Source organism: Vibrio sp. SCSIO 43155, from assembly GCF_023716605.1.
Taxonomy (GTDB): Bacteria; Pseudomonadota; Gammaproteobacteria; order Enterobacterales; family Vibrionaceae; genus Vibrio; species Vibrio harveyi.
Window position 1 is genome coordinate 1,729,233 of record NZ_CP071853.1, and the last position, 57,671, is coordinate 1,786,903.

Genomic DNA, 57,671 nt, shown 5'->3' on the forward strand with positions numbered 1-57,671 from the left:
AGTGCCAGTGTGGTAATCCATTAAAACATAGCCTCGAGAGCTTAACTCTGGGGCATTAGGAACAACGGTAGGAGCAGCAAAACTAAACGCAGAAACAGCGGTCAAGGTGGTCGCTAACGTAGCATTGATTAAAGTGTTTTTTCTCATAGCAGCATTCTGTGGCTTACAAATTAAGTCGAGTATATGGAAACGCTGTTCAGTTACAGCAGCTCTGTTACGATTGGTTACGTTTACTCGATATTTGTCGAAAAGAATGCGAAGTCGGTTGGAGTTTGTGCTTATAAGTTAGCCAAACGTGTCTATCGAGAATCACGCGAATTTGTGACCACTCACGTGCTTTGCCCCTCCCTTTTGAACAAACCTTCCTCTACAACAAAAAGCAAATATTTACACATCAAAACATTACACCTCATTGCATTTTCAACCAAAAATCACATTAAAACGTAGTTAACGCCTTTAAATAAACCATCAATTTGCATTATTTTACACAAAACATTATGATTGCGTCGCATTTTTTAATTTGAACTCAAAACAATTGGAGGGCGGTTTTAGTGTTTTTCTTACTCAAGAAGGGCACATTTAATAAAGCGTACATGTTGTATTTATGGATAATGCACTAAAAAAATATAGTATCGACACTACCGACTATCAGGTTGGTCAAGATAACGTTCAAAAATGGGGATTTGATATCCACAATCCAGTATTTGGGATTAGTGCTGGTCTTGTTCTTCTCTGTCTTGCTTCTCTATTAATCGTTGATCCTTCAACAGCCCGTGATGCCTTAAATGGCGTAAAGAACAGCATCATTTCTGACTTCGATGTGTTCTTCATGTGGTCAACAAACTTCTTCATCGTATTTGCTATCGCAGTCTTACTGTCACCACTAGGTAAAATCCGCATTGGTGGTAAAGATGCACAAGCAGAACACTCAACCGTTTCTTGGTTATCAATGCTCTTTGCCGCAGGTATGGGTATCGGTCTTTTGTTTTGGAGTGTCTCTGAGCCAACGGCTTATTTCACTGACTGGTATGGCACGCCCCTGAATGTTGAGCCTTACACAGAGGAAGCGAAATCCCTGGCTATGGGTGCAACCATGTTCCACTGGGGTATTCACGGTTGGGCAATTTACGCCATCGTGGCACTTTCGCTGGCTTTCTTCGCCTTCAACAAAGGCTTACCACTTTCATTACGCTCTGCGTTCTACCCGCTATTTGGTGATAGAGCTTGGGGCTGGTTAGGTCACGTCATTGATATTCTTGCGGTACTTTCAACCCTGTTTGGTCTTGCGACTTCGCTTGGTCTGGGTGCACAGCAAGCAACGAGCGGCATCAACCATGTATTTGGTCTGGATGGCGGCATTGGCATGCAAATGATCGTTATCGCATTCGTAACCTTTATTGCCGTACTTTCTGTTGTTCGAGGCATCGACGGTGGCGTTAAGCTACTGAGTAACATCAACATGGCGGTGGCATTCGCTCTATTGGCTTTTGTGCTATTCATCAGCTTTGATGTAGCAACAACGTCGATCTGGGATACCACAGTCGCATACGCAAAAGACATCTTCGCACTGAGTAACCCTCACGGTCGAGATGATACCGAATGGATGCATGGTTGGACGGTCTTCTACTGGGCGTGGTGGGTATCTTGGTCACCATTCGTCGGTATGTTTATCGCTCGAGTTTCGAAAGGTCGTACGGTTCGTGAATTCCTATTCGCTGTTATCGTTATTCCAACCACAGTAACACTGATTTGGATGGCAGTATTCGGCGGTATCGCGCTTGATCAAGTGGTCAACAAAGTCGGCGAGCTGGGTGCGAATGGTCTTACAGATATCTCACTAACCCTTTTCCACGTTTACGATGCAATGCCGTTTAGCTCGGTCATCTCGGTATTATCTATTGTTCTGATTTTAGTGTTCTTTATCACTTCTTCAGACTCCGGTTCACTGGTTATCGATAGCATCACTGCTGGTGGTAAAATTGATGCGCCGGTACCACAACGTATTTTCTGGGCATGTATCGAAGGCTCTATCGCTGCGGTAATGCTGTGGATTGGTGGTAAAGAGGCCTTGCAAGCGCTTCAATCCGGGGTGGTGGCAACAGGTTTACCTTTCACTTTTGTTCTATTGCTGATGTGTGTCAGCTTGATCAAAGGCTTGAGGTCGGAATTACCTGCCTATCAGAACACCGCGCGGGAACAATCTGTTGCTTAATTTAAGCTGCACATAATCTAGAGAAAACGAGCGTCAATATGGCGCTCGTTTTTTAGATATTAAACAAATAAAAAAGCCCTAAGCATCTGGGCTTAGGGCGAAAGCAATGAATTGCTAGCTAAGGGCCGTTAACTCACCACTGGAACAACGCTGTATTCATGAATGATGACTCGTCCACTCTCATCAATCGACACTTGCCATGTCTCATTAACGTTTAAGTTGACTGCTTCACCTTTCATCATCGAATCATCATAACTGTCTGCTGTTAATCGAATACGCAGTTCCACTTGAAAACGATCACCATTAGGTTTCACTTCGATCTGCTGAACGTCGTGGTCACAGTTTGGTTTAAAAGTCGAACGGGCAATCGCATACCAATCACGAAAGCCATCATGACCTAAAAATTCACCTTCTGGCATCGACCATTTCACGTCTTGCGCTAGCTTGTCTGTGAAGAACTCCGTCCCTTCTTCTAAAACATCAAATTTGGCGAACCACTCAGCAACAAATGTCTGCATACGGCTCTCTGGTGAAGCGGTGATTTCTTCAATCTGTGCAGCTAAGCGGCTCGCATGATCTTTTGCACGTGCTTGCACTTCTTCCAACTTGTTATACACATTTGGAATGTACACCATACGATGGGTATAAACTGGCTTACGATAGTTCATACCCGCCAAATAAGCCGTTTGTTGGAATGGGTAAACAAACTGCTCGATAGTAAAGTGGTTGTAACCAAGTGGATCGTAAGACTCTGCAGGTCCACCAATCGTAAATGACAGAATGAAGTCTTTGCCTTTTAGCTTGTCGCCTTCAGGACCGTAAGCGAAGTTAAAACTGAATACATCATCTACCCACTTTTTCAACAACGCCGGTGCTGAGTACCAGTAAAATGGGAATTGCAACACAACCACATCAGCACTCATAAGCGCAGTTTGCTCTGTCTCAACATCAATTTGGTAGTTCGGATACAGAGTGTCTAAACGACGAACTTCAATATCGCTAAGCCCTGCTTTTAGCTCGTCTAGGATAACTGTGTTGGTGTATGACTCATCTAGGTTTGGGTGACCTGAAATTACCAGTACTTTGCTCATCGTGATTCCTCTGTTTCGAAGCGTTAACCGATGAAGAGAGAATACGCTGAAGTAACCTTTAGTTTTAGATGCTCTTTACTTAAATTATTATTAGGTAGAAACTAACAATAAACGCAACACTAGGATGAAACATGAACGGCACCACCTACAATCAATTAATGATGTTCCATACTATTGCACAAGAAGGCAGCATCACCGCCGCAGCACGTAAGTTAGAAATCGCACCACCATCGGTGAGTCAGGCATTAAAAATGCTGGAAGAACAACTCGGCTTGCCATTATTTACCCGCACCACTCGTCGCATTGAGCTGACAGAAGCAGGGCAACGCTTATACGATCGAACACTGACTACCATGTCTGATCTTAACCTCGCAGTCGAGAGTGTAAGTGATTTGAGCCGAGTGCCATCGGGCAAAGTTCGTATCACGGTGCCACGCTTTGTTTATCAATCTTTGCTCAAACCCATCTACATTGAGTTTTGCCAACGTTATCCCGATATCCAGTTGGAAATTTCTGTTTCCGATAAAACTGTCGATATCATTCGTGAAGGGTTCGATATGGGTATCCGCTTTGGCGATAAAGTGGAAGAAGGAATGATTGCTCGTCAGCTCACTCACCCAGTGAAAGAAGCGTTATTTGCATCACCAAGCTATGTCGCGCAGTTCGGCTTACCCAATACGCCAGAAGACTTAAAAAAGCATAAGTTGATTCAATACCGCTTTATTTCTTCTAATCAAATCGCACCGCTGAAGTTAAACAACAAAGGGGAAGCCATCACCGTCGACATGCCAAGCGCGCTGATCGTCAACGACACCGATCTCATGGTTGACGCTGCCATCAACGGGTTAGGCATTGGTCGTATTGTGACGCCTATCGTACAAGAGGGCTTTCGCACTGGAGAGTTGGTGCCTGTGCTTGAAGAATATTGGCAGCCCTATTCTGGCTTATATGTTTACTTTCACAAGAACACCCAAAAAGCCAAGCGGGTTCGAGTGCTTATCGACTTCTTAATCGAGAAAACACACCACTAGGGATCAAAAAAAGGAATGCACAGGCATTCCTTTTTCGTTTAGTACGATGAAACGATTACGCAGACTTTTTCGCTAGTGCGGAATCAATGTCTGCAGCGCTGTGACGCTCAGGTACTTGTTCCCACTCTTCACCCCATGAACGGTTAACAATACGACCACGTTGTACTGCTTCGCGTTCATCAATCGCTTTCGCCCAACGCACAACATTCTTGTAGCTCGCCACATCTAAGAACTCTGCCGCATCATACGCACGACCCAGAACAAGGTTACCGTACCATGGCCATGTTGCAATATCGGCAATGCTGTACTCGTCACCACCTAGGAATTCGTTGTTCGCAAGGCGCTTATCCAGCACGTCTAGCTGACGCTTAGCTTCCATAGTGAAGCGGTTGATTGGGTACTCGAACTTCTCTGGTGCATACGCGTAGAAATGCCCAAAACCACCGCCTAGGTATGGCGCAGAACCTTGCAACCAGAACAACCAGTTCATTACCTCAGCGCGCTTCGCGCCTTCTGTTGGTAGGAAGTGACCAAACTTCTCTGCTAGGTAAAACAAGATGTTGCCAGACTCAAAAACATTCACCGGTTCAGCACCTGAACGGTCAATCAAAGCCGGAATCTTCGAGTTCGGGTTTACTGACACAAAGCCTGAACCAAATTGGTCACCATCGCCGATCTTGATCAGGTATGCGTCGTATTCAGCTGCTGTTACGCCTGCTGCCAAAAGCTCCTCAAACATGATCGTCACTTTCTGACCATTTGGCGTACCCATTGAGTAAAGCTGAAATGGGTGCTCACCAACTGGAAGCTCTTGCTCATGACGCGCGCCAGAATCCGGACGGTTAATGCTCGCCCACTGACCGCCATTTTCATTATCGTTTGTCCAAACTTTTGGTGGAATGTATTCGTTAGCCATTGTTATCCCTTATTGTGTTTGAATGCATCTTCAAACTGACGGCTCTAGCACGCCAGCAAGCATTATTGAAAGTATCCCTTCGCCTTTCGCTTCGGGCATAACCAAGATATTAGGTCTAATTAACCAAATAAAAGTCCTGTAATCTCTTTTAGTTAGAACCTTTGGTTATGGGAATTTCTTTCAGGGTATATACCCAAACACCGCGTTAATGTGAGCTAGGTTCGAGATACCAACAATGATGAGCAGATCAGACTTAACGGTCCATCCAACATATCAGTCTTAATCAAGCTCGCATCATGGCAACAGCTAATCGACAGCGCAAAACCGTGTAAGTAATCCGCCAGCAGATCCAAACTGTCTTTCTCTACTTGCTGGGATAAATCCAAGGGTTGAACAATCAATTGATAGCGCTCAGTAAACACTTGAGCCGGTCCGTGGGATGTCATGCTCAACATGGTTTGCAACAGCCCGTTATATTCACGCAACAGCTCAATATAACTAGCGCACAGGTGTTTGAGTTCGCTTTGCCAATCTTCATTTGCTTGCGGTTGATAAATGTCTTCCACCAGCGATGTTGTTAACGCTTCAAGCAAAGCATTTTTGTTTTTGAAGTAGTAATAGATCGCCATAGGGTCCACATTCAATTGGGTCGCTAGCAGGCGAATACTTGGTACCTTTCCTTCCTTTTTCATCAATAACTTAGCCGACTCCAAAATGCTTTCTGCACTCAGTTGTGACTGCTTTGCGGTCGGTCTTCCACGTTTCTTTTCGTTGACAGACATTTGATCTTCTCGATAAACTCAGCATTATTCTACATTGTAGAATTAATTTTAACCCATACTTTAGCTTGGCTCAAGCATCACTACTTTGATGAGGTACTCATGGCAAATATCGTATTTATTGCAACCAGCCTGGACGGTTACATCGCAGATAAACAAGGCAAACTCGACTGGCTACAATCCGTACCAAATCCCGACAATATTGATACTGGCTTCTTCCCATTAATGGAACGTATTGACGGCTTAGTCATGGGGCGTAATACCTTAGATGTTGTGCTGAGTTTTGATTGTGATTGGCCGTACAGTAAACCCGTGTTCGTACTCAGCAATACCATGACAGAAGTCCCACAGGGCTACGAAGACAAAGTCTTTTTAGTAAAAGGCGAGCTAAAAGATGTGCTTGCGGAGCTAAACGCAAAAGGCTTTAACGAGCTATACATCGACGGCGGTGTGACGATTCAGAACTTTTTAAAAGAAGATCTTATCGATGAAATGGTGATCACGCGCTTCCCTATTCTACTTGGCGGCGGCGCACCTTTGTTTGGTGATTTGCAACAGCCACTCAATTTTAAAGTGACCAATTGCGAAGTTGTTTTGGATACCTTAGTACAAACCACTTACGTGCGTGAAAGGTAATCTACCTAGATAATTTAAACAAAAGAAAAACGCCCTTCCTAGAGATAGGAAGGGCGTTTTTTATTCGTATTGTTCTAGCTTGGCGGAGCTCGTTTTTGGACGAGGTCAACGCCACAAAGTCATCCCGTGCATTGAGCCTAATGTCTATTCATGATGTAGTCGGCAGTAGAATTGCGTAAGAATAAAGCTCGTACTTACTCTCTAGGTTTTGTTTCTCTATGAAATTCTTTTCTTTCTGCGAGTAAGGTTTTTTCGCCTCCAAATCAAGGAAAATACCTTGATAACTCCACCCTTTACGACGCAACTTACTCACTGATTGCTCTCCACTTTGTAGCTTTCTTCCATACCTATCTCTGACTGTCACAATAACTTTTGTATTTTCCGGCTGCTAATCATATCCGTACCATATTAATGCCTGGGATTTTTCACCCAGTATAAATGGGTCATCGTTTGGGATATCTGAGCATTGAACAACGGTAAACGTTTGGTTTTCTCTGTCTTTCTTGTCGTGTTGGTGAGATAAGTATTTCAAGCCTGCAACCGGTTTGAGTTTATAGTTGTAGTTGGCAGAATCATATTCAAAGTACGAGTCATCGTAATGTGGATACATAGCCTTTTCAAACCAATCCCCACTTGGATTATCGACAAATTTAATCTCTGGTGCAGCGTGACTTTCGACAAAAGAAGGCGTGTATTGATAGGTCACTTCAAAAAGATGCTCTTCCATGTCTGGGTTGGTCAGTGAATCAAACGCTCGTCCCACGGATTTCTTGATTTTGCTAATCGAGTCAGGATGAGTTAGATAGATTTCAATTAAACCGTGCCCTGCAATATCTGCCGTACTCGGTGCTATAACGGTATTTGGTACAGGGACAGAGCCGATTCCTGTTAGTTGCAAGCCATTAATAACAAGGTCAGACGTTGATAAAATATAGTCACTATCGGGGGTTAATGTTGGCGAGGCCGGCGCAATATGAACCACGTGAATATTATCTGCGTCGTATCCTAATTGAGAAACGACATACTCGTAAGATTGATTCACCCATAAGTTTCCTTGCGAGTGAGCAATATAAATTAGCTTTTTGCCTTTCCATGTATTGGAATCATTGATGAGTTTATGCTGCATCTGAGTTTTTTCAGTATCAGGTGAATCAATCGAAGCACTCAAGAGTTGTAAAAACTCACGAATCATCGTATTCATACCTTGGCTGACAAGATCAGAAACAAACCCTTTAAACCATGAAAAAGTCGCGCTAATTTTTTGGATAATGGAACTGTCCTGACGTCCGCTAACAATTTCCCAAAACGCTTCCCATCGGTCAAACTGCTTTTGACCCAACTCTTCTGTTCTTTGGTCAAAAGTTTCAGCAAAATCAGCTAAAACATTCAACCCGTTACTTTCAATGTAAGAGTCATTATAGAACAGTTGGTATTCAACGGGCTCACCGTTGAACTGTTCGATACCAAGAGTCGACTCTATTTTGTACTTCCCCTCCTTAGCCGAGTCTCGCGATGTAGCGACACCATTAAAAAAACTTATTGTGTATCCTTCTATATCACAGGAGTTCGCACTAACATGCACGGGAAGCACCATGCAAAGTAAAAAAGCATTTGTTAGCTTATTCACAGTACTTTTCCTCAGCTGGAAGCGATGTACTGACTGCACCATCTTGCAAATGATTATAAGCCAGATAAGCCATAGTTCTGGCTTTTGTATTGTATGTTAATGCTCTGATTGTTTTAGAAGTTTCGATTAAATCATCTACTGGGATACCCACAAAATCTTTGCAAGCGATGACTTTATCGTATTCGTCACCAATCGCCATGGCTTTGTCAATATTAGCCTCAGTCTTCTCACTCCAATCATGATATAGATTCTTTTGAGAGTAACGCGCGTTTTGCTTAAGCGCACTGCGCACCGGCTCTGACACTTCTAACGCATTGATGAATGCCTCAATATCGTCGCGTATTCCGTCCTTGTTTTCATCACGACCAGTCAGGGAGTCGCTTCTGTCTAGTGTGTAATCAAATTTTCGATATAGCAGAGCAAATTGGTCATCAATTGTAGGCTGAGCTTTAAGTTCTTCAGCAAGCTCCGGTGTTTTTTTAAAACTCTGATATTGGCTATTGTGATTTGGCGCTGAAGGCGTGGTGTTTTGCTGGTTACAGCCAGAGAGAACAAGCAGAGCGAGTAGCGATAATTTTTTCATATGCATAATCCATGTTTTTTATGGATATTACATCTGTGCTTTACGGATAGACCAATTGCGTTTTGTTATACCGAGTAAACAACTGGCAACTTAATTCTCTAAATATTTATGCCTTTATCTTGAAACCAAAACAATCTATATACTTCGATAATGCGAAAACATATATATCAAAGGATAAAAAACATTAAGATGTTTTATGATAGTTTATACCTTCCCTCTCAAAAGCTATGTCAGCAGGACAAGGTCACAACCAAAAGACACTGCGAGATTATAGGGTTTATCAACAACAAAGAGCATGTCATTATAAAAAAGTTACACATAACTTGACTAGGAAACTTGGTTACACTTTTAAACGAAATGCCACCCTATTCTTCATTGCGGTATTAGATTAGGTTATGTATATTTCGTTCGATAATAAGGTTAATATAACTCCCTTTCCGCGAAACCCTTTCAAACCGAATAGCTTGAAAGGGTTTTGAAACAACTACCTCCCACAGATTTGCTGGACAACAACTCGCTATGGAGGAAACTCGCCCTCTTTTAGAGGTATCTATATACTTACTCTATTGTTAATAGTTAATAGTCAACAAGTTATTTTCAGTCATATCCTTAAGATAAGAAAATTTAATTATACATAGCCCAGACATACTAACTACTTTTATTGAAGATCAAGCGACAATTTTTGATGTAGAATTATATTTTATCGCAAATTAATAATAAACTTAAGATAATTAGTTAAAAATCTCTAACGCTAGTGGTAATAACCATCAAGGTTTATAACTCTGTCCGCCATGTTAATGGTCTCTGCACTATGTGCTATTATTATTTTAGTTATGTCCAACTCCCTCAAACTTTGGTTTACTTTCTTTTCGTTAGCTTTATCCAAATGACTACTTGATTCATCTAAACACAGTACCTTAGGATCCCTATACAAAGCTCTTGCCAAGTATATTCTTTGTAACTGTCCGCCGGAAAAAACACTTCCCATATCGCCAACCAAGGAGTTAAATCGCATTGGAAGATTAATAATCTCATCAAAAATGCAAGCTTTTTTGCAGCACTCTTCCAATTTACTTTGTTCAAAATTCAAGTCAAACATAGTGATGTTTTCTGCTATCGTTCCAGATAAAAGTGAGTCATTTTGCATAACCGCAGAAAATTGCTGCCTATAGCTACTTAATGACAATTGGCTGATATCGATATCATTAAAAAAAATTTTACCCTCAGTCGGTTCTAAAAGACCGAGTATTACCTTCATTAATGTCGACTTGCCACATCCTGAGGGACCAACAATTGCGATACTACTCCCGGATTCTACTTCAAAAGATACATCACGAAATATCCATTCTGATGATTCTGAATATCGAAATCCTAATCCTTCAACCCTAATTGTACTGCCAGAAGTTTTAATTTTTTCTGATGAAAAATTTAATTTTTCTTTATCTTCAAGAGTAATATCTGACAATCGTTCTAGATGTAAACTCAACATTTTAAAGGATAACCATTTCCCTACTAGTGCTGATATATTTGACGTAAACTGACTTTTATATGCGATGAAAGCAAGAAGCATCCCTATTGTTAATTCTCCATCAATGACAATTAGAGCCCCTAGATATAGGATCAAAATGGATTCAAATCCATTCAATAAAGTAGTTATAATATTTTCGGTTAAGTTTAGTCTACTTTTTCTAATACCTATATTTGTCACATCTGCATATTTATTCAGCCAGCCATTTAATCGATTAGTTTCCTGACCAAAAAGTTTTAGTGTTTGTATGCTACGCACAGATTCCAAAAACATAGTATCCTCCTTAGCTTCAAATACTATACTTTCTTCTTCAAGTCTTTTTGAAGGATAAAAAAATGCATATTGCACAATAAGAGATACAGAAATAAAAACTAGTACAACACTAGAAAGAATCGGACTATAAATATACATCATGAAAAGTATTATAACTGCCATTAATCCATCAATAATCGCTTCAACCAATCCTGTTGTCATCATTTCTTTAATTGCGTTAAAAGATCCGAACCTAGATACAATATCTCCCACATGGCGCTTCTCGAAAAAAGAAATAGGTAGCCTTATCAGATGATCAAATATATTAGAAGCCAATTGAATACTAATTTCACAATTCAGTCTTATCATGAACCATGAACGGAAAGAACTAATAAAAACTTGTATTATTTTTAAAAATGAAAATCCGATAGCTAACACTAAAAGCAATGGTTTATCATGGCTTAAAAGCACATTATCTATAATCCATTGCATGTAATATGGTGATAATAATGCTAAGATTTGGATTAGTATACTTAAAGAAAAGAGAGCTATAAGAGAGCGCTTAATTCCTATTATTCGTCCCCATAGTTGTTCTATCTTCATCAAAACTCTAGAGTCTTCCTTTTTAAAATTTCTATTAGGAGTTAACTCTAGAGCAATTCCAGTGAACGCATCACTGAATTGTTTTTTATTAACAATTCTCTCCCCCCCAGCTGGATCATTTATATAATATCTACCTTTTTTAATTTTTGTAAGAACTACGTAGTGATCCAAATTCCAATGTAAAATGCACGGAAGTGCTAGGTGTGTTACTTCCTCCAAACTACATTGTAATGCCCTCGGTACCAAACTTAAATCGTTAGCTATATCCATTAACCGGAGAAGCTCTACCCCTTGATCACCCAAGTTAGTATGATGACGTAATGGTAATAGATTTATTTTATGTCCATAAAAAGAAGAAATCATAGCAATACATGCTAAACCACATTCTGTATTCTCTGATTGTAAAACCAAAGGTACTTTTTTTACTCCATTGAAATTTAACAACGTCTTAGCGTTAAAATTAGAGCTAGAAGAGTATCCTACATTCGAATTAGCCATTAAAATCTTCCTTTTACTGAATATAAAGGCTCTAACAACCAATCTAATAAGCTACGTTTTTCTAAAATTATATCCGCGTCTGCAATCATCCCGACTTTTAGTGGGTATGACTTACCATATGCTAAGACCGTTTGATTATCTAGTTCAGCTCTGACTTGATACATCGCCTCATTCACAGCAAAGGGTAAAGCCTTATCAGATGGCAATAATAACGCTTTATCAACACTGATTATTGTCCCTTTCACCATGCCAAATTTTTGATAAGGAAATGCATCAAATCTTATATTCACATGATCTCCTACTTGTACAAATCCAGAAGACCTCGTTGGTAACAACATTTCTAATTCTAGAGGCGAATCTTTGGGAATAATGCTTAAAAGAGGTGTTTTTAAGTTAATATTTGAACCAACATAACTTTGTATCGCGGTAACAATACCTGACTCTGGTGCTTTCTTAATAAATTCATATTGATTGTTTAGTTCATACAATTGAGTATTGATACTTGATATTTGACGTTCAATAGTAGTTAACTTTAACTGTAAATTTTCTGGCAAAGAATTTTTCTCACTTTCTTTAATCGATATTTCAAGCTCTATTGAAACGAGGTTTTGATCTAAGCGGTCGACATTTTCTTGAGCATTTAAATACTCCTCTAGTGAAACTAAAAATTCATTCCTAGATAAAAAACCTTTGTCTTTCAAATCTCTATTAATCAGATAATTATCTTTCTTAATTTTAAGTTTTTTTAAGCTAGTTTCTCTTAGTTTTTTAGCAGAAGAGTAACTCTTGTATAATTTTATTAACTGATTTTCTAATTTTAAATTATCTTTGTATTTAATTTCTTTAAGAATACTAATTTCATTTGTAAGAACGATTTTTTGTTTTTTCAATTCATTACTGATAGATTCTGAGAGCTCTTCTCCACTAGAAAGGCTTTGACTATTTTTTATTTTTGCAAGACCATCTCCAATTTTCACTTCCTTACCTTCCGAAACCATTAATTCTTCAATTATCCCCTCTCTATTTAGATAGACTTTAACTAGTCCTTTTTTAGGAGTTAAATATCCCTTTACAGATTCTTTTCTTGTATAGGAGTATTGATTTAAATAAATAAAAATCAAAAAAAAAGACATGAATACAAAAGCAACCTTAAAATAGAAAGAAAATGGTTGTGTCATTATCACATTGCCATACAGCCGTTTTTTTTTCGACTCAAAAACTTCTTCTCTAAACAAATTTAACCTATATAATAAAATATATTTTAATGAAAAAATTATTGAAATTTAATACAAAATACCAAGATAGACATATTCAATATCTTTTACATTTACAAAAGTTTCTTTAAAGTATCTTGAGTCTCTTGAATTTTTCAAGTTATCACCAAGAACAAAATACGAAAAGTCTGGAACAATAAAATTGATACTATTTATCAGATTAGAATTTTCATCGACCAAACAATTGTTACCATTACATATTTTCTTGTAATCAACGTTTATCTCATCATTTGGTATTGCAAATATCCTTTTAGTATATAGCTTCGACCCCATTCTAAATAATACAATATCCCCTCTATTTAATTTGGTATCTCCATTATATTTCTTTAATATAAGAATCTGACCATCTTTAAGAGTCGGTTGCATGCTACTTCCTATATTAGTAGCTAACACTACATTTTCCTCCAAGAACAAAATATTAAAAACTAAAAAAAGATGCAGTATTATTAGGAATTTCCGACATATTCTTGAATTAAATTTATCCTTACATACTATGGGAGAAATAAAACAACAAACAAAAAATACTAACAATACAATATTACTTACTATATACACTAAAGAGTCATTTAAATACGACATTAGTTTTAATACTAGAAAAGCTGAAATGATCAACAACCAAATATAATATACTTTCTTTCTAGAAATTAAATCATACAGACCTAATGATATAGCATTAAATATAATTAAAATAATTTTCATAATGAATAGAACCAGTAAGCTTTAACTTACTGGTTTTAATTTTTAATGTTCTATCGCTCTACCACCACCTTCACGACGGTAGTTACCATCTCTATCATTGTGTCCATGACGATGACGGCTATCATCATTTCTTCTCATGTTATCTAAAAACTCATCTTCCCCTACATTTAAACTTGTAGCATAGCCCGCTAAACCCCAAGGAGTACGGGTTGCAAAAAAGCCTCCTAGTGAAAGCCCAGCTCTAACTTTATCTCCGGTCGGTGCTCCATCCATTTGTCTATCTCTATGTGAACTTTCACCGCGTCCGGCTCCTACTACTAGCGAAATTTCTTTAATAGATAACTCTTTCATTTTTTTGCCTTTTTTTGAAAAGTATGCCTCAGTTGGCATAACAAAACTAAATGACAATCAATACAACCACAAGATATGTTACAAATTAAAACTATAGATATGAGCTATAGATCACACATTTAGGTTGACTTTTTGAGATTATTACCTAAATAGAGCACAGCATATTCTTTAAATAATAGGGTTTTAGATATCTTCGGGTATCAAATCTATGGGTGATAGATTTAGCGGGATATTGGGATTAATTGATTAGCCCATAGCTAATATCCTTTTCCACAGACTAGAGATAGACATTCTATCGAGGTTTTTTAAACACTTATGCAATACTCATAGAGCTCAAATAAACTAACTCCAAGAGTTTTAAAAATAAAAATGGTTGTTGCAGATTTGTGAGGTTTGCAAAAGCCGTATTTTATAAATCCAAAAATGACATTTAAAGTTAAAACAAGATTCGGATAATGATTTTATTTAGCTACAAACCCTAACTATTTTTCAAAATTGAAAATAATTTTTGTCTAAAAATTCTTATTTTTATTTTATTCAAAACCTAGCTTTCTTGTTTCAATAGCTATAAACCTTATAATTTTTAATAATATTACGCTTATCCATGGAGAATCAGTTTTAACTTTAAAAATAACACACCATAAACTTATTAGTTATTATCTCTTACAACTTTTGTAAGTATTTAAAAGTGAAATTATATTAGATTGGTCAAAAAATAATTACTCCAATAAACTAATCATTTCAGTAACAGTAAAGGGGTATTATAAAAATCAAAATACTAAAGGAAGCTCTCGCTCCAATGAACTGACGTCTCATTTTTGACAACAAATCCAAATTGAGCACTATCTTGCCTTAGACAATATTGTCAGTTCTGTTTTCGGCATATAGCATGCCAGAGACAAACTATATGCATATCAATGATTTGGATATGCTTAGAGGTTTACTATCGTTAACACACCTCAGTTTTCTGTTAGTTTTTACACTTTCAGCTTTTGGCTTGGAGAACAAAATGTTTAGAAAGAAAACGGTTCAGCTGTTCCCTCCAGTGACTGGAAAACTTACCAACAATGGCTCTCCCTTACATGGTGTTAAAGTAAAAAGAAGCTATGAATTTATCGATGTTACCGATGGTGAAATACATGACTACACGACAACTGACAGTGAGGGACGCTTTAGTTTTCCTGAGTTAACCATGCAATCACGCCATGCCGACAATCCCTTTGCTACCAATGTTATCTGGCAAGGTATTCGTATTGAAAGTGATGATCCAAGCAATGCTGAAGATGATGAAGTCTACCTATGGGATGCGAACTCTCGAGGGGTTAAACATAATGCTTACTTTGTCGAGATGTTATCTGCTCTAAATTGCGATCTATTGAATCGTGAAGAAGTGATTTATGTGTATAACTCAAAATACCCCAGTGGCGTAATTGTATACCCTATAGTCAGCATTTGTAGATGGCCTAAACGATCTGAAATTGAAAAAAGAAAAGCCGCAGACATTGAAGAGTTTGATGAGCTTAAAAATTTGGATAAGTACGGAAATATTAATGGATTAATTTAGGGGATAAAAGTGACAATACTTCCTCCAAGGTTGACCTCTGAGCTAACTAATTTTCCTATTCTATTCTTGAATAAAAAACGAAGAATTGAGCTCTTACTTCACATACAAAAACATTTCTAAACTCATTGTTGGACATAATCATTTGAGGACATTAACAACAAATAACTTCTGTCCAGAGGCTGTCGCATAACGCATCTAAGGAGGTTTCAGTCTAATAAACGATTGAAAAAATGAAGGTTCCTGTTAACGGTAAATATAATAGAAAGCCGCTCCAATGAACTGACGTCTCATTTTTGACAACAAATCCAAATTGATCACTATCTTGTCTTAGACAATATTGCCAGTTCTGTTTTCGGCATATAACATGCCAGAGACAAACCATATGCATATCAATAGTTTGGCTATGCTTAGAGGTTTACTATCGTTAACACACCTCAGTTTTCTGTTAGTTTTTACACTTTCAGATTTTGGCTTGGAGAACAAAATGTTTAGAAAGAAAACGGTTCAGCTGTTCCCTCCAGTGACTGGAAAACTTACCAACAATGGTTCCCCCTTACCTGGTGTTAAATTAAAAAGAAGCTATGAATTTATCGATGTTACCGATGATGAAATACATGATTACACGACAACTGACAATGAGGATTGAAAAAAGAAAAGCCGCAGACATTGAAGAGTTTGGTGAGCTTAAAAATTTGGATAAGTACGGAAATATTAATGGATTAATTTAGGGAATAAAAGTGATAATACTTCCTCCAAGGTTAACCTCTGATCCAACTAATTTTTTCCATTCTATTATTGAATAAGAAACTAAGAATTGCGCTCTTACTTCACATACAAAAACATTTCTAAACTCAAAATAGGGAAATTAGAAAAGTCTTGGCCATAACTTCAATAAAATGCTCAATCGTTTATATCGAGGCGCCAATGAGGCTGTTAAGCGTTTTTATGATTAACAGCTTCAACCTGTTTTTATGGAAAACGGGTTCCAATAACTAAGTTGACTCTATCCAACAAAAACGCCCTTCACTCAGATGAAGGGCGTTTGTTATTTGAGGTTTAGTTCGTTGGTTAAAGCACTAAACCACCGTCAATCTTGAGCACTTGTCCTGTAATGTAAGCGCTCTTGTCGGAGGTGAGGAAGGACACACCATTAGCGATGTCTTGTACTGACCCCATTCGACCTAATGGGGTTTTGCCTTCCATCATTTCAATGACTTTTTCTGGTAGGTTTTTGGTCATGTCGGTGGCGATAAACCCTGGCGCGACACAATTGACGCGGATCTGTGCCCCCTTTCTCGATAGCTCTTTCGCCCAGCCTTTGCTCATTGAAATAACGCCGCCTTTACTTGCGCCATAGTTGCTCTGACCGATATTGCCATCCGTTCCCACGATAGAAGAAATGCTTACAATACTGCCCTCCCCCTGCTCTAGCATGACAGGGGCAACACGTTGAGTTAGTAAGAATACGGCTTTTAAGTTCACGTCGATAACGCTGTCCCAATCTTGCTCTAGCATGTCTGGCAGCAATGCATCACGAGTAATGCCGGCGTTATTAACCAGCGCATCAATTCTGCCATGCTGTTTTACGATACTATCTACCACTTCGCTAACGGTTGCGGCATCGCACAAATTGACTTGATAACTGCTTAACTGCGCTGACTGGCTCCATTCCACAGGCGATATATCCAGCCCGACTACGTGGAATCCATCCTCCAGTAATTGCTCACAAATAGCTTGGCCAATACCACGAGCCGCACCAGTGACTACTGCTACTTTTTCCGGTTTCATCTTGGTCTTCCTTAAATGTTGAGATTACAAATTCGCTGTTATCCCTAGCGTTTGTTGTTTTTATGCTTAGTCGCGTTATAGCTGCGCTTCTCGTACGCAGGGTCTTTCATAAACTATAGAAACAGTCTGGGAGTCGGATGTGAACTAATCAAGACATCTTGATGATGATTTGCCAAATAATGCGTTTCCGTCACTGTTCTATCGATGCTGCTGCGTAACAAATGCGCTTTTTGTTGAATAAGCAGCCTTTCACTTAAAGCTCACCCATTTAATTCTTAGATTATGCAGCAAAGTCACAATAAACCTGTGGGTATTACATTCTTGTTATTAAAAATCTGGATTACGATTTTAAAGATACAGCGTGCTTTTAAACATGGATGCGAGAAAGACGCCTCACCTGACAAAGATAACAATACCTACGGGAGATAAAATGAATCAGGCTTACATAGATGCAGCAAGAACGCTGCAACAGTGCACATTTGGGGCATCCCAACGTGACATTAATGACCTCGTTCAATCAGGAAGCATTGAAAACTGGGTCGCTCAACAAACACTTATCCCTTCTTCATCTTGGCTTACTCACTTTGAACAAGATGAGTTGAATGTTCCCGACTTAGGACAGGGCTTGTATTACGCCAGCAGTTGGACGCGCATGACGGTGGAAGGCAACGATATTCTGCGTCAACGCATCGGTTATACCCTTTCTCAACTGTTTGTCGTGAGCGTAAAAGACCCAGCATTTAGTGCAGCGTCTAAGCGTCGTTACATGTGTAATTACTTCGATGGGCTGCTCGATAACGCTTTTGCGAACTTCCGTGATGTGATTCGCTTTGTATCGAAATCGCCAATCATGGGCGAATACCTAACCTTCGTAAACAACGTTTCTAATGAGCTCACTGCACCAGATGAAAACTACGCGCGAGAGCTGTTGCAGTTATTCACTCTTGGTCCTGTCAAGCTGCGTAATAACGGTGAAGTCCGTTTGGATGCCGAAGGTAACGAAATGGCATCTTACACCCAAGAAGATATTGAACAACTGGCCCGCGTGTTTACCGGCTGGAAGTTCATTGATATCCGCGGTAATGACAAATACAGCCAACCGATGTTGCCACGCGGCGAGCATGACATGGGCGAAAAACGTATTCTTGGTAAAACCTTCCCCGCCGGTGTGGGTGCAGAGGATGAGCTGGAAGCAGTGATTGAGCATTTGATGAAGCAGAACACACTCTACACTTTTGTAACCAAGTTCTTCATCAATAAGCTTGTGACCAGTAACCCGAGAGCGGGCTACATTCGCCGTGTCCGCCGGGCATTTAAACACTCTGATGGCGACATGCAAACTCTAGTAGTTGCGATTTTAACTGACAAAGACGCCCTGCGTTCTGGTAACTCAGTGGGCAAATTGCGTGACCCGCTATCTGTCTTTACTCATGCGATGCGCGCTCTGCAAGTGAAGCGTCGTGACGGTGCGATGATGTGGCCAAAACAATTCAATTGGTATAGTCGAACGCTGCCTTTATCTGCCCCATCTGTGTTTTATTACTATCAACCTGATGACGCGCCAAATCATCCTGATTTTAATGGTTTGGTGGCACCCGAGTTTAATGTGTATCAATGGCATGACATTTACCAATACGGGATTCAGTTCCGTGAGTTGATTGCTCGCTTCGAACAGGAAAACAAAGATTGGTACATGGATGAAACCTTGTTCATCCGTTACCTTGCGTTTGATGATGAAGGGGTTGTTGATTACCTCAACGAGCATTTGTTCGCTTTCCAAATGAGTGAGCAAGCGCGCCAATGCTATCTCGATTACCTCGCTCAGTGCCCGGGACGCAAACCGGAATGGCGCAAAGAGATTAAGAATCTCGTCATGAACGCACTGCTTTCACCAGAATTCATCACACAGGGGTAAACATCATGAACTTAACTCGACGTCGATTTTTACAAGCAAGTTCCGCTGGTGTGGGTATTTCTGCGCTGAACCTAGCGGCATTTCCAGCCTTTGCTGACTCGTTTAATCAATGCCAAAACGGATATCGCGCCGTTGTCGGCATTGACCTTGCAGGCGGTAATGATGGCTACAACATGCTTATTCCAACGGCAGCCAATGCCAACGCTCAATATCGCGCCCTACGTGGCAATTTGGCTTTGGATGAAACTACGTGTATTTACCTAGATGCCGTGAACGACACCGCAAAGCTGGCGCTCAACCCTGCCATGGCGGCGCTCAAACCTTACTGGGACAGCGCGAACCTTGTACCTGTGATTAACCTAGGACCACTGACTCAACGCGTAAACAACGTGATATATGGCGAAAGTACGCGACCAGCGCATCTGTTCAGCCACTCGCACCAATCCACCATGGTTCAGTCTCATGCGACCAAGTCTTTATCGAAAGAAGGCTTTGGTGCAAAGACATCCACCGAGCTAGGTACCATGCTGCGCAATCTAAACGAACTATCGCCAATGTTTGATATTGGCGGTACACAGGTGTGGACAAATTGTATTGAAGCACAATCCAACTCGGTGGGATCTCAACCTCCAAGCGATATTTTTAATGATCAACGTTCACGCGACTTGTTCGATCAACTGCAAAGTACCGGCAGTTACAACAATATTTTTCAATCGCATTACGCAGGTGTCGCGGTAGATTCCACCAGAATGTATGAGCAATTTAGTTCGATTCTGAATTCCGAGATCACCGATGCTTTCCCTGAGACACGAATCGGTAAGCAATTGAAAGCGGTGTTCAAGCTGATTCTGCATAAAGATCAATTCCAACATCCTGCTCAGTACTTCAGTTGTAAGTTGGGAGGGTTTGATACTCACTCAGCACAAATCAGCCGTCAAACTGGCTTGTTGCAAGAGTTGGCAGAAGCAATGGCAGCGTTCCAATTAGCATTACAAAACAATGGGTTGTTTGAGCAAGTGACGACATTTACTCACTCTGAGTTTGGTCGAACTCTGATTCCAAACGGCACCGATGGCACGGATCACGGCTGGGCAAGTCACGCTTTAGTCATGGGCGGTGGTGTAGCAGGAAAAGCAATTGTGGGTGAGTACCCAGATTTATCTGAACATAGTCCGTATTTGCTTTCTCGTGGGCGTGTTATTCCCACTATTTCTTCAGATCAATTGCATGCAAGTTTGATGGCGTGGTTGGGCTTATCGGAAACCGGAATCAATCAATTATTCCCTGCGTTGGATAACACTTTGACAGATTCGATTCAGCCTCAAATTCTCCCTATTTTCAAATCTTGCTAAAATAGAAACAGATAGAGTGGCTAATTGGTCTATAAACGAAGACTGATCAAGCGTTACTAATAAGAAAAAGCAGTGTTAAACAAAAGGCTCCGTGAATGCGGAGCCTTTTTATCATTGCGCGATATGCTCTTGACCTTTGCAAGCAGATTGCGATTTGAGCAACCAAGGTTGCAGCAAAAGATTGAACAACATACCTGCGATAAACAAGGTGATGACAATACTCGCCCCGCTTGGTAAATCGTAACGAGCCGAAACAGCAATGCCCGATAGTATTCCGACAATACCAATGCTGATACTCGCAATAAAGAACCGAATCCCTTTCAATGCTGCGGCGCACAAAGCCGGAATCACCAACAACGCAAATTCTAAGTAAATCCCCGTGAGCTTGACCGTAATCGGCATCAAGATAGCAAAGATAAGATAGAAGCCACTGCCCAGCATAAACTCAGGCTTGAACCATACCAACAGCAGCATCGCCGCGGTTATCAAAGCCAAAGGCCAAACGTCCGCCCACGTTGCCCACAACAACTGACCATTAAGGATGCCTTGAATGAAGTCACCGCCATGTGGGTCTTTGCTCACGAGCAAAATCGCCAGCGATGCGGATACTACAAACAGGCTGCCGATCATCGGCTCTAAATGCTGTTGGTATCGCTTCTCCATTACAGCGATCAGACCACAAAGCAATAACGACATCACCCAAGGACCAACCATCTCACCAAAGAAGGAGCCTGAAAACAGTGCGTATTGGTTCAACCAATAATGGCTGAGCGCAGCTCCCAAAGCGGCAACTTGTGCCACCGCCAAATCAATAAAGATGATCTGTCGATTGAGAACTTGTTGCCCAAGAACCACATTGCCAACCAGAGCAATTAAGCCGCACAACACCGCTGGCAATAACCATGCATACTCAGCCATGGTTTAGATCTTCACCGGAATGGGTTGCACGAGCACGTCCAATAAATCGTCGATAACTTGATCGTACATTTCATCCAAGCTTTCACCTTTAGAAACCGTCAGTGGCAGTTGAATCACAGGTTTGTTTGTATGCTGCTGTAACCAATTTGCTGGACGCTGGTCTTGGTGAGATGAGTAAACAATCGCATCAAAACTATTGGCATCTAACTTGGTGAGTGATTGCAGGTGAGATGTGGTTGGCGAGATACCCGGTTTTGGTTCTAAGTCAGCAATTTGCTCCATGCCAAGCCAATCGTACAAATAACGATAAGTCGCATGATATCCCACCACTTGCTTCCCTTTTAATGGCGCGGCTTTTTCATTCCATTCATTGAGTTTTTTACGCCAATGCGCACGAAACTTCATGCCATTAAACTGGTACGTTTGCGCATTATCTGGATCGATGGTTTTCAAATGCTCGGTGATCGCATGTGAGAGTGGAATCATATCGTTGGCTGCAAACTGCACGTGCGGGTTGCCATGGGCGTGAACGTCCCCCATGCTACGGTCGACGTGGTCATGAGTATCTAACATTCGAACGAAATCCGTTGCGTAAATCATACTCGGTGCGCCGTTTTGTACCGCAGCATTGCTACTGCGTACTTGCAACATGGGTAGCCACCCTACTTCCAACTCGGCGCCGGAACACATTGCCATATCAGCTTGGCGCATCTTAGCAATTAGAGAAGGGCGAGCTTGGACGTAATGCGGATCTTGCTTTGCTGTGGTCGCAGAATAGATGGTAGCTTCTGGTGCGTGGCTTTCGAGCAAGGCTTTCCATTCTGGCTCACAAACGAAGATGTTGAGAGCCAAAGCAGGCGAAGAGATGATGGCAGCCCCCGCCGCCATCATCGCTAAACTGCATTGAGTCAGTGTCAGCTTAGAACGCATGTGCACCGTGCGCTCCAAATGTCATAACGTATTGCAGAGTAAATACGTTATCTGTTTCGCTGTCTTGGTTATCGATACGAGTGTATTGCGCACGGATAGTACCAAAGTGAGAAGAATCCCACGCGATCATCGCATCCATCTCTTTATCATTCAATGCAGTGAAGTGCATATGATCGCCGTGAGCATGACCATCGTAGCTTTCTGCTTCACCGTAACGTAGACCTGCTGACCAGCTTGGGTTAAATCGGTAAACACCTGATACGTAGTATGCGCTTAGGTTATCTGGCGACTCCGCATCATCTTTAAACTTGCTGTCTACCACGCCGTCCAACAACATGTATTCCGCTGATAGTGTCAAGTTGCTGTATTTGTAATTACCATCTGGAGCCCATTTCCATACGAAATCTGCACCGTAAAGGTTTGCACCAGTAACTGCTGCACTATGATTATGGTCGTGACCATGCTCCTCTTCGTGACCATGACCGTGGTCGTGATCTTCGAACTCTTTCACTTTCCCGTTTTCGTTACGCAGGTAGCTTAAACCAAACAGCCAGCTAGACGACTCAGAGAAATCATTACCTAGTTTCAGCGTAGAGGTGTAAACGCCTACTTTGGAGCCTTCTTCAACAGAAGACATCTTGCTACCACTTAATGCTTCAACGCCAAATTTCACGTACAGATCCGTTGGCAACACAATGTTTGCGCGTACACCATCATCGTAGTAGTGCGAGCCTAGGAATGTGCGGTAAGCAATCGGACGCTCCACAAAACTGTCGGTGTGCATGTGTTGATTGTTCAGGTAACCAAAATCAGACAGGAATCGACCAGCACGAACATTGAGACCGTATGGAAGTGCCAGTGTCTCGACAAAAGCTTCTTCAAGCATCAATTCTGTTTCATCGCCATGGCTTTCTAATACTGCTGTTAGCGCACCGTGGAATTTGTCATCAATGTTTGCAGACATGTTCAACTCAGTGTGACCAAGACCAAAACCTTCTTCACGCTCTGAGTTATGACGTTGGCCATCTTGATAGTAACCGTCTAGCACTACGCCAATCTGAGGGTTCGAAAGCGTATCGGCAAAAACTGGGGAAACAAACAAGCTACCAACCGCTAAAGAGACCAATTTCTTATTCACTACGTTTTTCCTTATTTTGTTATGTTATAACACCATTCAATATTTCGCGGATGTTATAACATAACAAAGAGTAAAAAAAGCGAAGCATGTAACAATTTGTAAAATTAACTTATGTGTAAATTATCAATAATAATCATAAGGTTAACCGGCAAGCCCTCCGTATCACTCGAAAAATCCATACCTAACCTTGTGAAAACTCCTGGTTGGCAAACACGCGAAAGCGACTAGAATCGCTCTATTACCCAGATGACGCCAAGATGCTTGGATATACGTACTAGACATAAACAAATACTGGAAGCAACTATGTTAAACATGGATTTTTCACAACGCTTGGTGATTAAAACCGCAGAACAGGAATGGATCGCTAGCCCTGCTGTTGGCGTGTGGCGTAAACCGTTAGAGCGTGAAGCTAAAGAGTCAGGACATACCACCAGCATAGTGAAGTACGAGCCAAACTCAGCGTTTGCTACCCACCCTCATCCGTATGGGGAAGAAATCCTAGTGCTTGAGGGGGTGTTTTCCGATGAACATGGCGACTACCCTGCCGGAACTTATATACGCAACCCTCCGGGCAGCCAACACGCGCCTTTTAGTCGTGAAGGCTGTGTAATCTTGGTAAAACTCAACCAGTTTGATCCAAGCGATATTGAAACGGTACGAATTCATACTCATCAAGCAGGTTGGCTACCGGGTATTGGCGGATTGCAGGTGATGCCATTGCACGATTTCGAACACGAACATGTGGCGCTGGTAAAGTGGCCAAAAGGCGAAAGATTCCAGCCACACCGTCACTTTGGTGGCGAAGAGATCTTTGTATTATCGGGCGAGTTTAGAGACGAATTTGGTGAGTATCCAACTCACACATGGTTGCGCAGTCCGCACATGAGTGAGCACTTTCCTTTTGTGGAACAAGAAACGGTGATCTGGGTGAAGACTGGGCATCTACCCGTTAAATAGCGTGCTTAAGCTAACAACCCATCTTGCAGATACGAAAACGGCTCGAAGATTCGAGCCGCCATTGATGAAGCACTTGAAGGATTATGCGCTCATTATTTTTGAGTAAAGCCAGTCTTTTAGTTCTGCACGGTTGTGTTTTAAAGTGTTCATTTCATGGTCGTCGATTGGGTTTCCTCGCAATTCGAGTTCACGGATTTCTTTGTCGAGCGTGTTGTAGTTTTTAGCGTTTTCAGCAAACGCGGAGTCGTTAGCTGTCAGTTGAGTGATGGTATCCAAATGTTCTGGGAATTCATGAGTTAATGAGTGATTTTCACCTAACATAGAGACCTCTTTGGCTGAGTATATTTTAAGTTAAACAAGCTGCTCAAATCTTAAGCAACGCTTAAAATAACCATAGCATTTCAAAGGGGGTGAATTCGTCGATTCGCCCACAAAAACACCAATAGATTGATTTTCAATTTTTCCTATAAAGTGTTTCCCCAACGCCCTCAATAGTCTAATGCGGAAGATACCACTATGATTGTTTCATATCGAATTCATAAGGAATCTCAGCTATGCAAAAAATCATCCTGATCACAGGCTCTACAGACGGCATTGGTTTAGAAACAGCGAAAATGTTAGTGGCTGACGGGCATCATGTGATCGTGCACGGTCGTAACCAAGAAAAAGTCCAAAACGTAGAACAGAGCTTGATTGAGATAAACGCAGGTAAAGTCGAAAGTATTGTTGCGGATTTGTCTTCTCCACGCGCCGTGAAACAGATGGTTGCAGAAATAGCAGAGCGCTTTGGCAAGCTGGACGTCATCATCAATAACGCTGGCGTATACGCAACACCAAACGCAAGAACTCAAGATAACCTAGATGTGCGTTTTGCAGTCAACACCATTGCGCCTTACCTACTGACAAAAGAGTTACTTCCGTTGCTTGGCAATACAGGGCGTGTAGTGAACTTGTCTTCTGCTGCGCAAGCTCCTGTTAGCATTGAGGCATTAATGGGTGACAAACCGTTGTCAGACGGTGAAGCTTATGCACAAAGCAAACTGGCACTTACCATGTGGTCACGCGTGATGGGATTACAGTTGAAAAACGTCGGTCCTATGGTTGTATCAGTCAATCCAAAGTCTCTACTTGGTAGCAAGATGGTAAAAGACGCTTACGGCATTGCTGGCGGCGATATTCGCTTGGGTGCTGACATTTTAATTCGTGCCGCACTATCGGATGAGTTTGCACAAGCACATGGCGCTTACTTCGATAACGACATTGAAGCTTTTGCGGCACCTCATCGTGACGCCTTAAACGAGCCAAAGTCACAGCAAGTGGTTGATGCCATTGAAACTGTGATTGCGAAGCTTGTCTAACTCAAGCCAAAATAAATATTGCTATTTTTGTTCAAGCACCTAGCTTCGGCTGGGTGTTTTTTATCTGCATTCCAACAAAATCCCTGCCCCTAATTATCAATAAAATCTAAAAACTAATTCGATAAAAACACCAATTATCAACAATTACTAATATTGTTAATCTTCGGTCATCGGGAATAAGGCGACGTTATATTGCGCTTATCCCCACTGTCTTTAGCGAGCGATGGCACTGAATCATCCCGCCTTTAACTGGAGATCCATTTATGAACTATGAGGGCAAAGTTTACCGACCATGGCCGGAATACCGCAGCATTCTTATCCAAACTACACTGGGCTGTAGCATCAATACGTGCACGTTTTGTAGCATGTTTGATGATAAGCGCTTTAAAGTGCGTCCCATTGAGGATGTGTTTAAAGATATTGAGGAAGCGCGCCTTATCTACCCACACGTAGAGTCAATCTTTCTAATCGACGGTAACGTCATGGCAGCACGTACAGATTACTTGCTCAAGATCTTCGACAAACTGCGCTCCACGTTCCCCGAGTGCAAAAAGACTTCACTTTACAGTGGCATGAACGATTTCCGCCGTAAAACCATTGCAGAGCTAAAAGAGCTCAAAGATGCTGGACTTGATATGGCGTATTCCGGTCTTGAATCGGGTGATCGAATTGTTCTAGAGCGCATCAAAAAGCGCATGTCACCAGAACAAGCCATTGAAGGCATGGCAATGGCGAAAGAAGCTGGCATCGAAGTATTGCTCTCTTTCATCTTTGGACTTGGTGGGCGTGAGCGTTCAAAAGAGCACATCATCGCCACAACCGATATTTTGAACCAAATGAATCCTGAGCAAATTGCCCCAATGGCACTTGCGATTCAACCGGGAACGGTGATGGAGCAAGAAGTGAAGAATGGTGAGTTCATTATGCCGACACAACTGCAGGTGTTGGAAGAGGAAAAATACCTGCTTGAAAACCTGAACATTGATACTTTTTACTGGGGCGACCATGGCAACAACATCGTTCCTCAAAAAGGCTGGCTGTTGGATTCTCGCGACGATTTTCTAAGAAACATCAATCACGCGATTGCGTCTAACCCAATGGCAAAAGACAACGTCATCCAAACCTTTTCGTGGTAATGATGACGGGTTCAGATAAAACACCAAATCCCTAATAGGAACTAAGGAGTGACGCACAATGTCACTCCTTTTTTCAAGCTCGATATTAAAGAAGAACCGACTTGGCGTTAGGGTTAACTCACCGAAGCCGCTGTATGTTGGTCAAAAACATCACCAGCTTGTTTCTTTTGCCAACGGTCGATGACAAGCGTCGCAATCAAATCCCCTTCCACATTGACGGCGGTGCGGAACGTATCCAACGGCCTTTCTATCACTAATAAAATGGCTATCGCTTCCAATGGAATACCCGCAGCTAGTAGTACTAACTGCATACCCGACATGGAGCCCGAAGGCATGCCTGGCGCACCAACGGAAGAGACCATGGCCATGATAAAGATCATCACCAACCCTGTGGTACTCAAATCCACCCCGAACAACTGTGCTAGGAAAATTGCAGCGACACCCTCAAATAACGCGGTGCCGTCCATATTCATTACAGAGCCGAGCGGCAGCACCATACTGCTGACTTCGGGTGCGACATCTAAATTATCTTCCGCACTTTGTTTTGCCAAAGGCAGCGCCGCCGCACTTGATGACGTTGCGAACGCCATGGCTAATGGGGCTGAAATCGCTTTAAACAGTGCAACTGGAGAAATCCCGGTCATTACCTTAGCAATCGTCGGTAATACCACTAGCCCGTGCACCATCGTGAGCACAAACACCAGTAACGCAAACAACGCAAGTTGCTGAATCAGATTCCCACTTGAGGTCAGCGTAATATCAAACACGATCGCAAAAATAGCAATCGGAGACAGCTTAACGATGCCTCGAATCATGGTGTTAACACTTTTGTTCAGCCCCGAGATCACCGCTAGCAACGGATGACCCGATGGAACAGAAAGCAAAATCGCAACGCCTGCCATAAAGGAGAAAACCACGATCGCCAGCAAGTTACCATTCACCAGTGCAGCAAATGGATTCACCATCGCCATCTTGACAAGGTTGGTGAGTATGGCGGCACCACCAGCACCTTGCTCGTCAATCAAATGAACATCACTACCCACAGAAACGCTTTGATTAAGTGGCTCCCATGCAGGCAAAGCTAACGACGCACCAAGCCCTAAACTAATGGCAATTAAGGTGGTGAAACTGTAGAAAAGCAGTGTTCGCCCACCCAGAGCTTTAAGACGAACAGTTGAACCAATATTGGTGATGCCTTCGACAAGAGAAAACAGCACCATCAAACCCACTACCATTTTCAGTAAGCCGAGATAGACCGTTTTGCCCAACATTAAAATTTGGTAGTAATCACCCGACAGTAAAAGCGATTTTTCGACCAGCCCATGGTCCATAAGAAGAAGGATGGCTTGAGCCCCACTCCACGCAAGTAGGGCAGAAACAAGAAGTTGAACGGGCAAAGAGAGTTGCAAATGACGCATAAAAAACACCTAGCGCCACAAATCCTGATGATTTGGGCGCTCGATAAAAATGAAAAAATGGAATCGAAGAGTCACGGCTTGAATTAAGACCAAGAGCCTTTGTAATATGGGTTCAATAAACCTTTTACGCGTTTAAGCACTACCAAAGCCGACACGCGGAACCAACCGAAAATAACGCGCTGATGCAGCCTAAAGATCGTGTCGTACAAGCGGCGAACGTAGCGTCCACGCAATACGACTTTGTCATTCATCAATGCGCCAACCGCGTAGTCATGCCCAAGCGCGACGACCATCCCACCGTCTTTGAACACAAACGGCTTTAACTCTTTGCCTTTTACTAAGCGTTTAAATTGCTTCGCCAAATGTGTGGCAGCTTGATTGGCAGCTTGCGCTCGTGGCGGCACAATGCTTCCATCTTCTTGTGGGCATTCAGCACTATCACCAATAACAAACACGCTATCATCGAGAGTAGTTTGCAGTGTTGGCTGCACTTTAAGTTGGTTAATGCGGTTACTTTCTAGACCATCGAGATTCGCTATCCAATCCGGACATCGAATCCCTGCTGCCCAAATTTGTAGATCGGCAAGAATGACTTCATTTTCCGTCACGATACGGTCTGCTTCTGCACGTTGAACTTTGGTGTTTAAGCGAACATTAACGCCTTGCTTTTGTAGTTTCTTCAGTACCTTGGCAGACATGCACTCAGCACTTGCAGGTAACACACGATCCGCCGCTTCGATGAGCGTAATGGAAAGTTGAGTACCATTTTGGTAGCGGTTTAATTGCTTGCTGACTTTCGCCCATTCAGCCGCTAACTCAACACCAGTTGCGCCGGCACCCACGATAGAAACACGATGTGAACCACCATTTGCTAGCATTTGCTTCATCTGTTCCCACGCTTTTTCTGCTTGAGAAGCGGAATCTAAGAATAAGCAATGATCGCTCACGCCCGGAATTTTGAAATCGTTACTGATCGCACCAACAGCAATCACGAGGTAATCGTAATCCAGTGTTAACTGCTGCGATAGCCCGGTCTGCTCTGGTGAAAACTCAGTACTCACAGTGATGGTTTTGTTCGCACGGTCTAAGCCTGACATGCGCGCTTGAACATATTGGTAACCGTGACAAGCAGCATGAAGACGAAACGCAACCGAATCGAGCTCATTATCAAACGTGCCCGCCGCAATCTCATGCAGCCTTGGTTTCCATAAGTGATGAGAAGATGGCTCAACCAAAGTAACGGTATGGTCAGGTTTGCCTGCAAAACTGCTCGCTAAACGCGTGACCATTTCTAGACCCGCAGCACCACCACCGACAACAACAAAGTTCGACATACTCCCCTCCCGGAAACCATCCATCGAAAGATAAAAATCAAAAACGCAGCAAATACGTTTGGAATGGCGGGCATTATATTGGGTTGAAAATAAATGATAATAAGCGGAAAAAGAAAATGACTATTACGAATTAGTAATAATAAAAACTAAGCATCTGAGCCAAATGCTAAAAACAAAAAAGCCACCACTTTTCGGTGATGGCTTTTCTTCATTGATGTTGCTTTGTCTTAATTAGCGAGGATCAAGACCTAGCTTTTGTAGTACCAGTTTGAAGTTCTCGCGGCGCTCTTTCACATTGTGAACATCACCTGTCGAACACGTCAGGTCCGGACAACCACGGTTAACGATGCCTGAAACGTCATCGATAAATTGAGAACCTTGCAGACCACTATCTACATACTTCTTCAGCTCATTGTGGTAGTTCCAATCCGCGTACTGACCGCCTTCATCGTTGTATGCCTGAACTGACGTTACCCAGTAGAACAGACCTGCGATCCACTTGATCTCTTTGTTCTCTTCCGAGCTACAAATCAGACCTGGGTTAGAACAGAAGTCCAGCTCAGCATAAAGTGGGTTCGCCGGTGGCGCTTCTACCGTTACGCCATCAATTGTCTTACCAATGGTTGATGGATCAACGTGCGAGCGACCTAGGTAGTGGTTAAGCGTACCAAAGTTCTGACGACCTGTGGTTTGGATTACACCACGCCCCCACCAACCACAGCCTTCAACGCTTTCTTGGCTGCTGCCGTCCCAAATGAACTTACCTGCTTTCTGACCAACGTACGTCTTACACTCGTCGCGTTCCCACACTTGCTTAGACGTATCTACGCTTTCTGGAACATCGTTACAGTGACCGTTGTTTGTCCAACGACCTGCTGCACCGTTCACCAATAGACCGCGCTCTTCAAGTACTGCATCAGGTGCTGCAAAGACTGGAGCTGGAGCACCATACCATTTCGCATGAGTCAACGCACTGACTTCCATCTTGTCATCACGAGGACAAGAGTACGCATGATCTAAACCTGAAACTGGGTTTACACCGTAATCTGCGTATTTCTGACCCAGTTGACCACAACTTGCTGTCATTGGGTAATCCGCAGGCGCGCCGTATTTCACTTCAGACCAGTTGTTTTCATCACACGCGTTGTAGCGGATGGTCTCTTGCATACTTTGCGCAAGGAACGCAGCAATCGCGACTTTCGCGTATTTGATGTTGGTTGCATCATCAACTTCATCGTTCATCAACCAGAACTTATTGCCCGCCACACCAATGTTGTGCATTGCGTTCAAGCCATCTAAGAAGTCGTTCCACTTGTAAACCGTTGACGGAACCCACTGAGACTGTGGCGTTTCGTATAGGAAGGCTTCGTTATCCATCACGCTTTCAGCATTTGCTAACTCTTGGTTTAGCGCTTCAATGCGAGTCAACGAACCTTTCTCTAACTCTTCACCTACGTAGTACAGTGGCACTTTCGCCGTTTGGTAAAGCTCAATTTTGCTGGTTAGAGCTTGAGAGTCTTGATCAAACATCAATGCAAATACGTTGCTGTACGCGGCTTTACGGATTTGCTGATCGGTTTGAGTATTGCCCATGAAGTAATTTGCGGTTTGCTCTGTTGGCATGTTCGCTAACATTGCAGGCGCATCAACGTAATCTGTTACCTGTTTTACGTATTCTAGTGCGTGATGCCACTGCTCGCTGGTTAGTGCCGTGGTTGCATTCGATTTAGTAAACACCACAAAGTCAGCTTTGTTCGCAGCATCTGCTTTGTAAAGCTCGAAACTATCAAGTAGATCTGCCGTGAAAACGGACGCTTCATCCCATACAGACTGACGACCAGAGTGGGTATCGTAAGCAAACTCGCCAATGCTTAATGACCAACCAAATGTCGCTTGTGGCGCAAGGGTTGTGAAGATCAAGTTGTAAGCATGTGCCCAGCCTTTCACGTCATCGCTCAGTGCGTTGATCGCATCGATATCAATACGGCTACCCGTAATATCAATGGCATTCGTCAGTGCTTGTTTAACCGCAACGGCACCAAACGATGCACCTTTGTCTTGCGTAGCGAGATCCAGAACATCCGATCGAATCACGACAGATGCAGTACCCGCGTTCTCTGCTTGTTCGATAGCCGACACAAACGAACGTGTCAGTTGCTCTAGGTTTGTGAGCGCATCACTGCTGCTTGCTGCAATAGTCAGTGTGCTTGGTGCTTGAGTGGATGGGCTCGCCACTACGAATGTGTTTGGCCAACCTGCCACTTCTAGACGCACTGGGTCCATTGGGTTACGTAATGATAGCGCTGGCGCTGTACCCGGCTCAGTACCATCACAGTTTAGATGTAATGACCATGAGCTATCGCTGCCAGGAACAGATTGAGTCCAGTACACCGCTGAGTAAGCAATGTTCTTATGAACCATAATGTCGCCGCCTGTTGCGTGATCACCACGAGTCCAGTCTGGGTACACATTAAAATCAGCACACAGTCCACCTGTTGGCGGAGGCGTCGGTGTTTCTACTTTTTCAACTGTGATGTTTACACGTGCTGTCGCCGTTAGATTCTCAGCATCTGTTGCGATCGCTTCTAGCTTAACTGCACCGACTTCTGACGCCGTCCAGTTACAAGAGAACTGGTTTGTAGTTGATGCGTTGAAATCACAGATTTGCTTGTTGTTTGCTTTCACGATAACGCGAGACAAATCGTCATCAGCATCCGTTGCACGAACAGAAATGGATACCGCTTCACCTTTTTCAAACTTAGAACCGTTCGAAGGCGAAGAGAAGCTCACTTCTGGCTTAACAAAGCTTGGGGCTGCTTCAACTGCAACTGCGATGCTGCGTTGCTCGACCATTTGGTTGTTCTGATCGAGAACCACCACTTTAAGTGTCGCATTGCCCACTTCATTTGGCGTCCAAGATTGAGAATACGTCGTTTGACCTGCAGCGATGTTACGTTGACCTAACTTGCGGTCATTCGCCCAAAACTCCAGTTTAGAGATCAATTCACCATCAACACGGGCTTTAATCGTCGTTGCCTGACCCACCATCAATGCTTGACCCTGTGTAGGCGCGACGAATGTTAGCTCATGGACTTCAGGTACCACTGGTGGCTCAACTGGCTTCTCTTTTACCGAAATGCTGACCGCTTGTTGTTGGGTTAAACCAGAGGTGTCTTCTACTACAGCTTTGATCGTGTGAGTGCCTGCGCCAACAGAAGTCCAAGTTGCTTGGAATGGGGCTTGCGTTACACGAGCAACTTGTTTGTTGTCGACAAAGAAAGTCACAGCTTTAACGCTGGTGTTGGTTGCCGTAACGTTCGCTAGCATGGCAACCGCTTGACCTTCTTCAAACTCAGCACCGTTCACTGGCGAAGCTAATTGAAGAGAAATTTCTGGTTCACCTACTTCACCTTCGTCATCAGCGATCAGACGAATGGTATTTTGAAGAAGAGTCAGATCCAATACACCACTCACACCCAGAGTTAGCTCAATACGCTCACCTGCCGGAAGTTGTGATTTCACCCAGCTACCACGATCAAAAGCCAACGCGAGCGTGTTCTTGAAGACGTTGCCTTGTGCGTCGCTGGTGAACTTCATGCCCGGGTAGCTGATGCCAGTCGCAGACCAAGAGGGTGTCGACATTGATAGGTTTGAATCAAACGTCACTTTCGCATCACGAAGTTCAACTGGCTTTGAACCGTCGTTCGTTAGGATCACTTTGTAAGTGTTCCACCACTGGCTTTCTGAGCCGACGATAGTTGCGTCTGAGATCACTCCTGCGTGTGCAGCAGGCAACCCCATACCGATCGCCAGTGCTAAAACACTTGGCATGATCGCTAGCGTATTCTTTCTCATAATTAAGGACTTATACAAACAACAATAAAAAGGAAAGGCATTATAGAGGGGGACTTTTTTCGCGTCGCAGCGGACAGATGTAACTAAATGTAACCCAACTTACAGGTGTAAAAGTGCCAAAAATAAAGCGTCTTTTCGCGTCAATTTGACGACATTTCGTACGCAATCGGTAAGCAAACAAAAAACTGGGACTCTAGTTCAAAATTCAGAAAGTGTGCACTGGATAAAACAAATCTATTTTCTGGTGACAATCGAGATAAGAATTTGTCTTCACTTTGCTTTTATGCATCTTAAAATCAATAAGTTACAGAATAAAAACACTTGAAATAATTAGTTACATGTTAGCGAAAAAAACGCCAAAATCAGGGCGTTCTGAAGACACAAATAGGCATCTGAGGTGGTTATAAAGATCGTCTTCACACTTCTTAAATGAAGCGTTCAAAATAAGGCATATGAATGATCATCCAGTGAAAACGATAAGTATAACTTTGCAACAAAACGTCAATATCCGGATTGAAGCACGGTTTCAATTGGAATATTCGATGATAATGAGATGCATTGGATCGGTTTGAATCCAAGTCAGCCCAAAAATAAAATATGGAGAGTGTTATATGTCTTTACGTTTAGTAGCAGCAACCTTTGCACTAGTTGGATTAAGCTTTGGCGCGCAAGCAAGCGCAGAGTGTGAAGTGTCCATCGATGCTAACGATATGATGCAGTTTTCGACCAAAACACTGAGCGTGCCAGCGACGTGTAAAGAAGTGAAACTGACGCTGAACCACACTGGTAAAATGCCTGCGCAATCAATGGGTCATAACGTGGTGATTACTGATACGGCAAACCTTCAAGCAGTGGGTACAGAAGGCATGTCTGCTGGTCTAGAAAACAACTACGTGAAACCAAACGATGACCGTGTTTATGCCTTCACTAAAGTGGTTGGCGGTGGTGAAAGCACTACTATCACGTTCAGCACTGAGAAGATGACTCCGGGAGGCGATTACTCGTTCTTCTGTTCTTTCCCTGGTCACTGGGCAATCATGCAGGGTAAATTCGAGTTCAAATAATCACGCCTTCATCTAAGTATTCTAGTTTGAGATTCTTAGAGCGACATAAATTGAACCTAAAAGAAAAGGGAAGCTGAGCGCTTCCCTTTTTTGTATCTGCTCACTTCGGCCTTAAAATGCAAAGTGATCGTAATCCAGGCTCTCTTCTCGCTGACTGTATTCAAGCTTTACAACATCGTCGAAGGGCATTGGTTGATAGAAATAGAAGCCTTGGATCAGATCGATACCGAGCTCTGCCATAAACTCCAGTTCGCTTTCTGTCTCTACGCCTTCTGCCACCGTAACAGCACCAGTAATTTTTACGAGTTTCGCCGTTAACCTAAACAGCTCACGACCATTTTTGTTGTTGAGATTAAGCACCAACGAACGATCTATTTTCACTTTATCAAAATCGTATTTCGACAAGTAACCAATTGACGAATAACCAGAACCAAAATCGTCCAAGGCAATCCTCACCCCCGCTTCTCGCAGTGTGCTCAACACACGGTGTGTACGATGCTCATCTTGAATCAACATATCTTCAGTAATTTCAAACTCAACTTGCGAGCAAGACAACGCGCTTTCGTTAATCATCGTCAATACTTTTTCGGTGAAGTCTGGCACCAAGCAAGTTTCTGGAGATAAGTTAATCGAGACCTTAAAATTTGGTCGATTCGCCAAAGGCGCCACTTCACGCAGTGTGGTCTCAACCACCCATAAATCCAACTCACTCATTAAGCCGACTTTGGCAAAGTCCTCAAGAAACGTTGGAGGCGTGATCTCGCCCGTTTCTGAGCGGTGACGAATCAGTACTTCAAGCGACCGAATCTCCCCTGTGCGAGCATTAACCTGCGGTTGGTAGAACAACACGAACTCGCCATGCTTTTTCAGATCACTGATACGTTTTTGTGCCGCGAACTTATTGGTAATTTCAGGGAAAAATGCCCCAGCGACTTTGCCATTGTCTAATCCCTCGTAATTGAAAAAATCATCAGAGACTGACTTTGCAAACAACGTATTCGCATTCCCAATCTTGTCCATTTGCTTGAAGAATGGATAGTAAATCAGCACACCGACTAAGATGATGATCAGTTGTAATACCACGCCAGTCCATGTGTAACCAGTCCCGATGTAACCACTGGCGAGCGGCGGAGTCATCCAGCTAACGATCTCGGTAATCGGTGCCACCAACCCCATTGCTGTTGCAATATACGCGATGACTAACCCCACAACCGGTGCGATTAAAAATGGCACAATCATGACTGGGTTGAACATGATGGGTAAGCCATAAATAATGGGCTCGTTAATATTAAACAAGCTCAACACCAGTGCTGTTGCCGCCAAGGCTTTATAACTGCGATTTTTAGTCAGAAACAGCATACACAGCACCAACGAAATGGTGTTCCCTGCACCACCCATTCCTGCATAAAAATCAAAGAAGTTTGTGGTTAAAATTGGCAGTGGTGTGCCCAGCGCTTCGTGGTTTTCTATCGCGACACGAGTTACCTCATAAAGCTCTGACTTGTAAGGGGCAAAAATGATGTGACCATTGATGCCAATCGACCAAAATAGGTTACGCACAAACTCATAAATGATCCCATCAAGCAACGAGTTTGGGTCTAATTTCGGCAGTAACAGATCTGCAATATCAGCGGCACAGAATGCCTGTCCAAGTGCATAGCCCAACACAGTGTAACCAACCACCAAGACTACGGTCGCCATGATGAGGTTGTATGATTGATCCACCACATTTGGTAAATCAGAACGCATAAACCATCTGCGGTTTTGCATGAAGCGTACAGACCAAGCGACGACTGTCGGAACCAGAATCGCTAATGGGTAGTTACTCGGAACAACAGTACCATCTTGCAATAAGCCCCATTCGTTACAGACGATAAAGTAAATCATCAACGAAGGCGTTATCACGTTTACTCGCGAGACTTTTAGCAAAGAGGAAAGGAACTGCGAGAAGTACACTAGAAGCAAAATGGGAAATAGCTTCCAAATAATGGCGCTTGCTGCCCCAACAGTCATACCAAGTTGTTCATAGCCTGCGATCATCAGTAGATTGCTTAACAATGTACTGAATGCAGAAATCAATGAAACAGGCAGCAACATCACTAAGACGTTACACAAACCATTAATGTATAAGTTGGAAGAAATTACAGTAAAAAGCCGATTAATGTATCGATTGTTCATTTGGCTCAGTTAATCCATCAAAGTACGACTCAAAGAGCCGCTCAAGAAATTCGCCGCAATTAAATCCATTTAATTTGTTTCGCAATGAGGGAGAGTTTCGACAAACACGTCGAGGACGGTATCATTCGAGTAACAAAGCGTTGATCGTTCAACGTTGCGAATAGTCACTCAACAAGGGTAGCCACAGCCAACTTGTTGTAATCGACCAAACAGAAAGAGCACCTTTTAAGCCCCTCGGTACTCTCTCGTTTGATAGAAACGCGTTGCTTCTAAGGTCAACGTCGTTCGTTAATTCGCCTGCTATTTAAGCAAGGAGGCGCACATTAGCGCCAGCAAGTCTATATTTCCACTCGACTTTGTAATTGTGACGATAGAAATGGTTTTTCTTGCTGTTCACCAAGAATGTCTAATAAAGGCGATGGACGAGCAAAGAAATAACCTTGCACCTTGTCCACGCCGCAGCGTTTAACAAAGTCATATTCTGCTTGCGTCTCCACCCCTTCTGCCACGACTTCACAATGGGTGATGTGACCCAGTTTCGCAACCAACTTGTAGAGATCTTTGCCCTTTTGATTGTTTGCATCCAACAAAAGTGAACGGTCTAGTTTGATCTTGTCGAATGGGTATTTCAGCAGGTGTGGAAACGACGCATAGCCTGTACCAAAATCATCCATTGCAATACGAATACCCTGTGCCTGAAGCGCTTCCATTGTTTTGATCAAAAAAACCTTATTGCTGAGAATCGCTTCTTCTGTGATTTCAATTTCCAACCACTCAGGAGAAATACCGTAATGGGCTAAACGCGAAAGCAAATGCGGCACAAACTCTTCTTGTTCTATCGTCGCCACCGCGATGTTGATGGCAATACGACGATCTTTCGATAAGTGCATTTTCTGCATGTCTGCCAAGACTTTCTCTATCACCAACTTATCCAGCAATGGCATCGAGTTGAGCATCTGAAAATCACTCACAAACGTCGGCGGGCATAACGTGCCATCTTTATCGATGTAACGAAGTAGCGCTTCATAAGAAAACTCACTGACGTTTTTGGTCGACTGGAGCTTTTGATAGAACATCACTAACTCACCTTCACGCAAAATCGTGGTTAAGCGTTTCTGCGCCGTCGACTTACTGATACTGGAGTTGTTCGACGCCTTTACGTTACTTAGCAGTGATTTAAATATCGAGCTTTCGATACCGGTATAAGCCGTATTCGCACGAAACTGTGCTGAGTATTTTCCTGCGTACGCCAAATAGTACGGTCGATAGATGAAGATGCCCAATACAATGATGAAGGCTTGAAGAATCGAACCTTCTATTTGATTCCCCATCGCCATATAGCCACTGAACAAGGGTGGTGTCATCCAGTTCACAATATTCTCTACCGGCGGTACCAACCCCGATGAAATGCACAAAAAGGTGATGACAAAGCTCACTAGCGGCACGAGCACAAAAGGAATGATCAAAATCGGGTTGAAGATGATTGGCAAACCAAACAACAAAACCTCGTTGATGTTAAAGATCACCAGAGGCATCGCTGCCAGAGCAAGCATCAAATGATTGCGCTCTTTAGCAAACATCAGCACACAGAAAAGCAAACTGATCGAGTTGCCAGATCCGCCCATCGACATAAATGCGTCGTAAAAGCCTTGGCTAATCACATTCAGTGACGCCTCTCCGGCCTGCCACGCCATTACATTGGCTTCGGTTGCGGCAAAGATCTGCTGCTTAATCGCAAACAACAGGTTGTGTCCATTGATGCCAATCGAGCCAAGTAAACCCAGCACAGTTTGATAGATCAAACCACCTTTGAATGTCAGCGGGTCTACGCCGAGCTCACGAACCATGCCACCTGACAACGCCATAAAGATCGCCGTGAAATGGGACATCACCAACGCGATGAGCACAAATAAGAAAAAGTGCACCACGTGCTTAAGCAGTCGTGATGAAAAGTCGAGGGCTTGGGGTTCTAACAGACGTATCTTGAAAATGCTGCAGTAAACGTACGTCATTGTCGCGCTCAATAACGCCAACAATGGGTTGTTCGGTAACATGTAAGTCTGTGAAAGACTGCCATTCTCTATTGAGATCAAGTAGAACATGATCAACGAATAGATGATGAACACGGCACTCGAAACGTTGGTTTTATGGGAAAGGTAGTAACCCGCCACCACGCAGAATGCACTTGGATATAAGTTGATCAGGATATCTGATACATGAAACAGCAGTTGGGAAAAATCCGCTAAGCCAGTAAAACGGAATACGTGTCCAAAAAAAACTGCCAACGCATTAGACAGAATCAAAGGTAACAGCAGCAATGCGATTGACGCCAAATCCGTTAAATAGGATTTCGACGCTGACTGCCACTGCCCCATCAATGCGAATAGACGTTGAGAAGGCGAAAATTTGATTTTAAAGCCAGTTTGCATGAAGCATCTTAATAGTAATGTTATGAAGAGATTCAGCGGTTTAATAAACAGCCATGCGTGCAACCTTTACCGTTATGTCGTCGAGCCCGTGGGGAGCCAACCATTACGGTACGGACTATCTGAGTAGTCTTAATTGATGTTTTTATTGTGTATTTTGAGCAACAAGCGGAAGTTGTCTGAGGACAGATTGCGGGCGTAATTTAACGATTATATGCGCCCCGATCCATTAAGATATTTTGTCGTAACGACAAATGGGCAATAAAAATAACCCTCACCTTTGATTGGTGAGGGTTAACATTGAGGTGATGATTATTGAGCGAGAACTCAGTGTTCCGGATTCATCGGGAATCGTTGCTCATACAGCTCCATAAAGTCTTTGCGAATCAGGTGTTCTAAGTGGTTGGCTTTGTCCGTTGGACAGAAAATCATGATATGCACGATTTGCTCACCATTGATGTTGCTTGAGATATGGATATGCGGCTCTGCACCCGGCAGATCGACACCGGCGTGTTTTTCAATCATCGCGTTGTAGCGATGCGCGACATCAGCAAAGTAACTGCAATGTTCGTCAATCTTATCGGTCAGTAATGGCAAAATTGGGTATAGGTTGACGAAGTCTTTCACCACAACAGAAAAGTCATGGTAAACGTAACGCTTCATAAAGTTGAGGTTCTTCACTGGGTAGGTGAAAAACATGCTGTTAGGCAACGTCGCGGTTTTTCCTGTGAAGTGGTATTGCCCATGATGCAGGTCGATTTCTTGAATCACTGTCGCCATCATGTTGTGCTCAATCACTTCGCCACATAGCTTACCGACTTCAATCCAGTCACCAATGCGAAATGAACGAGAACTGGCTCGTTGAATCGAACCAGTAAAACAAAGAATAATCTCTTTAGATGCGACAACAATCGCTACTGCAATCGCGGTAACGCTTAGGGCGAACTCGCTGATTTCTGATTGCCATAAGATGAACAACAGGATCAGCGTAAGAGCGAACGTACCGTTTTTGGTTCTCGACATCCAACTGCGTTGTTCTTCCGTAATGAAGGCATCGTCGCCACGAATTCGAGACAGAATCAAACGACGCAGAACAATGATGAACAGCAGGATTAATGCGGAAAATAAAATTTTGTGAGTGAGAAGAAAATCGACGACTAACTGCACTTTCTCCATTACCCGACTCCCTGTTTGGTTTGGATAGGTTGACCTTTGTATGCTAACTACCGCTATGAAAACAGGTAGCTAGCTTGCGAGAGGACAACCTTACCAAATTATTCCGTCGGTTGCCCCAGTTCGCTCTCTTTAAATACGATAAACGCACGGCGGTTTAAAGCATTGGCTTCTGGAGATTCTTCGTTGATCACAGGTTGAAGCTCACCAAAGGCTTTTACCTCCCACACAAACTGCGATGGATCGAGTTTCGTCTTGAGATACGCCACTACGGTTTACGCTCTTCGCTCTGCCAGTTGTTCATTATAAGAGAGCGAGCCCACTTGGTCGGTATGGCTAACAATCGTAACGCCTTCACTCGAGCTCAGAATTTCGTGATTGATCGCGTTTAGGCAGGTTGAATCGGGTTCACAAATGAACCACTTGTTGAAATAGAAATGCTCAGCACTGCTATCACGTTTCTGTCAGTTATTATTCGACATGAGTTAAAATTGTTTGGGTATTAGCTCTGATTCATTTTTGCGACAGATTTGAGCTGTGCAGACGTAATAAATTCACCAAAGGTTTCACACCAAACAATGACTGACGTGTAGTTATCTAAGGGCAGATCTTGAGGAAGAGTGACCATAAAACGGTCAAATGTTTTCACCTCTCCCACCTTCACCATTTGTGACTTCAAGCGATTAAAATCCGCCTCGGTTTCAACAAACGTTGGTGAGAGATACAGCTTATAATCCGGTCCAGGAGCCAATTCTCCTTGAAAAGCAATCGTATCTTCAGTGACCCATAGATCCCCTTCTCCCCAATGAAGAAAGTCACTATCTGTTCGATTTCGCTCGAACATGCCACGGTAGAGAACACCTTCCGAAGAGTTAGACACAACCGAAACATCTGGTGAATCAGGTTGGATAAGAATAGGCAGTGCATAAATACCCGCAGCAAAACCCGCCACTGCAAACAAGATGTGGCTCACAAGCAATAAAATCCATTTCATCGTTATACCTAGCTTTAACTAACAAGACGTCAATATCAAAGTTAGTTCATAAATCCATTTAAAACAGAGCATTACTACAAACTCAGAAATTTCCTATATAGTTTTAAGGGCAATATCACAATTTCGGTGATAATTTCCCCAACCCATAGCCTTTTTAAAAAGTATGTCACTGTTTTTTAATATATGAGTCCTAACCCGAAGCACGAAAAATAGATATCGTCGCCACTGGTTTTAGAGTGTATCGAAGCAGAGGAATTATCATTCGGCATCTTTTGCGCAAAGAGTTTTTTAAATGCCTATTTCAAACGGTGAAAATGAATGTACCCAAAAAACAGGGAGGAGAATAAAGAGGAAAGTAAACGACTACCGATAAAATAATAAGAAGTACTCTACTGAAGAGCACTTCTGTACCCAAGAAAGTAAGCTTAATCAATCAAACTGTCTTGATAGATCATTTTCTTGCTCATTCCACCATCGACAACCAAGTTGTGTCCATTAATAAAGTCATTCTCTGGATGAGTTAAGAACAAACACGCATTTACAATATCTTTTGCCTTACCTACTCGACCCGATGGATGCTGCTGATGGTCAAAGCTATCTAAATCTTCATACCCTTCAACTTGTATCCAACCAGGGCTTACAGCATTAACGGTAATGGGAGTATCAGACAGAGAAATCGCCATGGATTGAGTCATCGAAACTAAGCCTCCTTTAGATGCACCATATGCATCCCAACCAGCTTCATTTTGATTCCAACGTGTCGAGGCAATGTTGACAATTCTTCCAAAAGATTGAGCACGGTTTAATGCAATAAATCGACGTGAACACGCAAACGCCCCTTTGAGATTGACATCAATGACTCGAGAGAATTCTTCAAAAGTCAGTTGTTCAACTGGTTTGTTAAAGTTAGCGATTGCACCGTTGTTGATCAGAATATCAACCTTACCGTGTGCACGTTGGATCTCATCAAAAGCGAGCTCAATCTGCGTAGGCTGCCCTAGATCGACGTGATAAAACTCGACGCTCGGATTTTGGTTTACGGCAATATCAAACACAATGACCTTCGCTTGTTGGTCTAAATAAGCCTGCGCGAGATACTTACCAATACCTTGGCTGCCGCCTGTAATAACCACCACTTTGTTTTTGTACATACTGCGTTCTTAATTGTTTGAGATGACATTGTTTGAGATGACCTTAATTCTAGAGTGTCAGGGCATAAAAAAATAGGCACGATCCTCGCGAAACCGTGCCTAAAACGAGCTGACTAATCAGCGCTATTGTTGTTATTCGTTATCCAAAGTCCCCTGAGATATAACGTTTAGTACGGTCGTTGTCTGGGTGATGGAAAATGTTTTCAGTCTTACCAAATTCTTCGAGCTTTCCTAGATACATAAAACCCGTGTAATCGGAGATGCGCATCGCTTGCTGCATGTTGTGCGTTACGATAACGATGGTGTACTTCTCACGCAGCTCTGTTATCAGAGTTTCAATGGCGGCGGTGGCAATAGGATCCAGCGCGGAAGTCGGCTCATCCATTAAAATAACCTCTGGCTCTAGCGCAATCGTTCGAGCAATACATAAGCGCTGCTGCTGACCACCTGATAAACCATTCGCATCTGCATCTAGCTTATCTTTCACCTCTTCCCACAAGTGCGCACGCTTTAGTGCAGACTCGACACGCTCTCTAACTTCGGCTTTGCTAAATGCACCTTGTATCTTCAATCCAAATGCCATGTTTTCGTATATCGACATGGGAAATGGCGTTGGTTTTTGGAAAACCATGCCCACTTTGGAACGCAGTTCATTGACGTCCGTATTGCTAAAGATGCTCTCACCATCAAGTAAGATTTCGCCTTCAGCGTACTGATGCCCATACAAGTCATATATACGATTTAACGTACGAAGCAGTGTAGACTTACCGCAGCCCGATGGACCAATCAGTGCCGTCACTCGGTTTTTATAGATTGGCATTGATACGGATTTCAACGCTGCATCAGAGCCTTTGTTGTAGTAAAAATTTAAGTTTTGAATGTCCATACGATGAGTCAAACTTGCTGAGACATCGTTGGCGCTAACACTGTGTACCAAAGTATTCATAGTGGATTCATTCATGCTTGCTCTGACTGGATTTAATGTTGCCGTGTTCATGCTCTTCTCGCTTTTAATAATTGCGGCAACGACGTCGCCAGTACGTTAACAATCAAAATAAAACTGGTGATAATCAATGCGCCAGCCCATGCCAGCTCTTGCCAGGAGCTGTAAGGGCTCATAGCAAATTGGTATATCGTCACTGGTAAGTTTGCCATCGGTTTGCTCATGTCGGTCGTCATAAAGCTACTGTTTAACGCAGTAAACAAAAGCGGTGCCGTCTCCCCAGAAATACGAGCGATGGATAAAAGAATGGCAGTGATAATCCCCGGAGCTGCGGCGCGGTAACTAAGTTGGGTGATCACTCGCCACTTAGGCGCCCCTACACCGCTTCCCGCTTCTTTCAACGTTGGCGGGACCAAACGTAGCATCTCTTCCGTTGAAGCAACGATCACTGGGAGTGCGAGAACGGCTAATGCGATGGCACCTGCCCATCCAGAATAACCGCCTGTCGGTACCACAATCATGGCGTAGACAAACAACCCGACCAAGATAGAGGGAGCACTCATTAACATACCGTTAAGAAAGCGCAGCGATTCAGCCACTGTGTTTTCTTTATCGGCTTCTGCCAACCACGTGCCCGCAAGAACCCCAATCGGTGCGGCAATCAGAATGCCCAAGCCAGTCAGCATTAAGCTCCCCACAATGGCATTTTTTAAGCCACCTTCACTGCCCGGACCAGGCGTTACCTCGGTGAAGATAGCGAAGCTCAAGCCCTTTATTCCTTCACCAATCAAGGTGTATAAGATGCTCGCGAGAACGAAGACACCGAACGCTGCCGACAAAGTGCAAAATGTTAGAAAGCTAAAGTTCTTTAATTTTCTGCTATTCATGATGACTTCCTTAACAAACGACGAGCAAAACCCATCACAAAGAAAGTGATAAGAAACAACACCACTCCCAGACCAATTAACGATGCGATATGGATTGGATCTGTTGCCTCGTTAAATTGCTGAGCAATCGTCGAAGAAATGGAGCTTGCTGGCATAAAGAATGAAAATTCAATACGGCTCGCACCACCAATAACAAAGGCGACAGCCATGGTTTCACCGAGAGCGCGACCGAGACCTAAAATGCCAGCACTCACTGTTGCATTCTTAACTTTAGGGATAAGCACCTTGGTGATGACTTCAAATGGTGTCGCTCCCGTTCCATATGCTGCTTCACGGAGGACATCCGGAATGGATTTCAATGCGTCACGCGTTAAAGAAGTCATGATAGGCAGAATCATAAATGACAAGATGATCCCCGCCGCCAATAAGCCTATCCCAATCGGCGGACCATTAAACCAACCACCTACCAAAGGGATATCGACCAAATGCACACCGGCCCACATTTGGAAACCTTCAGAAAACCAAGGAACGAAGACAAACAGTCCCCACATGCCGTAGATGATACTTGGTACAACAGCAAGCAGTTCAATGGCTTTACTTACTGGTTGACTCAACCATTTAGGAGCTAACTCAGCAAGGAATACAGCCGTACCTAACGCAATCGGTGCAGCAATAACAATAGCGATGAAAGAAGTAACCAGCGTGCCATAAATTGCTGAGGCAGCGCCAAATTGACCGTTAATGGGATCCCAAATATCTCTAAAAATGAAGCCTGGACCAAATTCCTTAAAGGCTGGCCAACCACCTTCAATAAGAGATAATAAAATACCAATTAAAGTTACAAAAATTAATAAAGCACTAGCAAAACTCAGCTTATTAAAAACCGAATCGCCGTTCACTTTACTTTTAATAGCTAAAGTAGTCATAATATTTTATATAGTAGCCTGATAAATATATTACTTATCAGGCTACTTGATTAATTATTGAATAGTCGTGTGACCGTTAGATTTCAAACCCTCTTTCCAAGTCTCATTAACCATGTTAACGACTTTATTTGGCATTGGGATGTAATCCAACTCTTCTGCAAGTTGACCTTGCTTATAGCTCCATTCAAAGAATTTCACGATTTCTTTCGCTTTGTTCGCATCCGCCTGCTCTTTATGCATAAGAATAAACGTCGCTGCTGTCATTGGCCATGAGTTTGCACCCGGCTGATCGTTTAACAATAAGTGATAACCCGGAGCATTATCCCAATCAGCATTGGCAGCTGCAGATTGGAAAGTGTCCATGCCTGGGTTTAGAAACTTGCCATCTTTAGATTGCATTTGTGTATAGGCGAGATCATTTTGCTTAGCAAACGCATACTCTACATACCCAATGGCTCCTCGGGTACGGTTAACAAAGTTTGCTACACCGGCATTGCCGTTCCCGCCAATGGTTGTTGCTTTTTTCGGCCATGTAATGTCTTTGCCAACACCAATAGACTTATGCCATTCGGGGCTTACACGGTCGAGGTAGTCCGTAAAATTGTAGGTGGTGCCAGAACCATCTGAACGGTGGACAACATAGATAGGTTGATTAGGTAGGTCGACACCTTTATTGAGTGCGACAATCGCAGGGTCATTCCAGTTTTTGATGTTACCAAGGAAAATATCTGCGAGAACTTTACCTGTTAGTTTCACCTCTCCAGCATCAATACCAGGAATGTTCACTACAGGAACAATAGCCCCCATCACCATTGGAAACTGAATCATGCCCTCTTTGTTCAGCTCCTCGATAGTCAGTGGCGCGTCAGTCGCACCAAAGTCCACTGTGTTTGCTGTAATCTGGCGAATACCACCACCAGAACCAATAGCTTGGTAGTTAATCTGAACACCCGTTTCCTTCTGGTATTGCTCAGCCCATTTCGCATAAATTGGATGAGGGAAAGTCGCACCAGCGCCGTTGATCGTTGTTTTAGCAGCAACGCCAAATGATGCTGCAACCAGAACTGAAGACACTAGAGCTGATTTCATAAATTTCACAATATATCTCCGATATAATTTAGTGAGAAATTTGGGCTAATTAAAAACCAATATTTAATTAGCCCTGTTAGTTTTAGTGTTCAAGTAAAACTAGGTATTGAAATAAATAAACAGTCAATCGGTACTAATCAATCGACGCGTTGAGATTAAAAATTTAATATGACAGTTTTATTAAAGAAATAAGTTAAACAGCTCAGTGTGAATAACAATTATCTCCCGCAAATAATTTATGATAAGAAAAATTCACAAACATCATATGAAATCTATATAGATAGGGACGTTTCTAAGGAAATATGTATGCAATGCAAAATAATAAGATTGCAAATTTTAAATATTGATGAAGGGTAAGGAGTCCTTTAGACTCAAATGATGGATATGTTACTCATCTTCAAAATTTACCTCTTCTATGGCTTAGCTTTCTTCGCCATCTTTTTTGCGATTCTGTTTCGAGATCTACGCAAAAGTCGCATTGCTATTGCTTCTGCTCTGCCCATTCTGGCTTTATTTGGTTTCATCCACGGCTTCCATGAATGGTCCGAACTTTACTTGGTGATGTATGAACACGAATTTACCCTGACTAAAGGCATAGAGACTTTCAAAGTATTTAAGCTCTTGTTCTCATTCATTGCACTCGGGGCTTTCGCTTGGAAGATGCTAGATCTGACCAGTTGGAAGAAGGTCAAGTACATCAAATACGCCGCGATTGCGGTTCTGGCTCTATTTATCGTTAGCTTGGTTTACCGCTTCGGCAACAAAGAATACGCCATTTATGTCCATAACACCGCTAACCAAGTACGCTGGATTTTTGGTTTAGGCTCTGGAGTCATCTCTGGCCTAGCCATGATGAGCTACGCCAATATTCTTGAAAAAGAAGGTCATGGCGCTTCACTGCCTTTTAAGCTGACGGGGCTTTCTCTCGTTGCTTATGGCATTGCCGCAGGCGCGCTGACGGTCGATTTAGGACTTTGGGTGCTGATCGTTAGAATGGTGTGTGCGCTCTCTATCTTGTGCACTCTTTGGATTGCCCTCAGAGTATTTGACGATGAAAAGAACAAGCAGCTTGAAAGTCATATCCAACTCTCTCAACAAGACGCTAAATTAAAAGAACTTGGTGAACTGACCTCAGCGGTTGCACATGAGATTAAAACACCACTCTCCAGCGCAACCATGAGCTGCGATTTATTGGAAAAGCAGCTGCCGGATAACGAAGCAACTCATCGACAACTGGCTAGAATTCGGCAGGGTCTTGAGCGCGCAGCAGAGATCAGCCACGAAGTACTTAACTACGCTCACCATAAGCCAATACGACGTGAGGTGGTTTCGCTCAAAGAGGTTGTTGAACATGCTTTGTCTCTCAATCAATACCGCTTAGAAGGCTTTATTGTCAGTACATCACTAGACGACAAATTGAGTGTGCGAGGCGATGCGGGCCAGTTAGAAGAAGTGGTAACAAACCTCATCGGCAACGCTATCGATGCAAGCCAAGAACATAAACAGATTTATATCGAAACTTATCAAGACAAACTCGTAGCAACACTCTCAATTTCGGATTGGGGAACAGGGATGCCACAAGACAAAATCGCCAAAGCAAAGACGCCGTTCTACACCACAAAACCTCGGGGAGAAGGTACGGGAATGGGACTGGCTATCAGTAATCAAATTATCTTACAACACGGTGGCGAGCTAAACTTGAGGAACTCGAAGAAGAGTGATCAGGTAACAGGCTTAACAGTTGAAATCCGCTTACCAAGGAACATTGAATGACATTAAAACTCTTACTTGCAGAAGACGATGTAGAATTGAGAGAGGTCCTCGTTGAGGCATTAACCTTGGAATCGTTTGAAGTCATCGCATGTGATAATGCAGAGGATGCGTTAGATATTGCTAGCGAGCAACATTTTGACTTAGCGCTATTCGACGTGGTGATGACTGGGATGACAGGTATTGAAGCTCTCTCCACTTTAAGACGTCAACATCCCAACATTGGTATTATCATCACAACGGCATTTGCTACTGTTGACGTTGCTGTCGACGCTATGAAAAAAGGGGCAGATGAGTTTCTCACTAAGCCTTTTAACCTCGCTGCACTATCGGTCACCTTAAAGCGCGTCCATGCTGAACGCTCACCAAAATCCCCTCTTGATGAAAGAAAGCATGACCAAATCTTTAGTGCGTTATCCAACCCAATTCGCCGCTCGGTAATCAAGCAACTTAAAATCCATCGTAAAATGAAGTTTATGGATCTATGTCGAGTGGTGGGTATTGAGGATCACACCAAGTTTAATTTCCACTTAAAACAGTTGGTCAATAGTGGTTTGGTGATCAAGGAAGACGGTCGTATTTATTCACTGACCGAACAAGGTCAACAAGTACATTCCAGTATGCTTTAGACCTCGAGTGTCTATCTGAACACAGAATGAGAACCCCAAAAAAGCCGACTCAGAGTCGGCTTTTTGTTTATTTGTACTTTTTGTCTACTTGCGCTTTTTAGTTTATTTACTTCGCCTTTACTGCTCAATAGAACGAATTACTTTGCATGGGTTACCAGCGGCTACAACATTCGCTGGGACATCCTTTGTCACGACACTACCCGCCCCAATAACAGAATTCTCACCGATAGTGACACCAGGGCAAACAATCACACCGCCCCCCAGCCATACATTGTCACCAATCGTAATTGGCGTGCCAAATTCAACGCCTTCTTCCACGCGTCCTCTGACATCGAGAGGGTGACCCGCAGTGTAAATTTGCACGTTAGGAGCAAACAAAACATTGTCCCCAATGTGGACTTCCGCGACATCTAACACCACGCAATTGAAGTTGGCATAGAAGTTTTTACCCACTTTAATGTTTGAGCCGTAGTCGCACCGAAATGGCGGTTCAAGGTACGCCCCTTCAGAATCAGGGATCAACTCATCAATCGCACTTCGCCATTCACCCGTATCAGGAATGCTGTTGTTAATCTTTTGCAGAACTTTTCGACATTCAATTCGCGCTTGGTAGAGCTCTTGGTCCCAAGCATCGTATGGCTCGCCTGCCAGCATTTTTTCTTTTTCTGTTCTCATCGTTCATCTCACCTAAATAAAAGCGCATCAAAGCACATCACAACGTCGCAAAATGTGACTGGCGTAGTGGATTATTTATTTGTGTAAACACTGTGATGAGATTTCAAACAGAAGCTATCCATCAGTCTTCTCGGAATGCGCGATTCATACTCTCCGTTAATGGTTTAACCAAATAACTTAGGGGTGTTCTCGGTTCAGACAGAATCAACACTTCTGCATTCATACCAGATGTCAGCCTATGCTTCGCAACATCGTCTTGAGACAGCGCAATACGAGCGAGATAAAAGTCATCTTGATTCTGCTCAGATAATTTATCAGCAGAGACGGTTAATACTGTGCCATCTAGCGGTGCAAGTGTTCTTGCATTTAAAGCCGTTAAACGCACTTGAGCATGTTGCCCTGGACTGATCAAATCAATATCTTGAGGGCTTACTCGAGCTTCCACCAACAACTTATCGTCTTGAGGAACCAATTCCAATAAGGTTTCACCAGAGCCGATAACACCTTGCTCGGTAAATACTTGCATGTTGACCACTCTGCCAGAGATTGGCGCAACAATGGCAGTACGCGCAACGACGTCTTTCGCCGAACGGTACTCCTCACGAATTGAAACGATCTCTTTCTTAGTGTTACGCAACTCTTCTACGATTTCATTGAGCCGCTCAAGTTTTAGCTCTTCAACTTTAGCTTGGTTCTCATCCAAACGCTTGCTGACGGTGAGAGACTGGCGATCAAGCTGACTTAAGGTGCTTCGTACTTCTGCAGCAAGGCGCTTTAGCTGTAATAAAGCTGACTTACCTGAAAACCCTTTCTGTACCAAAGCTTGATTGCTCGCAATTTCCTCTTCGATAAATTTGAGGCGCTCCCTCTCAATTACTTTGGTTTCCTTAAGGTTATCCAATTCCAAACTCGCGCCGGAAACACTCTGCGCAATGATGTTTAACTTACTGTTAAAAAAGCGTTTTCTTGCCTCAAAAATCTTGTTTTGAACAGACTTTGCTTCGGCAACAATCTCACTGTTCACGAACATTGTTAGATCTTGCGACCAAACAATCTCTGGAAGCTCATCCAACTCTGCATTGAGACGATTTTCTTTTGCGATAGTGTGGATGTACTGACCGCCAACAGAGTCCAGCTTAGCGTTAGCTTGACGCTGCGAGAGCTGAATAAGTAATTGCCCTTTTTCAACCAAGTCGCCTTCTTGAACGTAGAGCTTATCAATAATGCCCCCCTCTAGATGTTGGATCTCTTGTCGTTTGCTCAATACAGAAAGATCACCATAAGCAATAGCTGCACTCTCAAGCTTAGACGTCGCCGCCCAATAACCAAGCCCACCTAAAAATAGTGATAGTGTAAGTACGCCAAGCAAAATGGGACCTTTTAAACGAAGCTCCGAAGATGGTATAAAGCGCACCACCTTTTCAGCAGCTAACTCGTTAACGGTTGGCAGTTGATTGCTCATTTCGCACCCTCGGTATATCTGTTCTCTCTTCACCCATTAAACGCTTAAGAACTTCATCTCTCGCTCCATACAGCTTCACACGCCCCTCAGCCAAGTAGAGCAATCGGTCCATTTGCCTTAACGTGCTTGGGTTATGGGCAATCACAATCACGGTAGAACCTTGGGATTTAAGGTGAACAATCAAGCGTTGGTACGCCGCTTCCCCCTCTCCGTCTAAGTTTGCGTTTGCTTCATCAAATACAACGACCGAAGGATCACCATAAACGGCTCTGGCTAAAGCAATTCGTTGGCGTTCTCCACCCGATAAACCTCGTCCATTTTCACCGACCATGAAATCATAGCCTTTGTTTTTCTTTAGTATGAGCTCATGACAACCAGCTAGCTGAGCGGCTTGAATCACTTTAGCGGGGTCTTCGTCTTTGAAACGCGCAATATTTTCCCGAATAGTCCCAGGAAACAATTCCACTTCTTGTGCTAAGTAACCGAAATGTGCTCCCCGATCTTCAGAAGCCCATGTAGAGACTTCCATGCCATCTAACGTCACTTTGCCCGCAAGAGGCTTGATATTACCAAGGAGCAATCTAGCAAAGGTCGATTTACCAGTTCCTGAAGGACCAATTACGCCAACAGACACACCGGGAGGGATAGACAGCGTAATGGCAGACAAAACTGGCTCCGTTGCACCAGGGTGGCGGTAGGCTAAACCTGTCAATTCGAAGTGCCCCTTAGGTCGAGGCAAAGGCATATCAGACTCATCGTGTTTGACAATCTTGTCTATTTCAAACAGACGGCTGTAAGCGTTTTTTGCCGACATTGCACTGCGCCAAGTGCCGATCGCTTGCTCCATCGGTGATAGTGCTCGACTCATTAAAATTGAGCTCGCAATCATCGCGCCTGCAGTGATCTCATGCTGGATTACCAACCATGCGCCACCACCTAACAAACAAATTTGTAATGAGCCTCGAACAAACTTGGAGAAATTAGCAAGGTAGATCGATTTACCCGCCACACGCTGCTCCAACTGGTTGGATTCATTCACTCTAGAATACCAACGCTCTAAAAAGGCGTTCATCATGCCCATCGCAATGATTGAGTTTGAGTTTTGAGTCGCGACTTCTGCTTGATTGATATGGGAAATCGAACGAACTTCACTCTCTTGTAAGGTTTTGCGTGTCACAAGCTCATTAATTAACCCCAAACTAAACAGCACAATAGAGCCACCTAGGGCTATGTGACCCAACATAGGGTGCAGCAGATAAACGAATAGAATGAAAACGGGGGTCCAAGGAGCATCAAGTAAAGGGTATGGCGCTTGGCTACTTAAAAAGCTTTTGATGTTTTGAATGTCTCTCAGCACTTGAGAGGTGTAGCTTTTACCCGTGTGGGCTTGGTATTGAATACTGCGTTTAAGCATAAATACCGACAGTTTTGAATCTATCCAATAACCGAAGGATTTACTCATTTGAGCGCGAGCAATATCGATAAACGACATGGTTAGTAGCGCTGCAAGTACGATAACCGTTAATAAGAAAAGCGTATCAATGGAATAGGAAGAGATTACACGATTGTACACCTGCAACATGTACAAAGGGATTGAAAGTACTAATAAATTTATAAATAAACTAAAGCCAATCAGCAAACCTGTGAGCGTGCACAGTTTCTGTTTAACTTCTTTGAAAACCGTATTTTGCACGATTACATCCACATATGTTGATACGCGGGCGCTAGTAATCTAGCGCCCAATAGAATGACTTAGATAATGAATAAGTCGCTTCCGTATGACTCGATATCTTCTTGCGTGACGCCAATTAGTTTCACAGTTAAGTCTGCACCGTCCGTGAACACTGCGCTGCCGTTCGCATCGTAAGTAAACGTCAGGTCTTCATATGATGTTACTGAATCACTGACAATATGAAGTGAATCTTCACCAATAGTGAAATCAACGACCTTCGCCTCACCATGACCACCAAACTTATCTGTGAAGATAAACTTATCTGCGCCAGTACCACCGATCAGCACATTGTCACCTGAACCAGATAGAAGCGTATCGTCACCGACACCACCGTTAAGCTTGTTGTCACCTAATAGCCCTAGCAATTTGTCATTACCTGTACCTCCGCCCAAGTAATCATTGCCTTCACCAGCCTTCAAAATATCATCTCCGGCACCGCCAATAAGACGATCGTCTCCCGCGCCACCTACGACGTAGTCATTGCCGCCGCCCGCAACAAAGGAGTCATTGCCACCAAATCCAACAAATATGTCGTTGCCGCCATCAAAGTCAGTTTTATGGTTGTCACCTGAATCACCGTTGTGCGTATGATTTATACTCATTATTGTTCCCTCTTGGCTTTATTTTTGAATAGACCTTTTCACGTCTGGACTACGACTCAATTTCAGACATAAAAAGTCTAATAAATAACCTCAAAGGAGCGAGTTTGAATATGGGATGAGATTTAAAGCTGACTCAATTATCAAAAAAATATTAACTCATACTTTCTTCAATATTCTTTATCCAATACAAAGAGTTACTAGTAGTACTAAAGATTTCTTTTTGCCCAACTTGTTGCTTGGGTTCGATTCTTTACTTCAATTTTTCTAAAAATGTTATAAAGATGAGATTTAATTGTATGTTCACTGATAAATAAAGAATCGGCAATTTCCATATTTGAGCCACCTTCTTTCAAAATCTGTAGCACTTGTATTTCTCGTCGGGTTAACTCCACTTCTATAGCTGGCTCAATAATTCGATTCACTTCCTTATCTTTGTAATAAGTAAGTAACTGTTCTAACAGTCGACGTGATAACCAGTTTTCGCCTTTTATAATTGCCTCTAAGCCCTGACATAACTTGTTCATAGAATCATTGGGACCAAAAATCCCTTTCACGAAAGGCCACGCAGCCAACTCTTCTATTTGAAGCTCATGCCCAAGGTTAAGCATTATTGTTCCTAGTACTTTTTCATTATTTTTTAAATAATCTAAAGTTTCAGAAGGAGTATCTATAGAAAAGTCAACAAGTAGAAAATACTTCTCTGGAATAAGTTCGTGGTAACTAGGATTCTTGTTATCAATAATCGTAATCTTGGTTTCGGTATTCTTAGAAAGCATCTCCTTGAAGTTTTCACTCTGTAAACTTTGCTGAGTGATCATTAGGATTTCAGGCTTATCCTTATTGTTTTCCATAATGTTTCTCATACTTTCACTAACGTATCATTCTAAATTTAATAATTATTAATCAGCACTTGGTCTCATATCTAAGTGCTAGTCGCTAGAGTATGTTTATTTCCTACTTTTTTGAATTGCAATTTCGTTAAAATCATAAACAAAAAAAGTGTTTCTCATAAAAGAAACACTTTTTACATATCAAATATCTATATAAGATCTGACTCGCAAACTAAGGCTAGAAAGGGGAGTCCCTATAAGTTTTATACGGCAATCGATAAACCTGAAATGTTTTCTTTAGCCCAAATTAATGCTTGCACTCTGTTTTTTACATCAATCTTCTTGAAAATATTGTGGAGGTGAGTCTTAACAGTATTTTCGCTCACAAATAGTTGCTCAGCGATCTGTTGATTCGAAGCCCCCATAGAAAGGAAGGTGATGATTTGTTGCTCTCTTTTGGTCAAAATTGCGGACACGCTCTTATTAACTGGTCTGCTATGTCTGCGCAGATGGGTGATGTATTGCTGAGAAAACTTACGGCTAAACCACATGTCACCCTGTAATACTTTGCCAATTCCAGCCTGTAATGTGCTGATATCGTCCGATGTGTAGAAGATACCCGCGAGTGTCTGCCATACAAATAGCTCTTCCGTTGAAATCGATTTGTCACAATTCAACAGAACTTCAATGGCATCTTTTAGCTCTGCTTTTTTAAACTCCATGTAACGAGAGAAGACTTCATCAGTCATAACACTATAATCGAGTAATATAGCGGAGACTGCTTCCAATGGAATTGTGTGCTTGGTGAGCTTTTCAGGGGCTATCAGAAAGACATTAATACCGAGTTTGGTTTCAAGAACATCTCTCAACAATGAAGACTGCAAGCTATCCTCAGTAATTAAAATTACGTTCCTTATATCTTTGTGCTCCATCTCGTTTGCAGTCCTTAATCATTTTGATTGAAATAAGCAATAGATTTAGGTACAGCGGGAGTATTGTCAAGTATGAAAAAAAGTAGTAACAAGGATTAATCTGTTGATTAATAAATAGATTAATAGGGTGAGTTAAATGGCGGGTATTAAAAAAGGGAGTATAAAACTCCCTCTTTATTAGTGAACTGGCACTGAATTTTTCTGATTGAACTTACCAAAGTATTGCTCAAGAACCTCTGGTGTCAGCTTTCCTTCAGCTTCTAGCTTCTTCAGTTCCGCTACGATTTCTTGTTGTTCTTCAAGAGATGGTAGCTTCACTTCAGGCTCGTCACCGGCTTCTTGTGAGATCAGTTCTAGTTCTTTTTCGAAATCATTCATAGTACTTACCTAAATATCGAGTCGTTAAACTTGTAAACTAGGTCTATTCTATCCAACTCTAGAGCTTGAAGCTACCAACCATCTTATCCAAGCGAGATGACAGTTCTTGTAGATCTCGACTTGCGCCAGCCAACTCTTCTGCCGTCGCAGTGGTCATTTCATTGATAGCGTTAATTCCTTCAATGTTCTGGTTGATGGTATGTACAACGGTTGATTGCTCTTCTGTTGCTGTCGCGACTTGCGTATTTCGATCTGAAATATCGGCGATACGCTCAGAGATATTCATCAGAACATCCACGGCTTCATCTGTTGATGCCACACCTTCAAACGTTACCGCTTTACCCGCTTCCATTGCTGTCACAGCATCTTGAGCATCACTTTGAAGTTGGTTAATCATCTTCTGGATCTCTTCAGTAGAATCAGCAGTTCGTGACGCAAGATTACGCACTTCATCCGCTACCACAGCAAAGCCTCGACCTTGCTCACCCGCACGCGCAGCTTCGATCGCAGCGTTAAGCGCAAGTAAGTTGGTTTGCTCAGAGATATCACGAATCACATCCAAAATTGAGCCAATGTCTTTGGTCGTTGTCGCAAGTTGAGTGACCACCATGCTTGTGGTTTCCACATCACCAGCAAGGCGACTGATCACTTCTTTTGCTTGCGTTACGACTTGACGGCCTGTTTGGGTGTTATCAGACGCTTGGTTTGCCGTATCTGCCGCTGTTGCCGCATTAGATGCAATCTCGCTGATCGTCGCACCCATTTGGTTGATCGCTGTTACTACCTGAATAGTTTGGTCGCGTTGCTCTTGGCTATTATCGTGCGTAGATGTTGCCTTACTTGAAACACTGTCTGCTGCTTGGCTTAGCGCACCACTAGTTAGCGATACTTCTTTCATGGTAGCGTGGATCTTCTCAATAAAGCCGTTAAAGCCTTTTGATAGCTGAGCGATTTCGTCGTTACCTTTGATTTCAATACGCTGAGCAAGATCACCCTCACCTTCACCGAGGTCAGTGAAGCGGTCAGCGATTTGACGAATTGGGTTAGTAATGCTGTTGGCAAGTAGAACACCCATCGCAATGAAGATCAGCGCCACGATTGCTGTTGTGAACAACATTTTCTCTGCGGTTGCATCTAGATCAGCAAACACTTCATTCACAGGAACCACACCAACAACAAACCAGTCCATTGACGGCACGTATAGGCTCGACACAAACATGTCTTGCCCTTCGAACTCAGTCGTAACTAGATTAAAGTGACCTTTATTTAGCAATTGAGATGCTGCGCCGCCGAACAATTGATTAATAGATGTTTTGTTCTTACCTTGTTGGCGATGGATTTGGATGTCACCTTTACTATTTGTTAGGAACACATAACCCGTTTTCTCAATTTTAAATCCATTAAGTAGCGATACCATGTCATCCATCGACTTAGACAGACCAGACATCGAAATACCGTTTACGTCTTGGTAGTTGGCAAACATTTTCACGTCGCCATTCGCTTCTTGGAATACGCTAACTGACGTATCTTGACCAGAAGAAGTAAACCCAAAGAACCATGCGTCTTGTGAGTGGTTAAGTTGACGCAGGAAACCATTTTGGTTCCAGTAGTAAGCCGTTTGTCGGTTCGCAACGGAAGCGTCGTTCAACTGATATTGGGATTTAACATTGTTAAGCTGTTGAACAAGTTGTGCTTCTACTGATGGGTTACGGTCTGTCGTTGATAGGGCTTCAACGACAAATTCATTAGTAGCAAGTTGTTTTGCCGCTTGTTGCATCTGTACAACTTCGCGGTCAATTTCAGTATTAATTTGCTGCAACATAGCAGGCAGCTCAATGTCGATTAAGCGGTGACTTAGCACCTCACGAGCATGGCGCTGAGCCATCACACCGACAATAATTGTAGAAGCAAGAACGGCAAAAGTAATACCGATGACAACCTTCTGTTTGATACTCAGGGAATTAAGTTTCAACATATCTGGACCTTTAAAAGAATCACTTATTATCTGCATTCTGAACAGAGTAAAACTAGGTGCATATAAGCTTGGTATGCACGGCATGAAATCTATATCGACCTCCCCCTACAAA

General features: G+C 42.8%; 47 protein-coding genes and 2 pseudogenes (1 of these 49 only partly in view). 13 read left to right on the forward strand and 36 right to left on the reverse strand.

The features are described 5' to 3' along the window. Positions 1-147, reverse strand: partial view of a D-alanyl-D-alanine carboxypeptidase family protein gene (locus J4N44_RS24595; RefSeq protein ID WP_252045350.1) — the 5' end (the start) only. Its footprint begins 1,023 nt before the window's first position; only the first 147 of its 1,170 coding nucleotides appear in the window; its start codon is at positions 145-147; the stop codon falls past the left edge of the window. Positions 148-604: 457 nt separating this feature from the next. On the opposite strand from J4N44_RS24595, the gene J4N44_RS24600 reads away from it, so the two are divergent. Continuing rightward, the gene (locus J4N44_RS24600) at positions 605-2,212 is read left to right on the forward strand and encodes a BCCT family transporter (protein WP_005452704.1); all 1,608 of its coding nucleotides are present in this window, start codon (positions 605-607) and stop codon (positions 2,210-2,212) included. Between the two features lie 128 nt (positions 2,213-2,340). Here the strand turns inward: J4N44_RS24600 and J4N44_RS24605 are convergent, their stop codons facing one another. Beyond that, positions 2,341-3,303 (reverse strand): NAD(P)H-dependent oxidoreductase, encoded by a 963-nt coding sequence (locus J4N44_RS24605; protein ID WP_101959875.1) that lies wholly within the window; start codon positions 3,301-3,303, stop codon positions 2,341-2,343. A 131-nt stretch (positions 3,304-3,434) separates the two neighbouring features. On the opposite strand from J4N44_RS24605, the gene J4N44_RS24610 reads away from it, so the two are divergent. Beyond that, positions 3,435-4,334 carry a LysR family transcriptional regulator gene (locus J4N44_RS24610; RefSeq protein ID WP_005452707.1) on the forward strand — a complete coding sequence of 300 codons (900 nt, stop codon included), beginning with the start codon at positions 3,435-3,437 and terminating at the stop codon, positions 4,332-4,334. A 55-nt stretch (positions 4,335-4,389) separates the two neighbouring features. Here J4N44_RS24610 and yghU read toward each other — a convergent pair whose 3' ends face one another. Both yghU and J4N44_RS24620 read right to left on the reverse strand, forming a co-directional pair. Then, the gene (gene yghU / locus J4N44_RS24615) at positions 4,390-5,250 is read right to left on the reverse strand and encodes a glutathione-dependent disulfide-bond oxidoreductase (RefSeq protein ID WP_085319573.1); all 861 of its coding nucleotides are present in this window, start codon (positions 5,248-5,250) and stop codon (positions 4,390-4,392) included. A 215-nt stretch (positions 5,251-5,465) separates the two neighbouring features. Next, on the reverse strand, positions 5,466-6,032 hold the full coding sequence (locus J4N44_RS24620) for a TetR/AcrR family transcriptional regulator (RefSeq protein ID WP_050939447.1): 567 nt from the start codon (positions 6,030-6,032) through the stop codon (positions 5,466-5,468). Between the two features lie 99 nt (positions 6,033-6,131). Here J4N44_RS24620 and J4N44_RS24625 point away from each other — a divergent pair, with 99 nt between their 5' ends. Further along, complete coding sequence (locus J4N44_RS24625; RefSeq protein ID WP_252045351.1) at positions 6,132-6,665, forward strand: dihydrofolate reductase family protein; 534 nt, start codon at positions 6,132-6,134, stop codon at positions 6,663-6,665. A gap of 148 nt (positions 6,666-6,813) precedes the next feature. Here the strand turns inward: J4N44_RS24625 and J4N44_RS24630 are convergent. The 6 genes and pseudogenes from J4N44_RS24630 to J4N44_RS24655 all read right to left on the reverse strand — a co-directional run bounded on the left by J4N44_RS24630 (position 6,814) and on the right by J4N44_RS24655 (position 14,137). Further along, a pseudogene (locus J4N44_RS24630) lies at positions 6,814-8,259 on the reverse strand (hypothetical protein). Between the two features lie 25 nt (positions 8,260-8,284). Next, positions 8,285-8,875 carry a hypothetical protein gene (locus J4N44_RS24635; protein WP_009697043.1) on the reverse strand — a complete coding sequence of 197 codons (591 nt, stop codon included), beginning with the start codon at positions 8,873-8,875 and terminating at the stop codon, positions 8,285-8,287. Positions 8,876-9,626: 751 nt separating this feature from the next. Continuing rightward, a complete protein-coding gene (locus J4N44_RS24640) occupies positions 9,627-11,756 on the reverse strand; it encodes a peptidase domain-containing ABC transporter (RefSeq protein WP_079325312.1) in 2,130 nt (709 codons plus the stop codon). Further along, the gene (locus J4N44_RS24645) at positions 11,756-12,934 is read right to left on the reverse strand and encodes an HlyD family secretion protein (protein WP_050582019.1); all 1,179 of its coding nucleotides are present in this window, start codon (positions 12,932-12,934) and stop codon (positions 11,756-11,758) included. The genes J4N44_RS24640 and J4N44_RS24645 overlap by 1 nt, the downstream gene beginning before the upstream one ends. Positions 12,935-13,039: 105 nt before the next feature. Next, a complete protein-coding gene (gene lepB, locus J4N44_RS24650) occupies positions 13,040-13,729 on the reverse strand; it encodes a signal peptidase I (protein WP_353505866.1) in 690 nt (229 codons plus the stop codon). A 42-nt stretch (positions 13,730-13,771) separates the two neighbouring features. Further along, complete coding sequence (locus J4N44_RS24655; protein ID WP_252045353.1) at positions 13,772-14,137, reverse strand: hypothetical protein; 366 nt, start codon at positions 14,135-14,137, stop codon at positions 13,772-13,774. 952 nt (positions 14,138-15,089) lie between these two features. Here J4N44_RS24655 and J4N44_RS24660 point away from each other — a divergent pair. Together J4N44_RS24660 and J4N44_RS24665 are read left to right on the forward strand one after the other, a co-directional pair. Continuing rightward, positions 15,090-15,644, forward strand: coding sequence for a DUF6795 domain-containing protein (locus tag J4N44_RS24660; protein ID WP_252045354.1), 555 nt, complete (start codon positions 15,090-15,092; stop codon positions 15,642-15,644). 484 nt (positions 15,645-16,128) lie between these two features. Continuing rightward, positions 16,129-16,290, forward strand: coding sequence for a hypothetical protein (locus J4N44_RS24665; RefSeq protein ID WP_252045355.1), 162 nt, complete (start codon positions 16,129-16,131; stop codon positions 16,288-16,290). Between the two features lie 422 nt (positions 16,291-16,712). On the opposite strand, the gene J4N44_RS24670 is transcribed toward J4N44_RS24665, so the two are convergent. Continuing rightward, positions 16,713-17,432, reverse strand: coding sequence for a beta-ketoacyl-ACP reductase (locus tag J4N44_RS24670; protein ID WP_009697041.1), 720 nt, complete (start codon positions 17,430-17,432; stop codon positions 16,713-16,715). A gap of 430 nt (positions 17,433-17,862) precedes the next feature. On the opposite strand from J4N44_RS24670, the gene J4N44_RS24675 reads away from it, so the two are divergent. Both J4N44_RS24675 and J4N44_RS24680 read left to right on the forward strand, forming a co-directional pair. Then, on the forward strand, positions 17,863-19,347 hold the full coding sequence (locus J4N44_RS24675; protein ID WP_252045356.1) for a DUF1800 family protein: 1,485 nt from the start codon (positions 17,863-17,865) through the stop codon (positions 19,345-19,347). A 5-nt stretch (positions 19,348-19,352) separates the two neighbouring features. After that, entirely contained in the window at positions 19,353-20,699 is a 1,347-nt protein-coding gene (locus J4N44_RS24680) for a DUF1501 domain-containing protein (protein WP_114321277.1), read from the forward strand. A gap of 111 nt (positions 20,700-20,810) precedes the next feature. Here J4N44_RS24680 and J4N44_RS24685 read toward each other — a convergent pair whose 3' ends face one another. From J4N44_RS24685 to J4N44_RS24695, 3 genes are read right to left on the reverse strand one after another with little or no spacing between them, the layout of a single operon-like run. Then, positions 20,811-21,617, reverse strand: coding sequence for a metal ABC transporter permease (locus J4N44_RS24685; RefSeq protein ID WP_017189559.1), 807 nt, complete (start codon positions 21,615-21,617; stop codon positions 20,811-20,813). 3 nt (positions 21,618-21,620) lie between these two features. Further along, complete coding sequence (locus J4N44_RS24690) at positions 21,621-22,547, reverse strand: metal ABC transporter solute-binding protein, Zn/Mn family (RefSeq protein ID WP_252045798.1); 927 nt, start codon at positions 22,545-22,547, stop codon at positions 21,621-21,623. Then, a complete protein-coding gene (locus J4N44_RS24695; protein ID WP_252045357.1) occupies positions 22,537-23,685 on the reverse strand; it encodes a hypothetical protein in 1,149 nt (382 codons plus the stop codon). Before J4N44_RS24695 ends, J4N44_RS24690 begins: the two co-directional genes overlap by 11 nt. Positions 23,686-23,988: 303 nt before the next feature. Here J4N44_RS24695 and J4N44_RS24700 point away from each other — a divergent pair, with 303 nt between their 5' ends. Then, on the forward strand, positions 23,989-24,642 hold the full coding sequence (locus tag J4N44_RS24700; RefSeq protein ID WP_252045358.1) for a cupin domain-containing protein: 654 nt from the start codon (positions 23,989-23,991) through the stop codon (positions 24,640-24,642). Positions 24,643-24,723: 81 nt separating this feature from the next. Here J4N44_RS24700 and J4N44_RS24705 read toward each other — a convergent pair whose 3' ends face one another. Continuing rightward, the gene (locus J4N44_RS24705) at positions 24,724-24,963 is read right to left on the reverse strand and encodes an HP1242/YdcH family protein (RefSeq protein ID WP_005452761.1); all 240 of its coding nucleotides are present in this window, start codon (positions 24,961-24,963) and stop codon (positions 24,724-24,726) included. A 233-nt stretch (positions 24,964-25,196) separates the two neighbouring features. Between J4N44_RS24705 and J4N44_RS24710 the strand changes: the two genes are divergently transcribed. Both J4N44_RS24710 and J4N44_RS24715 read left to right on the forward strand, forming a co-directional pair. Beyond that, positions 25,197-26,000: an SDR family NAD(P)-dependent oxidoreductase gene (locus J4N44_RS24710; protein WP_009700645.1), complete on the forward strand. Its 804-nt coding sequence runs from the start codon at positions 25,197-25,199 to the stop codon at positions 25,998-26,000. 263 nt (positions 26,001-26,263) lie between these two features. Continuing rightward, the gene (locus J4N44_RS24715; protein ID WP_009700644.1) at positions 26,264-27,136 is read left to right on the forward strand and encodes a B12-binding domain-containing radical SAM protein; all 873 of its coding nucleotides are present in this window, start codon (positions 26,264-26,266) and stop codon (positions 27,134-27,136) included. Positions 27,137-27,249: 113 nt separating this feature from the next. On the opposite strand, the gene J4N44_RS24720 is transcribed toward J4N44_RS24715, so the two are convergent. From J4N44_RS24720 to J4N44_RS24730, 3 genes are all read right to left on the reverse strand, one after another. Then, positions 27,250-28,554, reverse strand: a complete 1,305-nt coding sequence (locus J4N44_RS24720; protein WP_252045359.1) for a dicarboxylate/amino acid:cation symporter — start codon at positions 28,552-28,554, stop codon at positions 27,250-27,252. Between the two features lie 83 nt (positions 28,555-28,637). Then, positions 28,638-29,888 carry an NAD(P)/FAD-dependent oxidoreductase gene (locus J4N44_RS24725; RefSeq protein WP_252045360.1) on the reverse strand — a complete coding sequence of 417 codons (1,251 nt, stop codon included), beginning with the start codon at positions 29,886-29,888 and terminating at the stop codon, positions 28,638-28,640. A 231-nt stretch (positions 29,889-30,119) separates the two neighbouring features. Beyond that, positions 30,120-33,743: an Ig-like domain-containing protein gene (locus J4N44_RS24730; protein WP_252045361.1), complete on the reverse strand. Its 3,624-nt coding sequence runs from the start codon at positions 33,741-33,743 to the stop codon at positions 30,120-30,122. Positions 33,744-34,354: 611 nt separating this feature from the next. On the opposite strand from J4N44_RS24730, the gene azu reads away from it, so the two are divergent. After that, positions 34,355-34,807: an azurin gene (gene azu, locus J4N44_RS24735; protein ID WP_101905156.1), complete on the forward strand. Its 453-nt coding sequence runs from the start codon at positions 34,355-34,357 to the stop codon at positions 34,805-34,807. Between the two features lie 111 nt (positions 34,808-34,918). Here the strand turns inward: azu and J4N44_RS24740 are convergent, their stop codons facing one another. The 10 genes and pseudogenes from J4N44_RS24740 to pstS form a co-directional block, all read right to left on the reverse strand. Then, positions 34,919-36,985, reverse strand: a complete 2,067-nt coding sequence (locus J4N44_RS24740; RefSeq protein WP_252045362.1) for an EAL domain-containing protein — start codon at positions 36,983-36,985, stop codon at positions 34,919-34,921. A gap of 338 nt (positions 36,986-37,323) precedes the next feature. After that, positions 37,324-39,414 carry an EAL domain-containing protein gene (locus J4N44_RS24745; protein ID WP_252045363.1) on the reverse strand — a complete coding sequence of 697 codons (2,091 nt, stop codon included), beginning with the start codon at positions 39,412-39,414 and terminating at the stop codon, positions 37,324-37,326. A gap of 324 nt (positions 39,415-39,738) precedes the next feature. Continuing rightward, positions 39,739-40,587 carry a mechanosensitive ion channel family protein gene (locus J4N44_RS24750; RefSeq protein ID WP_005452782.1) on the reverse strand — a complete coding sequence of 283 codons (849 nt, stop codon included), beginning with the start codon at positions 40,585-40,587 and terminating at the stop codon, positions 39,739-39,741. Between the two features lie 98 nt (positions 40,588-40,685). Further along, a pseudogene (locus J4N44_RS24755) lies at positions 40,686-40,922 on the reverse strand (OmpA family protein); the annotation flags it as partial. A gap of 164 nt (positions 40,923-41,086) precedes the next feature. After that, positions 41,087-41,578, reverse strand: coding sequence for a DM13 domain-containing protein (locus tag J4N44_RS24760; protein WP_005452792.1), 492 nt, complete (start codon positions 41,576-41,578; stop codon positions 41,087-41,089). Between the two features lie 425 nt (positions 41,579-42,003). Continuing rightward, a complete protein-coding gene (locus J4N44_RS24765; protein WP_017189572.1) occupies positions 42,004-42,729 on the reverse strand; it encodes an SDR family NAD(P)-dependent oxidoreductase in 726 nt (241 codons plus the stop codon). 139 nt (positions 42,730-42,868) lie between these two features. Further along, positions 42,869-43,726 (reverse strand): phosphate ABC transporter ATP-binding protein PstB, encoded by an 858-nt coding sequence (pstB, locus tag J4N44_RS24770; protein WP_026000267.1) that lies wholly within the window; start codon positions 43,724-43,726, stop codon positions 42,869-42,871. Then, positions 43,723-44,559, reverse strand: coding sequence for a phosphate ABC transporter permease PstA (gene pstA / locus J4N44_RS24775; RefSeq protein WP_038899546.1), 837 nt, complete (start codon positions 44,557-44,559; stop codon positions 43,723-43,725). Before pstA ends, pstB begins: the two co-directional genes overlap by 4 nt. Continuing rightward, on the reverse strand, positions 44,556-45,485 hold the full coding sequence (gene pstC, locus J4N44_RS24780) for a phosphate ABC transporter permease subunit PstC (RefSeq protein WP_252045364.1): 930 nt from the start codon (positions 45,483-45,485) through the stop codon (positions 44,556-44,558). Before pstC ends, pstA begins: the two co-directional genes overlap by 4 nt. Positions 45,486-45,539: 54 nt before the next feature. Continuing rightward, positions 45,540-46,574, reverse strand: a complete 1,035-nt coding sequence (pstS, locus tag J4N44_RS24785) for a phosphate ABC transporter substrate-binding protein PstS (protein ID WP_252045799.1) — start codon at positions 46,572-46,574, stop codon at positions 45,540-45,542. A 378-nt stretch (positions 46,575-46,952) separates the two neighbouring features. Between pstS and J4N44_RS24790 the strand changes: the two genes are divergently transcribed. Then, on the forward strand, positions 46,953-48,347 hold the full coding sequence (locus J4N44_RS24790) for a sensor histidine kinase (protein WP_047514082.1): 1,395 nt from the start codon (positions 46,953-46,955) through the stop codon (positions 48,345-48,347). Next, complete coding sequence (locus tag J4N44_RS24795) at positions 48,344-48,973, forward strand: response regulator (protein WP_005452815.1); 630 nt, start codon at positions 48,344-48,346, stop codon at positions 48,971-48,973. The genes J4N44_RS24790 and J4N44_RS24795 overlap by 4 nt, the downstream gene beginning before the upstream one ends. A gap of 117 nt (positions 48,974-49,090) precedes the next feature. Here J4N44_RS24795 and J4N44_RS24800 read toward each other — a convergent pair whose 3' ends face one another. From J4N44_RS24800 to J4N44_RS24835, 8 genes are all read right to left on the reverse strand, one after another. After that, complete coding sequence (locus J4N44_RS24800) at positions 49,091-49,648, reverse strand: sugar O-acetyltransferase (RefSeq protein ID WP_009700774.1); 558 nt, start codon at positions 49,646-49,648, stop codon at positions 49,091-49,093. Positions 49,649-49,769: 121 nt separating this feature from the next. Then, on the reverse strand, positions 49,770-51,110 hold the full coding sequence (locus tag J4N44_RS24805; RefSeq protein ID WP_050938411.1) for an HlyD family type I secretion periplasmic adaptor subunit: 1,341 nt from the start codon (positions 51,108-51,110) through the stop codon (positions 49,770-49,772). Next, positions 51,085-52,803, reverse strand: coding sequence for a type I secretion system permease/ATPase (locus J4N44_RS24810; protein WP_252045365.1), 1,719 nt, complete (start codon positions 52,801-52,803; stop codon positions 51,085-51,087). The genes J4N44_RS24805 and J4N44_RS24810 overlap by 26 nt, the downstream gene beginning before the upstream one ends. A gap of 59 nt (positions 52,804-52,862) precedes the next feature. After that, positions 52,863-53,444, reverse strand: a complete 582-nt coding sequence (locus J4N44_RS24815; protein ID WP_005452823.1) for a calcium-binding protein — start codon at positions 53,442-53,444, stop codon at positions 52,863-52,865. A gap of 206 nt (positions 53,445-53,650) precedes the next feature. Then, on the reverse strand, positions 53,651-54,307 hold the full coding sequence (locus J4N44_RS24820) for a LuxR C-terminal-related transcriptional regulator (RefSeq protein ID WP_017189577.1): 657 nt from the start codon (positions 54,305-54,307) through the stop codon (positions 53,651-53,653). Positions 54,308-54,537: 230 nt separating this feature from the next. Continuing rightward, positions 54,538-55,206, reverse strand: coding sequence for a LuxR C-terminal-related transcriptional regulator (locus tag J4N44_RS24825; protein WP_005452827.1), 669 nt, complete (start codon positions 55,204-55,206; stop codon positions 54,538-54,540). Positions 55,207-55,383: 177 nt separating this feature from the next. Continuing rightward, positions 55,384-55,584: a restriction endonuclease subunit S domain-containing protein gene (locus J4N44_RS24830; protein ID WP_005452830.1), complete on the reverse strand. Its 201-nt coding sequence runs from the start codon at positions 55,582-55,584 to the stop codon at positions 55,384-55,386. A 58-nt stretch (positions 55,585-55,642) separates the two neighbouring features. Then, positions 55,643-57,559, reverse strand: coding sequence for a methyl-accepting chemotaxis protein (locus J4N44_RS24835; RefSeq protein ID WP_252045366.1), 1,917 nt, complete (start codon positions 57,557-57,559; stop codon positions 55,643-55,645). Positions 57,560-57,671 lie beyond the last annotated feature (112 nt).

Excerpts from the sequence above, each read along its gene's own strand:
- J4N44_RS24830 (WP_005452830.1), bottom strand. The coding sequence starts at position 55,584 with ATGAATGATTTCGAAAAAGAACTAGAACTGATCTCACAAGAAGCCGGT.
- J4N44_RS24700 (WP_252045358.1), top strand. The coding sequence starts at position 23,989 with ATGTTAAACATGGATTTTTCACAACGCTTGGTGATTAAAACCGCAGAA.
- J4N44_RS24665 (WP_252045355.1), top strand. The coding sequence starts at position 16,129 with ATGTTTAGAAAGAAAACGGTTCAGCTGTTCCCTCCAGTGACTGGAAAA.
- pstS (WP_252045799.1), bottom strand. The coding sequence starts at position 46,574 with ATGAAATCAGCTCTAGTGTCTTCAGTTCTGGTTGCAGCATCATTTGGC.
- J4N44_RS24720 (WP_252045359.1), bottom strand. The coding sequence starts at position 28,554 with ATGCGTCATTTGCAACTCTCTTTGCCCGTTCAACTTCTTGTTTCTGCC.
- J4N44_RS24745 (WP_252045363.1), bottom strand. The coding sequence starts at position 39,414 with ATGCAAACTGGCTTTAAAATCAAATTTTCGCCTTCTCAACGTCTATTC.
- J4N44_RS24730 (WP_252045361.1), bottom strand. The coding sequence starts at position 33,743 with ATGAGAAAGAATACGCTAGCGATCATGCCAAGTGTTTTAGCACTGGCG.
- J4N44_RS24640 (WP_079325312.1), bottom strand. The coding sequence starts at position 11,756 with ATGGCTAATTCGAATGTAGGATACTCTTCTAGCTCTAATTTTAACGCT.
- J4N44_RS24645 (WP_050582019.1), bottom strand. The coding sequence starts at position 12,934 with ATGACACAACCATTTTCTTTCTATTTTAAGGTTGCTTTTGTATTCATG.
- J4N44_RS24675 (WP_252045356.1), top strand. The coding sequence starts at position 17,863 with ATGAATCAGGCTTACATAGATGCAGCAAGAACGCTGCAACAGTGCACA.
- J4N44_RS24750 (WP_005452782.1), bottom strand. The coding sequence starts at position 40,587 with ATGGAGAAAGTGCAGTTAGTCGTCGATTTTCTTCTCACTCACAAAATT.
- lepB (WP_353505866.1), bottom strand. The coding sequence starts at position 13,729 with ATGAAAATTATTTTAATTATATTTAATGCTATATCATTAGGTCTGTAT.
- J4N44_RS24620 (WP_050939447.1), bottom strand. The coding sequence starts at position 6,032 with ATGTCTGTCAACGAAAAGAAACGTGGAAGACCGACCGCAAAGCAGTCA.
- J4N44_RS24815 (WP_005452823.1), bottom strand. The coding sequence starts at position 53,444 with ATGAGTATAAATCATACGCACAACGGTGATTCAGGTGACAACCATAAA.
- J4N44_RS24800 (WP_009700774.1), bottom strand. The coding sequence starts at position 49,648 with ATGAGAACAGAAAAAGAAAAAATGCTGGCAGGCGAGCCATACGATGCT.
- J4N44_RS24795 (WP_005452815.1), top strand. The coding sequence starts at position 48,344 with ATGACATTAAAACTCTTACTTGCAGAAGACGATGTAGAATTGAGAGAG.
- J4N44_RS24740 (WP_252045362.1), bottom strand. The coding sequence starts at position 36,985 with ATGAACAATCGATACATTAATCGGCTTTTTACTGTAATTTCTTCCAAC.
- J4N44_RS24600 (WP_005452704.1), top strand. The coding sequence starts at position 605 with ATGGATAATGCACTAAAAAAATATAGTATCGACACTACCGACTATCAG.
- J4N44_RS24625 (WP_252045351.1), top strand. The coding sequence starts at position 6,132 with ATGGCAAATATCGTATTTATTGCAACCAGCCTGGACGGTTACATCGCA.
- yghU (WP_085319573.1), bottom strand. The coding sequence starts at position 5,250 with ATGGCTAACGAATACATTCCACCAAAAGTTTGGACAAACGATAATGAA.
- J4N44_RS24685 (WP_017189559.1), bottom strand. The coding sequence starts at position 21,617 with ATGGCTGAGTATGCATGGTTATTGCCAGCGGTGTTGTGCGGCTTAATT.
- J4N44_RS24715 (WP_009700644.1), top strand. The coding sequence starts at position 26,264 with ATGAACTATGAGGGCAAAGTTTACCGACCATGGCCGGAATACCGCAGC.
- J4N44_RS24725 (WP_252045360.1), bottom strand. The coding sequence starts at position 29,888 with ATGTCGAACTTTGTTGTTGTCGGTGGTGGTGCTGCGGGTCTAGAAATG.
- J4N44_RS24690 (WP_252045798.1), bottom strand. The coding sequence starts at position 22,547 with ATGCGTTCTAAGCTGACACTGACTCAATGCAGTTTAGCGATGATGGCG.
- J4N44_RS24765 (WP_017189572.1), bottom strand. The coding sequence starts at position 42,729 with ATGTACAAAAACAAAGTGGTGGTTATTACAGGCGGCAGCCAAGGTATT.
- J4N44_RS24760 (WP_005452792.1), bottom strand. The coding sequence starts at position 41,578 with ATGAAATGGATTTTATTGCTTGTGAGCCACATCTTGTTTGCAGTGGCG.
- pstC (WP_252045364.1), bottom strand. The coding sequence starts at position 45,485 with ATGACTACTTTAGCTATTAAAAGTAAAGTGAACGGCGATTCGGTTTTT.
- J4N44_RS24710 (WP_009700645.1), top strand. The coding sequence starts at position 25,197 with ATGCAAAAAATCATCCTGATCACAGGCTCTACAGACGGCATTGGTTTA.
- J4N44_RS24805 (WP_050938411.1), bottom strand. The coding sequence starts at position 51,110 with ATGAGCAATCAACTGCCAACCGTTAACGAGTTAGCTGCTGAAAAGGTG.
- J4N44_RS24610 (WP_005452707.1), top strand. The coding sequence starts at position 3,435 with ATGAACGGCACCACCTACAATCAATTAATGATGTTCCATACTATTGCA.
- J4N44_RS24835 (WP_252045366.1), bottom strand. The coding sequence starts at position 57,559 with ATGTTGAAACTTAATTCCCTGAGTATCAAACAGAAGGTTGTCATCGGT.
- J4N44_RS24670 (WP_009697041.1), bottom strand. The coding sequence starts at position 17,432 with ATGAAACCGGAAAAAGTAGCAGTAGTCACTGGTGCGGCTCGTGGTATT.
- J4N44_RS24820 (WP_017189577.1), bottom strand. The coding sequence starts at position 54,307 with ATGAGAAACATTATGGAAAACAATAAGGATAAGCCTGAAATCCTAATG.
- J4N44_RS24605 (WP_101959875.1), bottom strand. The coding sequence starts at position 3,303 with ATGAGCAAAGTACTGGTAATTTCAGGTCACCCAAACCTAGATGAGTCA.
- J4N44_RS24705 (WP_005452761.1), bottom strand. The coding sequence starts at position 24,963 with ATGTTAGGTGAAAATCACTCATTAACTCATGAATTCCCAGAACATTTG.
- J4N44_RS24825 (WP_005452827.1), bottom strand. The coding sequence starts at position 55,206 with ATGGAGCACAAAGATATAAGGAACGTAATTTTAATTACTGAGGATAGC.
- J4N44_RS24680 (WP_114321277.1), top strand. The coding sequence starts at position 19,353 with ATGAACTTAACTCGACGTCGATTTTTACAAGCAAGTTCCGCTGGTGTG.
- J4N44_RS24790 (WP_047514082.1), top strand. The coding sequence starts at position 46,953 with ATGGATATGTTACTCATCTTCAAAATTTACCTCTTCTATGGCTTAGCT.
- pstA (WP_038899546.1), bottom strand. The coding sequence starts at position 44,559 with ATGAATAGCAGAAAATTAAAGAACTTTAGCTTTCTAACATTTTGCACT.
- azu (WP_101905156.1), top strand. The coding sequence starts at position 34,355 with ATGTCTTTACGTTTAGTAGCAGCAACCTTTGCACTAGTTGGATTAAGC.
- J4N44_RS24635 (WP_009697043.1), bottom strand. The coding sequence starts at position 8,875 with ATGAAAAAATTATCGCTACTCGCTCTGCTTGTTCTCTCTGGCTGTAAC.
- J4N44_RS24660 (WP_252045354.1), top strand. The coding sequence starts at position 15,090 with ATGTTTAGAAAGAAAACGGTTCAGCTGTTCCCTCCAGTGACTGGAAAA.
- pstB (WP_026000267.1), bottom strand. The coding sequence starts at position 43,726 with ATGAACACGGCAACATTAAATCCAGTCAGAGCAAGCATGAATGAATCC.